Source organism: Thermostichus sp. MS-CIW-41 (assembly GCF_054058915.1).
Map to the genome: position 1 here is coordinate 1 of NZ_JBSSBO010000022.1, position 46,880 is coordinate 46,880.

The 46,880-nt window shown below is 57.9% G+C and carries 39 protein-coding genes, 1 rRNA gene and 1 CRISPR repeat array; of the genes, 21 read left to right on the forward strand and 19 right to left on the reverse strand.

The features are described 5' to 3' along the window. Positions 1 to 654, reverse strand: a 16S ribosomal RNA gene (locus ACVWXE_RS08105); the annotation flags it as partial. 284 nt (positions 655 to 938) lie between these two features. Here ACVWXE_RS08105 and ACVWXE_RS08110 point away from each other — a divergent pair. Then, a complete protein-coding gene (locus tag ACVWXE_RS08110; protein ID WP_011432999.1) occupies positions 939 to 1,406 on the forward strand; it encodes a peroxiredoxin family protein in 468 nt (155 codons plus the stop codon). A 223-nt stretch (positions 1,407 to 1,629) separates the two neighbouring features. On the opposite strand, the gene ACVWXE_RS08115 is transcribed toward ACVWXE_RS08110, so the two are convergent. Next, the gene (locus ACVWXE_RS08115; RefSeq protein WP_457490027.1) at positions 1,630 to 4,026 is read right to left on the reverse strand and encodes a glycoside hydrolase family 31 protein; all 2,397 of its coding nucleotides are present in this window, start codon (positions 4,024 to 4,026) and stop codon (positions 1,630 to 1,632) included. A gap of 274 nt (positions 4,027 to 4,300) precedes the next feature. Here ACVWXE_RS08115 and ACVWXE_RS08120 point away from each other — a divergent pair, with 274 nt between their 5' ends. Then, positions 4,301 to 5,395 carry a PQQ-dependent sugar dehydrogenase gene (locus ACVWXE_RS08120; RefSeq protein WP_457490051.1) on the forward strand — a complete coding sequence of 365 codons (1,095 nt, stop codon included), beginning with the start codon at positions 4,301 to 4,303 and terminating at the stop codon, positions 5,393 to 5,395. A 93-nt stretch (positions 5,396 to 5,488) separates the two neighbouring features. Here the strand turns inward: ACVWXE_RS08120 and psbH are convergent, their stop codons facing one another. Continuing rightward, positions 5,489 to 5,692, reverse strand: a complete 204-nt coding sequence (gene psbH / locus ACVWXE_RS08125) for a photosystem II reaction center phosphoprotein PsbH (RefSeq protein ID WP_414331336.1) — start codon at positions 5,690 to 5,692, stop codon at positions 5,489 to 5,491. Positions 5,693 to 5,894: 202 nt separating this feature from the next. Between psbH and psbN the strand changes: the two genes are divergently transcribed. Then, on the forward strand, positions 5,895 to 6,026 hold the full coding sequence (psbN, locus tag ACVWXE_RS08130; protein ID WP_011432995.1) for a photosystem II reaction center protein PsbN: 132 nt from the start codon (positions 5,895 to 5,897) through the stop codon (positions 6,024 to 6,026). A gap of 26 nt (positions 6,027 to 6,052) precedes the next feature. After that, positions 6,053 to 6,922 carry a diaminopimelate epimerase gene (dapF, locus tag ACVWXE_RS08135; protein WP_457387811.1) on the forward strand — a complete coding sequence of 290 codons (870 nt, stop codon included), beginning with the start codon at positions 6,053 to 6,055 and terminating at the stop codon, positions 6,920 to 6,922. Between the two features lie 3 nt (positions 6,923 to 6,925). On the opposite strand, the gene ACVWXE_RS08140 is transcribed toward dapF, so the two are convergent. After that, complete coding sequence (locus ACVWXE_RS08140; RefSeq protein WP_414375245.1) at positions 6,926 to 7,570, reverse strand: hypothetical protein; 645 nt, start codon at positions 7,568 to 7,570, stop codon at positions 6,926 to 6,928. A gap of 131 nt (positions 7,571 to 7,701) precedes the next feature. Beyond that, positions 7,702 to 8,334 (reverse strand): hypothetical protein, encoded by a 633-nt coding sequence (locus ACVWXE_RS08145; RefSeq protein ID WP_457490028.1) that lies wholly within the window; start codon positions 8,332 to 8,334, stop codon positions 7,702 to 7,704. 132 nt (positions 8,335 to 8,466) lie between these two features. Between ACVWXE_RS08145 and pcrA the strand changes: the two genes are divergently transcribed. After that, on the forward strand, positions 8,467 to 10,830 hold the full coding sequence (gene pcrA, locus ACVWXE_RS08150) for a DNA helicase PcrA (RefSeq protein ID WP_457490029.1): 2,364 nt from the start codon (positions 8,467 to 8,469) through the stop codon (positions 10,828 to 10,830). 251 nt (positions 10,831 to 11,081) lie between these two features. Here the strand turns inward: pcrA and ACVWXE_RS08155 are convergent, their stop codons facing one another. Beyond that, on the reverse strand, positions 11,082 to 11,396 hold the full coding sequence (locus ACVWXE_RS08155) for a hypothetical protein (RefSeq protein ID WP_414331733.1): 315 nt from the start codon (positions 11,394 to 11,396) through the stop codon (positions 11,082 to 11,084). 520 nt (positions 11,397 to 11,916) lie between these two features. Here ACVWXE_RS08155 and ACVWXE_RS08160 point away from each other — a divergent pair. Then, entirely contained in the window at positions 11,917 to 12,408 is a 492-nt protein-coding gene (locus ACVWXE_RS08160; protein WP_457490030.1) for a cytochrome c oxidase assembly factor Coa1 family protein, read from the forward strand. 83 nt (positions 12,409 to 12,491) lie between these two features. Then, positions 12,492 to 14,039 (forward strand): YcjF family protein, encoded by a 1,548-nt coding sequence (locus ACVWXE_RS08165; protein WP_457490031.1) that lies wholly within the window; start codon positions 12,492 to 12,494, stop codon positions 14,037 to 14,039. Here ACVWXE_RS08165 and ACVWXE_RS08170 read toward each other — a convergent pair. Then, entirely contained in the window at positions 14,036 to 14,350 is a 315-nt protein-coding gene (locus ACVWXE_RS08170; protein WP_414344672.1) for a hypothetical protein, read from the reverse strand. The two genes, ACVWXE_RS08165 and ACVWXE_RS08170, sit on opposite strands and share 4 nt — an antisense overlap. Before the next feature lie 195 nt (positions 14,351 to 14,545). On the opposite strand from ACVWXE_RS08170, the gene rpsN reads away from it, so the two are divergent. The 5 genes from rpsN (at position 14,546) to ACVWXE_RS08195 (ending at position 18,803) form a co-directional block, all read left to right on the forward strand. Next, positions 14,546 to 14,851 (forward strand): 30S ribosomal protein S14, encoded by a 306-nt coding sequence (gene rpsN / locus ACVWXE_RS08175; protein WP_011432985.1) that lies wholly within the window; start codon positions 14,546 to 14,548, stop codon positions 14,849 to 14,851. Positions 14,852 to 14,908: 57 nt separating this feature from the next. After that, positions 14,909 to 15,541, forward strand: coding sequence for a ribonuclease D (locus ACVWXE_RS08180; RefSeq protein WP_457490032.1), 633 nt, complete (start codon positions 14,909 to 14,911; stop codon positions 15,539 to 15,541). A 137-nt stretch (positions 15,542 to 15,678) separates the two neighbouring features. Next, positions 15,679 to 16,833 carry an RNA-guided endonuclease InsQ/TnpB family protein gene (locus ACVWXE_RS08185; protein WP_457490033.1) on the forward strand — a complete coding sequence of 385 codons (1,155 nt, stop codon included), beginning with the start codon at positions 15,679 to 15,681 and terminating at the stop codon, positions 16,831 to 16,833. Between the two features lie 268 nt (positions 16,834 to 17,101). Continuing rightward, positions 17,102 to 17,938 (forward strand): ABC transporter ATP-binding protein, encoded by an 837-nt coding sequence (locus tag ACVWXE_RS08190; RefSeq protein WP_049749636.1) that lies wholly within the window; start codon positions 17,102 to 17,104, stop codon positions 17,936 to 17,938. Positions 17,939 to 18,029: 91 nt separating this feature from the next. Next, positions 18,030 to 18,803 (forward strand): ABC transporter permease, encoded by a 774-nt coding sequence (locus ACVWXE_RS08195; protein WP_414407516.1) that lies wholly within the window; start codon positions 18,030 to 18,032, stop codon positions 18,801 to 18,803. Between the two features lie 37 nt (positions 18,804 to 18,840). Here the strand turns inward: ACVWXE_RS08195 and ald are convergent, their stop codons facing one another. The 3 genes from ald to ACVWXE_RS08210 all read right to left on the reverse strand — a co-directional run bounded on the left by ald (position 18,841) and on the right by ACVWXE_RS08210 (position 23,611). Then, positions 18,841 to 19,929, reverse strand: a complete 1,089-nt coding sequence (ald, locus tag ACVWXE_RS08200) for an alanine dehydrogenase (RefSeq protein ID WP_457490034.1) — start codon at positions 19,927 to 19,929, stop codon at positions 18,841 to 18,843. Positions 19,930 to 20,264: 335 nt separating this feature from the next. Next, positions 20,265 to 21,066: direct repeats of the CRISPR family, unit length 37 nt; unit sequence GTTGATCCCTACCTTTTCCCCGCAAGGGGACGGAAAC. 100 nt (positions 21,067 to 21,166) lie between these two features. Continuing rightward, complete coding sequence (locus ACVWXE_RS08205) at positions 21,167 to 22,279, reverse strand: LptF/LptG family permease (protein ID WP_457490035.1); 1,113 nt, start codon at positions 22,277 to 22,279, stop codon at positions 21,167 to 21,169. A 108-nt stretch (positions 22,280 to 22,387) separates the two neighbouring features. Next, entirely contained in the window at positions 22,388 to 23,611 is a 1,224-nt protein-coding gene (locus ACVWXE_RS08210) for a pentapeptide repeat-containing protein (protein WP_457490036.1), read from the reverse strand. Between the two features lie 165 nt (positions 23,612 to 23,776). On the opposite strand from ACVWXE_RS08210, the gene ACVWXE_RS08215 reads away from it, so the two are divergent. Continuing rightward, on the forward strand, positions 23,777 to 25,597 hold the full coding sequence (locus tag ACVWXE_RS08215; protein ID WP_457490037.1) for a DUF1565 domain-containing protein: 1,821 nt from the start codon (positions 23,777 to 23,779) through the stop codon (positions 25,595 to 25,597). Between the two features lie 167 nt (positions 25,598 to 25,764). Here ACVWXE_RS08215 and ACVWXE_RS08220 read toward each other — a convergent pair whose 3' ends face one another. From ACVWXE_RS08220 to rbsK, 3 genes are all read right to left on the reverse strand, one after another. After that, positions 25,765 to 25,944, reverse strand: a complete 180-nt coding sequence (locus ACVWXE_RS08220; protein ID WP_414328856.1) for a hypothetical protein — start codon at positions 25,942 to 25,944, stop codon at positions 25,765 to 25,767. 239 nt (positions 25,945 to 26,183) lie between these two features. Further along, positions 26,184 to 26,777, reverse strand: a complete 594-nt coding sequence (locus ACVWXE_RS08225) for a response regulator (protein ID WP_457490038.1) — start codon at positions 26,775 to 26,777, stop codon at positions 26,184 to 26,186. Between the two features lie 253 nt (positions 26,778 to 27,030). Beyond that, a complete protein-coding gene (gene rbsK, locus ACVWXE_RS08230; RefSeq protein WP_457490039.1) occupies positions 27,031 to 27,948 on the reverse strand; it encodes a ribokinase in 918 nt (305 codons plus the stop codon). Positions 27,949 to 28,336: 388 nt separating this feature from the next. On the opposite strand from rbsK, the gene ACVWXE_RS08235 reads away from it, so the two are divergent. Further along, the gene (locus ACVWXE_RS08235; RefSeq protein ID WP_011432974.1) at positions 28,337 to 28,648 is read left to right on the forward strand and encodes a YbjQ family protein; all 312 of its coding nucleotides are present in this window, start codon (positions 28,337 to 28,339) and stop codon (positions 28,646 to 28,648) included. Positions 28,649 to 28,701: 53 nt separating this feature from the next. On the opposite strand, the gene ACVWXE_RS08240 is transcribed toward ACVWXE_RS08235, so the two are convergent. Both ACVWXE_RS08240 and ACVWXE_RS08245 read right to left on the reverse strand, forming a co-directional pair. Beyond that, positions 28,702 to 29,451, reverse strand: coding sequence for a YebC/PmpR family DNA-binding transcriptional regulator (locus ACVWXE_RS08240; protein ID WP_457490040.1), 750 nt, complete (start codon positions 29,449 to 29,451; stop codon positions 28,702 to 28,704). Positions 29,452 to 29,623: 172 nt separating this feature from the next. Then, positions 29,624 to 30,376 carry a hypothetical protein gene (locus ACVWXE_RS08245; RefSeq protein WP_457490041.1) on the reverse strand — a complete coding sequence of 251 codons (753 nt, stop codon included), beginning with the start codon at positions 30,374 to 30,376 and terminating at the stop codon, positions 29,624 to 29,626. 319 nt (positions 30,377 to 30,695) lie between these two features. On the opposite strand from ACVWXE_RS08245, the gene ACVWXE_RS08250 reads away from it, so the two are divergent. The 6 genes from ACVWXE_RS08250 to ACVWXE_RS08275 all read left to right on the forward strand — a co-directional run bounded on the left by ACVWXE_RS08250 (position 30,696) and on the right by ACVWXE_RS08275 (position 38,326). After that, positions 30,696 to 31,613 (forward strand): CoB--CoM heterodisulfide reductase iron-sulfur subunit B family protein, encoded by a 918-nt coding sequence (locus ACVWXE_RS08250; RefSeq protein ID WP_457490042.1) that lies wholly within the window; start codon positions 30,696 to 30,698, stop codon positions 31,611 to 31,613. Positions 31,614 to 32,078: 465 nt separating this feature from the next. Continuing rightward, complete coding sequence (locus ACVWXE_RS08255; RefSeq protein WP_457490043.1) at positions 32,079 to 33,638, forward strand: hypothetical protein; 1,560 nt, start codon at positions 32,079 to 32,081, stop codon at positions 33,636 to 33,638. A gap of 398 nt (positions 33,639 to 34,036) precedes the next feature. Next, the gene (locus ACVWXE_RS08260; protein ID WP_457490044.1) at positions 34,037 to 35,023 is read left to right on the forward strand and encodes a pentapeptide repeat-containing protein; all 987 of its coding nucleotides are present in this window, start codon (positions 34,037 to 34,039) and stop codon (positions 35,021 to 35,023) included. Positions 35,024 to 35,167: 144 nt separating this feature from the next. Continuing rightward, positions 35,168 to 36,646 carry a sensor histidine kinase gene (locus ACVWXE_RS08265; protein ID WP_457490045.1) on the forward strand — a complete coding sequence of 493 codons (1,479 nt, stop codon included), beginning with the start codon at positions 35,168 to 35,170 and terminating at the stop codon, positions 36,644 to 36,646. Positions 36,647 to 36,755: 109 nt separating this feature from the next. After that, positions 36,756 to 37,514 carry a sensor histidine kinase gene (locus ACVWXE_RS08270; RefSeq protein WP_457490046.1) on the forward strand — a complete coding sequence of 253 codons (759 nt, stop codon included), beginning with the start codon at positions 36,756 to 36,758 and terminating at the stop codon, positions 37,512 to 37,514. 68 nt (positions 37,515 to 37,582) lie between these two features. Then, positions 37,583 to 38,326 carry a response regulator transcription factor gene (locus ACVWXE_RS08275; protein ID WP_011432966.1) on the forward strand — a complete coding sequence of 248 codons (744 nt, stop codon included), beginning with the start codon at positions 37,583 to 37,585 and terminating at the stop codon, positions 38,324 to 38,326. A 47-nt stretch (positions 38,327 to 38,373) separates the two neighbouring features. Here the strand turns inward: ACVWXE_RS08275 and ACVWXE_RS08280 are convergent, their stop codons facing one another. Beyond that, positions 38,374 to 40,017, reverse strand: coding sequence for a DUF3352 domain-containing protein (locus ACVWXE_RS08280; RefSeq protein WP_457490047.1), 1,644 nt, complete (start codon positions 40,015 to 40,017; stop codon positions 38,374 to 38,376). Between the two features lie 884 nt (positions 40,018 to 40,901). On the opposite strand from ACVWXE_RS08280, the gene ACVWXE_RS08285 reads away from it, so the two are divergent. Then, the gene (locus ACVWXE_RS08285; protein ID WP_457490048.1) at positions 40,902 to 43,613 is read left to right on the forward strand and encodes a glycosyltransferase; all 2,712 of its coding nucleotides are present in this window, start codon (positions 40,902 to 40,904) and stop codon (positions 43,611 to 43,613) included. A gap of 60 nt (positions 43,614 to 43,673) precedes the next feature. Here ACVWXE_RS08285 and ACVWXE_RS08290 read toward each other — a convergent pair whose 3' ends face one another. The 3 genes from ACVWXE_RS08290 to ACVWXE_RS08300 form a co-directional block, all read right to left on the reverse strand. After that, on the reverse strand, positions 43,674 to 44,201 hold the full coding sequence (locus tag ACVWXE_RS08290) for a ribonuclease H family protein (RefSeq protein WP_457387829.1): 528 nt from the start codon (positions 44,199 to 44,201) through the stop codon (positions 43,674 to 43,676). Positions 44,202 to 44,666: 465 nt separating this feature from the next. Beyond that, a complete protein-coding gene (locus ACVWXE_RS08295; protein WP_457490049.1) occupies positions 44,667 to 45,773 on the reverse strand; it encodes a phosphotransacetylase family protein in 1,107 nt (368 codons plus the stop codon). 63 nt (positions 45,774 to 45,836) lie between these two features. After that, positions 45,837 to 46,880 (reverse strand): RNA-guided endonuclease InsQ/TnpB family protein (locus ACVWXE_RS08300; protein WP_457490050.1); only part of this gene is annotated, 1,044 nt, incomplete at its 5' end.

A 46,880-nucleotide genomic window follows, 5' to 3' on the forward strand; every position in this document is an offset into this window, starting at 1 on the left:
TCTCTACGCATTTCACCGCTACACCGGGAATTCCCGCAACCCCTACCTCACTCTAGCCGGTCAGTTTCCAGGGCCTTCCCACAGTTGAGCTGTGGCCTTTGACCCCAGACTTGACCAGCCGCCTACGTACCCTTTACGCCCAATAATTCCGGATAACGCTTGCCTCCTCCGTCTTACCGCGGCTGCTGGCACGGAGTTAGCCGAGGCTTATTCCTGGGGTACCGTCAGCTTTCGTCCCCCAGAAAAGAGGTTTACAACCCAAGGGCTTTCCTCCCTCACGCGGTATTGCTCCGTCAGGCTTGCGCCCATTGCGGAAAATTCCCCACTGCTGCCTCCCGTAGGAGTCTGGGCCGTGTCTCAGTCCCAGTGTGGCGGGCCATCCTCTCAGACCCGCTACGGATCGTCGCCTTGGTAGGCCATTACCCCACCAACTAGCTAATCCGACGCAGGCTCATCCTCAGGTGGATTGCTCCTTTCAGCTTCCGCCTGTATGGGGTATTAGCAGCCGTTTCCAGCTGTTATCCCCCGCCTGAGGGTAGATTCCTACGCGTTACTCACCCGTCCGCCACTGACACCCGAAGGTGTCCGTGCGACTTGCATGTGTTAAGCATACCGCCAGCGTTCATCCTGAGCCAGGATCAAACTCTCCGTGTCGATGCAAGAGCTTGTCTCTGGAAAAATGGAAACTTGACAGGGTTGAATATGCAGCCACCAGCCGACTCAGGGAGCCTGCTGTGCTGCTTGGCGATGGTTGACTGAACGAGTTACTTGTCAAGGTTCTGGGGCGCCGGGGCTGGGTGGCCTTGTGGCGCTTTACTACCCTATCCCCACCCCCACCACCCCGTCAAGATATCCAACCCAAAATTTTTTGAAGCCAGAAGGGATCCGGATCCACCGTTAGACTGTTGAAGTGAGCTCAGATTGGGTTAGACGGGTCTATGGGGATTGTGATTGGGGCTGTTGCTCCTGACTTTAGCTTGCCTGCGGTGGGGAAAGGGATCCAAAAGGGAGCCCAGATTTCACTGGCGGCCTACCGGGGCAAGAGCAAGGTGTTGCTGGCCTTTTACCCGGCGGATTTTTCCCCGGTATGCACGAGCGAGATGCGTTGCTTTCGGGAGGATTGGGAAGCTTTCCGGGCCGCGGGCTGCGAGATCTTGGGGATCAGCAGCGATCCCCTCTCCAGGCACCAAGCCTTTGCCGAGCAGCTTAAGCTGGAGTTTCCTTTGCTGAGCGATGTGGACAGAACCGTGAGCCAGCAGTACGGGGTGGACAGCCTGCTGGGGACGCGGCGGGCCTATTTTTTGGTGGATAGCCAAGGGATCCTACGCTACCAGCACGTGGAGTGGCTGCCCCTGTTCAAGCGAGACAACCGGGAGCTGCTGGAGGCCGTGAGGGCGATTAGCTAGCTCGCCGGGAAGCCCCGCACTCTCTGCAACAGCAGGAGGGTCGGGATGAAAGGCGGATATATTCTGTACTATAATCAACATGGTTGTACAAAACGGCGTTGCCGGAATCTGGTGCAACTACGCGGTGGGGCATCCCGTGTCTGCTCGCAGAGGGTTCTTGCAGTAGCTCCCCGATGAAGCGAGAAGCCCACGCTGTACCTGTAGGGTCAGTGATGGGAGTATGTCACCTAAACGGGGGATCCTCTGGGGTGGGCCAGAGAACCCGTTGCGGCTGTCCGGTGTCCGGCAGGGAGAGGGGAGTGTGGCCAAGGGGCTCCAGAAGCCAGCTACGCTGGGGCGGGCTCCAGTTGCCCTGGCGGGCCTCGATCTCCAGAATGAGCTGGCCATTTTGCTGTCGCAAGCGGAAGAGGGTGGTGGCCCAGGCTCCTGCTCGATGGGCGAGGGTTTCCCCGTCGTCTTCGTAGAGGGTGAAGCTGCCGTTGCCGGGGTAGAGTTTGAGGTGCGGTTGGTCACGGCGCAGGTGGGCGGTGGACGGGCAGGGGGGAGCTAAAGGCAGAACGGAGCCACCCCGCACAAACAGCGGCAGTTGTTCGAGAGGGGCAGGGACGAGAATGTAGCGGGGGCCGGTGTGGGCCTGACCTGTCCACCAATCAAACCAAGTGCCCTGGGGTAGGTAAACAGCGCGGCACCGCACGCCAGGCCGAACCACAGGGGCAGCTAGGAGGGCGGATCCCAGCATGGCTTGATCTGAGATCTCGTAGGTTTGCGGATCGTCGGGAAACTCGTAGAGAAGGGGGCGCAAGATGGGGGATCCGGTTTGGCTGGACTCCCAAAAGAGGCTGTAGAGGTAGGGCAGCAGCTGGTAACGCAACTGAATGGCCTGCCGGCAGATGGTTTCCACTTCGAGGCCAAAGCTCCAGGGCTCGTGGGGGCGGGTGCCCAGGGCGCTGTGGCCGCGCATGAGGGGGTAAAGAATTCCCATTTGCATCCAACGGGCAAACAGCTCGGGAGTGGCATTGCCACCGAAGCCGCCGATGTCCGCGCCGACAAAGCTAACTCCCGACAGGCCCAGGTTTAGGAGCATGGGCAGGGACATCTCCAGATGTTCCCAGGAGGATTGGTTGTCGCCTGTCCAGACGGCAGCCCAGCGCTGGATCCCAGCAAAGCCGGAGCGAGTCAGCACGAAGGGGCGCCGGTTGGGGTTGAGCTGTTCCAAGCCTTCACGGGAAGCGCGTGTCATCAGCAGGCCGTACAGGTTGTGAACTTCGGCGTGGGTGGTGGGTTCGTCGGGTGGGCCTTGGGGGGCATCGAGGGGGATATCGACGATCTGGCCGCCATCTCCAAAGGGGCGGTCGTTGAGGGCCGGCTCGTTCATGTCGTTCCAGATGCCATCCACACCGGCTTGGGTGAGAACCCGTTGCCAGGATCCCCACCACTGCCGCACTCCGGGGCGCAAGAAGTCGGGAAAGAGGACTTTGCCTGGCCAAACGTAGCCATGGAAGAGGTGGCCGTCGGCGCGGCGGATAAAGAAATCCTGGGCCAAGCCCTCGTCGAAGACGGCGTAGTCGGCTTCGGGCTCGAACTTGACGCCGGGATCCACAATGGCTACCACCCGGAAGCCAGCCTCGTGGAGTTGGGCCATGAGCCGGGCCGGTTCGGGGAAGCGGCGGGGATCCCAGGTGAAGACGCGGTAGCCGCGCATGTAGTCGATATCCAAATAGATGACGTCGCAGGGGATCTGACGTTGGCGAAATTGCTCGGCTATTGCCTGCACCTGAGCGGCACTGGCGTAGCTCCAGCGGCACTGTTGGTAGCCCAAGGCCCAGAGGGGGGGAAGAGGGATCCGCCCGGTAAGTTGGGTATAGGTATCGAGCACCAAGTCTGGAGTGGGGCCGTAAATGAGGTAGTAGTCCAGCTCTGGGGCATGCACCTCGATGGCCCACTGCTCGGGATCCGTCTCCCCCAGATCGAACCGGCTCCAGTGGGTGCAGTGCAGGAAGAGCCCGTAGCAGAGGTTGGGGCGAAGAAACAGGGCGAAGGGAATGGCCTGGTAGAGATTGTCGCTGTGGGCGTCGTAGTTCCAGCAGTCGCGAGTCCAGTGGCTGTAGCGCCGACCCCGTTTGTTGAGTAGCCCCGCCCGTTCCCCTAGGCCATAGATGTGCTCGGCAGGGTGGAGGTGTTTGACCAGGCGGATGCTATCGGATCCCCAGGTAAGCCCAGAGGAGACATCGGCGCAAAACTCTTGCCCTTGAGAGTCTTGAAAACTGAACCGGAGGGGATCCCGATCGATCTGAACTTGCACCTGGGAGGTGGACAGGTGGATTTGGGTGGAGCTTTCCTGCAGTTCAAAGGGAGCCGGCGGCCACTCTTCATCGGCTGGAGCCACATCCCAGGAACGACGGGGCAAAAACGCTCCGCTGGGGCTAAAGCGCAGCCGAAACAGACGGGGGGTGAGCACCTGCATAGACCAGCGGCCCTGGGCACAGATGAGGTGGATCCCTCTGGAGTGGGGCTGGAGCTGCTGCAGGGATCCGCAGGTTGGCCTTTGGGGTGGGCGGGCGGGGGATTGGCCATTCGCGTCAGCGGGATCGAGTCCCAAGATCTCGCCAGGTTCCAGCATGCTTTGGAGACAGATTGCTGCTCTCAAGGCTAGCCTATGGCCGGGAGGGGACAGGGGGTTGCCCACTCTGGTCCGCAGTGGGTTTTACCCTCATCGGTACCCATCTCCAGAAGAGCAGCAGTAATAATCGACTAGCTCAGACCCCAGAATCCATCGCGAAAACGAGGCGGCAATGGCCATGAGGATCCCGGCGAGCAAACTTCTCTCCGCGCTACTGCTTTTGGGAGGGTTGTCCGCCCCCCCTGCCGTGGTGGCCTATCCGGTCAGCCCGGAGATGGTGATGACCCTGCAACAGGGGGATCATGCCCAAGCCTTGCCCAGGGCCAGAACGGAGCAAGCGTTTCGGGTGGTTACTTTGGCCCAGGGTTTGGAGCACCCTTGGGGGATGGCCTTTTTGCCAGATGGGACAATCGTGGTAACCGAACGACCAGGCCGGCTGCGCCGAGTTACCCCCCAGGGATTGGATCCCCAGCCCATAGCCGGTGTGCCAGAAGTATTTGCCCGCGGACAGGGGGGCCTGCTGGACATTGCCTTGCACCCTAATTACGCGGAGAACGGCTGGATTTACCTGTCCTATGCCGCTCCTGGGCCCAGTGGGGGAGGCACGCGGGTGGCGCGAGCCCGTCTGGCGGAAGGGGGCCTACAGGATCTGGAAGTGATTTTTGATATGGAGCGCAAAACCCCTGCCCGGCAGCACTTTGGCTCCCGTTTGGTCTTTGACGAAGAAGGATTCCTCTACATCAGCACCGGAGACCGGGGAGAACGGGATCGAGCCCAAGATTTGGGGGATTCTGCCGGTAAAGTGTTGCGCATTACGGATGCGGGCGGGATCCCGGCGGACAACCCATTTGTCGGCCGAGCGGGGGCTTTGCCGGCAATTTTTACCTACGGCAACCGCAACATTCAGGGAATAGCCCGCCACCCCGAGACGGGAGCGATTTGGTCCCACGAGCATGGGCCCCAGGGTGGAGACGAGATCAACATCTTGGCCCCCGGCGTCAACTACGGCTGGCCCTTGATCACCCACGGTCGAGAATATACGGGGGAACCTATCGGCCAAGGACTGGCGGCAGCTCCCGGCTTGGCTTCCCCTCTGCTGCACTGGACACCCTCAATTGCCCCTTCCGGCATGACTTTCTACACAGGGGAGGCTTTCCCCGAATGGCGGGGCAACCTGTTTGTGGGGGCGCTGGCCGGGCAACACTTGGCCCGTCTGGTACTGGATGGAGAGCGCGTGGTGGCAGAAGAGCGTCTCTTAGAGGGGGCGGTGGGCCGCATTCGCGATGTGCGGCAGGGGCCGGATGGACTCCTTTACCTGTTGACGGACGCCCCGAATGGATCCCTGCTGCGCCTGGAGCCAGCACCCTGAAGGCATCGGCTCGGAGGAGAAGAGGAGCTGCCTTGATCCCGCTTGCAACCGTCTGGCGGGACGGGGATTTTCTCCAGAGTAGGGCTGGGGAACTCAGAAGCTGAGGCTCTCCCAAGAAACGTTGATGTCTTCCAAAAGCAGCGACTTGTTGTAGATCTGCAGGATAATCAACAAAAAGACGGCGAATAGGGCCATGAAGACCGCCATCAGGGGCGTGGTGCCCCAGCCGGGAGCCACTTTGCCGTATTCCGAGTTGAGAGGACGCAGCAGATCGCCCAGTTTGGTACGAATGGCCATAGGTTCTCGCTTAGAAACCGAACACGTTGACGAAGTCGAAGATAGCAGGCTCGAAGGCGGATCCCTGGTGCTCAGCACCGCCAAAGCAGCCGCCTTTTAAAATCACGCTATCAGAATCTGGCCGAACCTTTTTGTCTTGGGCAATGAATTGTAAACTTGTGTAATACTGTAGTCGAATACTCTCAGGATCAAAGACAACGATATGGAGCCCACCTTTTCCCTGATTGTGGCGATTGCGGCAGTTACCATCTGCATCACTGCGTTTGCCATCTACACGGCCTTTGGCCCCCCTTCCAAGGACTTGCAGGATCCCTACGAGATGCACGAGGATTAAGGCCTGTCGTTGGGATATCTGGGTAAATGTCTGCTCGGTTGACCCCCCGTCTCTCCTTTCACAAGTACCAGGGGTTGGGGAACGATTTTATCTTGGTGGACAACCGTTGGCAGTCTCAACCCTGCTTGAGCCCGGAAGAGGCCGTCGCCCTTTGCGATCGCCGCTTTGGGGTAGGAGCCGATGGAGTTATTTTCCTGCTGCCAGGGCAGGAGGGGGCGGACTTTAGCATGCGCCTCTTCAACAGCGATGGTTCCGAGGCAGAGATGTGCGGCAATGGGATCCGCTGTTTGGCCCGCTTTCTGCAGGACTTGGGGATCCCAGGTCGGGATGGCGCCTACCAGATCCACACCTTGGCGGGGCGAATCGTGCCGCAGGTGCGGGCAGATGGGCTGGTCACAGTGGACATGGGGATCCCTCGCCTTTTGGCCAAGCAGATCCCCACCACCTTGGTCGAACCGGATGAGAAGGTCATTCGGCAGCCGCTTGCAGTGGCCGGGCGAGAGTGGCGGGTGACGGCGGTGAGCATGGGCAACCCCCATTGTGTGGTCTTCCTGGAAGAAGAGGGATCCCTGGAGGAGCTGGACTTGGCAGCTGTGGGCCCCCTGTTTGAGCATCATCCGGCCTTTCCTGAGCGCACCAACACCGAATTTGTGCAGGTGCTCAGCCCGACTCGTTTGCGCTTGCGGGTTTGGGAGCGGGGAGCAGGGGCAACGCTGGCCTGTGGGACGGGTGCCTGTGCTGTTTTGGTGGCTGCTGTTTTGGAGGAGCGCGCAGAATCGCAAGCTACAGTAGAACTGCCGGGAGGAAATCTGGAAATTCGCTGGGATCCGAGCACACAGCACGTGTGGATGACCGGCCCTGCCCTACACGTCTTCAGCGGCACCACTGCCGGTTGAGAACTAGGCTCCCAGACCCAACAGGAGGATGGCCAGGAGGCCGAGGATCCCATAGGCAACGCTCCAGCCCTGCCGCCAGATCAGCGCCACTGCCAGGCCCAATAAGACCAAGCCCAAGCCCAGGCCAAGGCGGAGAAATAGAGGGTGTACAAACTGGCTGAGGGAGCGTTTGAGCCAGGGGAAGATCACCCCCAAGGCGAAGGCCAGTCCTACGGGGATCCAATCGATCCAACCTGTCTGCTCCCAGCCCCCCAACAGGTAAAAGCCGCCCAGACAAAGGCCCAGGCAGAAAAACAGCACCCGCATGCCGGGATAGTCTTGTCGATAGTTGAAAGCAAGGCTTCGGAGCTCCTTGGGGTGGGCCAAGACCAATGGCTCTACAGCAAAGCTTTCGCTCCACTCCGGCGCTTCTTCAGTTTGTCCGCGGCACCAAAGGTAAACGTTGACCTTGCGCAACCCTTGCAGCAGAGAGGCTTCCACCGCACTGCGCACCACCTCCATCACCTGCAGGGTATCCACCACATCGCCCGGCAGCCGTTCCAGCAGCACGTTGAGAACAGGCCCCTTCAGCTCGGCTCGGCCAAACAGCCGCAAGTTGGCAAGCTTGTAATCGAGGATTTGGTTCAAGATTTTGAGCTGGCGGCGCATGGGATCCCGCGAACAGAGAGCCGTCGTTCGACCGGTTGACTCAAAGCTTCAACATGACCGGTATGACCAGTTTAATGGCTTGGGCCAGAGCAGCAGAGGAGAGGCGTTGCCGGTGTGAAAGGGAAGTGGGACTATCCCATGAGGGTGCGAATGCACCGGCGAATGCTTAGGTTGGATTGCTCCAAGTCGGCAAATCCGCTCAGAAGAGTTCCCTGGCCGTCCAACAGCAACAAAACAGCCTGGCGGCGAAAATTGATCCCAGGCAAAGCTGCAGCGGCTATTTCTTGCAGCTTCTGGATGGTTGCTCCCTCAAAATCGACCGAGACATACACAAACGGAGAAACCAGGCGGGGATCCGTCGGTACACTCTCCCGGATGGCCTGCAAAACCAAGTGGCGCACCAGCAGCAGCCCCCTGCCATCCACCAGCACGATCTGGCGCAGCCGAGGGTTTTGCCCAAACTCCAGGGCCAAACTTTTGGAGAGGGCTTCCGATTGCGAGCGGGTTTGGCTGTTGGTCAAGATCAACGCTTGAATGCCGTCGTACCGACTTAAGTCAAGCTGCCCTCCGAAAACGCTCTCCACTTTGAAAGCCAGAGATTCATCACGGTTACCATTGCTGGGGCAGTTGCCGGCTTGAACGGGATCGAACGCGCCCGCCAAAAGCAGGGCAAGGGTGGCAAACCCCAAAGCCACAAGTCTCTTTTGAACGCAAAGCCAGCAGCGGTTAGCCGGGGCACAGCAGCAGGACAGCACTCGGTTCATGGCGGGGAGCTCTGGAGCGGGCCGGCCAAATCTTAACCGATCTTCATCTTTGGTGCTCCAAAATGCCCTCTGGGCTTCTCATCCCCATTGGGTTGGTGCCCATAATGGAAGGCAGTTTCTGGTTTGCTGGCTATGACTCACGCCTCTTTGCTGGATGCCCTCAACCCTTCTCAACGGCAAGCGGTGCAACACTTTTGTGGCCCGCTGCTGGTGGTGGCGGGGGCAGGTTCCGGCAAGACGCGCGCCCTCACCCACCGCATTGCCTACCTGGTTCGCCACTATCGGGTGGATCCAGGAGAAATTTTGGCCGTGACCTTCACCAACAAGGCCGCCCGTGAGATGAAAGAGCGCATTGAGCAGCTCTTTGCCGAACAAGAAGCTCAAGAACAATTTGGGATCCCCTTAGAGGAATTGGAGCCGGCCCAGGCAACGCGACTAAAATCTGCTGTTTACCACCGCTGGATTAAGCCTCTTTGGATTGGCACGTTCCACAGCTTATTTGCCCAGATCCTGCGCATAGATATTGAAAAATATCAGGATCCCAAGGGGCGCAAGTGGACTCCCCACTTCTCGATCTTCGATGAATCAGATGCCCAATCTCTGGTGAAGGAGATTGTAACCAAGCAACTGAACTTGGATGAGCGCAAGTTTGACCCAAGGTCGGTACGCTACGCCATTAGCAATGCCAAAAACCAAGGTTGGACTCCTGCCGACCTGGAGCGCAATCAGCCCAACTTCCGTGGCCGTACCATTGCCCAAGTTTACGAAATCTATGAAGACCAACTGGCAGCCAACAATGCTCTGGACTTTGATAACTTGATTTGGATACCAGTGCAGCTTTTTCGACAAAACGAGCAGGTGTTGGCTTACTGGCACCAACGATTTCGACACATTTTGGTGGATGAATACCAAGACACCAACCGCACTCAGTATGAGTTGATTCGTCTGTTGGCCACCAACGGCGAGACCTGCAGATCTCGGTTGGATTGGAGAAACCGATCGATCTTTGTGGTGGGAGATGCCGATCAAAGCATCTATCGGTTTCGCGGGGCAGATTTTACCATTTTGCTGGAGTTTCAAGAGACCTTTGGAGATGGTCTCCCGGATGATGATACCCGCACCATGATCAAGCTGGAGGAGAACTATCGCTCTACAGCTACCATTCTGCAGGCAGCTAACGCTCTCATCGAGAAAAATACAGAGCGCATTGATAAAGTTCTCAGGCCAACCCGTCAGCAAGGAAGTCCGATTTTCCTTCATCAGGCGGATGATGAGATTGCAGAGGCCGAGTTTGTCGTCAATACCATCCGACGATTACACGGCCAAAATGCCAATGCTTTTTCCTGGGGAGATTTTGCCATTCTCTACCGCATCAACGCTCAATCCCGTCCTTTTGAAGAGGTCTTGCTGCGGTGGGGGATCCCTTACACCGTGGTAGGCGGACTGCGATTTTACGACCGCAAAGAAATTAAGGATGTCCTGGCCTATTTGCGGGTTGTGGCCAACCCTGCCGACTCCTTTAGCCTGCTGCGAATTATTAACGTGCCGCGCCGTGGCATCGGCAAATCTACTCTGGACAAGCTGACCGAAGCGGCGGCGGCTCTCAACGTGCCTTTGTGGGAAATTCTCAGCGACGAAACCTCTGTAAGTAGCTTGGCGGGCCGTTCGGCTAAGCCTGTCATTCAGTTTGCTCAGTTGATTCAGCATTGGCATCGACAGGCTTCTCAGACTTCAGCCGCCACCCTTATCGAAGGGTTGCTAAGGGATTCCGGCTATTTGGAGGATCTCAAGGCACAGGGTACAGACGAAGCCGAAGAAAGAGCGGCCAACGTGATGGAACTTTACAATGCCGCCCGCCAATTCGAGGAAGAACAGGAGGATCCCAGCCTTGAGGCTTTTTTGAGCAATGTGTCTTTGGCTTCCGACTTGGACAACCTTCAGGAAGGCGCTGAGAAAGTTTCGCTAATGACGTTGCACTCTTCCAAAGGTTTGGAGTTTCCTGTTGTGTTCTTGGTGGGGGTGGAACAGGGTCTATTTCCCAATTTCCGGGCTTTGGAGGATCCCGCTGCTTTGGAAGAAGAGCGACGCCTTTGCTACGTGGGCATTACCCGTGCCCGTGAGCAGTTGTATATCAGCCACGCCAGGGAAAGGATGCTCTACGGCAACCGCGAACCAGCTATTCCTTCGGTATTTTTAAGTGAACTGCCCCAAGAGTTAATAATCGAATTCGACGGACGCGGAGCCGTTTCTCGACAGCTCTCCCACGGCAGTGGACTGTCCCTTTCAGATGCACCCAAGGCCAGGCCCAATCGCCGCCAAAGCCGTTCAGAACAGTGGGCGATTGGAGATCGTTTGCAACATCCCCAATTTGGACAAGGCCAGATTACCCATGTGTTCGGCAGTGGTGAACGGGTCACGATTGCGGTGAGGTTTCCCGCTATCGGTCAACAGAAAATCTTGGATCCCCGTATCGATCCTATTCAAAAGCTTAGCTAGGCGGCTGAACTCGGAAGGGCTCCAGCGATGAAGAGAGGCAAAGGGAAGTGCTGTAGAAGTCCGTAGCTCATTCGAGATTGCCTTGCCGTTGACGTCGTTGGTGATCCCTTGCTTTATATGTGTTTGCTTTATATGTGTTGCTGCACGACGGGGAAAGCAAAACCTCAGCTCCCCCTTTCCCTGATTTGACCGTTGCCCAACCCTCGACCTTACCTCTGCCCCCTCGTCACTAATTGCTTGTAATTGCTTGACTACCCAGTCTTGGGATCCCTCGCCAGGCTTAACCCAGTCGGCTGGGACTGAGTTGTCTCGGCTCTGTCCGGTACCAGGCGCAGGGGCGGGCCAAAGCGGCCAACCGCTACAGTGTTGTTCAGGGCCGGGATCTGGCGGATGGATCCCTGGCGTAGGCAGCGGTGCAGACGGCGCAGCAGGAAGAGGTCGGCTTCGGAGCACTCCTCTCGAAATAGCCTTACGTTAAGTTCGTGTTCCTGAGCAGCGGTGAGCAAACCGGTCATCATGGCGGTTTGAATGATCTGCTGCACGGTTATGGTTGTCGCTTCATCCATAGGTTTAGGCGATTGGATGGAGACCTTTTGCTGCTCTTATTCTCGACAAATCCCTCTGATATTGACTCCGCCAAATAGCGGATTCGGTATGCGCGCACTTTGTCTTCTTTCTCGGTGCTCGGAAATAGGGCTTTCCAGATACCCATTGACCTTCTGAGCCATCCGGATTCCGTGTAGGCGAAAAGCTTGAAATCTTTGTGTCACAAGCCTTTCTAATCGAAGTGGGAGCAGAGCCAACAATTGGATACGTAGGGATCCCATCCTCACTGCAGTACAAAATTAGACTCAACAGTGAGTTGCTTGAACTTGCCAAAGAGGTGCTGATCCCATGATTTTTCGAGCTGTTGTTTGAGGCCGTAACAGATATCTGTGGCAATACGGAACTGAGAAGCGATGTTCGTCACCGACAAATGGCGTAGGGTTGCTTGGCTTTTTGTCTGTACCTTGTCGGCAATGAAGGCATAGAGGATGAGCAACAGCCTTGTGTTAGGGTGGGGGCATTCTAGGGTGGCAATGGGCTGTGTCAGAAACTCCACAAAAAGTCGGCTGTGCTGTCCCTCTGGGCTGCTGTGGCTGCGGCTGTTTGGGCCTGCTGGCGGTGTTGGGCCTGGGGCTGGCGGGGGCAGGGATCCTAGTCTGGAATGGGATCCGCACTTCGGGTGCCTATCGCACCTACCAGTTGGCGGTGGAGCAGCTCGAACAAAATGCCGTGGTGGTGGAACGTTTGGGAGAGCCCCTGAAGCCGGGATGGCCCTCGCGGCTGAGCTTTCAGGAAGATGAGGAAGCCGGTTGGGTGTGTCTGTTCTTTTTGATTACAGGGGCCCAGCGCACCGGCGATGTGGTGGTGGAATCGGAGCGGGGCATGGCCGGCTCGGCATGGCAGTTGCGCCATCTGCAAGTGAAAGTTGACGGGGATCCGCAGGCCATTCAGGTCATCGAGGGGGAATCTCGGTGTGAAAAGGAAGAGTCGGATAGAGAAGCCCTGCCCCTGCAGCCAGAAGGCGACATCTAGGTAGCCGGATAGGCTCAGCCGCGGGTAGAGTCAAAAGGACTCCGTCCCGCTGACGCGAACGGTTGTGGCCTTGTTGGATCCCTATGCGGTCGCTCCCTTACCTGCGCTTGCTGCTGCTGTTGGCGCTGTTGGCCTCGTTCACCGGGCTGATCGTCTGGCTGATCCAATCGTTTCTCGATCTGTACTACGCCACCCGCTACCACCCGATTTTGGGGGGGCTGTTGATCGGGGTGCTGCTGCTGCTGCTGCTGGTGTTTTTGGCCGCTGCCATCTACTACTTGTTTCTGTTTCGCCAACCCGCCCCCAGCAGGAGGGAAATTACCCAACCCCTTGCCTTGCCGGAGACGGCTTTGGAAAAGCGGAAAGCGGCGCAACAGAACTTGGCTCAACTGGAGGCGCAGCTAGCGCAAATCCAGGATGAAGTGGCGCGGGCAGCGCTGGCGGAGCGGTCGGCTCTGCTGGCCCAACAGTTGGCCCAGCCCCAGCTGAAGGTGGTGGTCTTCGGCACCGGGTCGGCGGGCAAGACTTCTTTGGTCAACGCGCTGCTGGGGCGGCGGGCGGGGGCGGTGGGGGCCACTCTGGGCACCACCCAGGCGGTAGCTTGTTACGATTGGAACTTGCCCGGGATCCCGCAGCCGGTGCAGATCCTGGATTGCCCCGGCATTTTGGAGATCGGCCCGGCAGGGGTGATGCGGGAACAGGAGGCGCAAGCCCAAGCCCAAGCTGCCGATCTGCTGCTGGTGGTGGTGGATGGGGATCTGCGCCAGTCAGAGGTGGATCCCTTGCGCCGGTTGATCGCCCTGGGCAAGCGGGCCTTGCTGATCCTGAACAAAGCGGATCGCTACACCTCAGAAGAACGGCAGATCCTCTTGCAACGCCTGCGGGAGCGGGTCTACCCCCTGATTCCACCTCAGGATGTGTTGATAGCTGCCGCTGCTCCAGCCCCTGTGCGGGTGGGATCCCAAACCTGGCGACCGGAGCCGGATGTGGCGGCGGTGCGGGATCGCGTGCAGGCGGTGCTCTATGCCGAGGGGGGATCCCTGGCCTTGGACAATGCCCTGCTGCAATCGCAACAGTTGGGGGAAGAGGCCAAGCGGATTCTCCAAGCCCAACTGCGCCGCCAAGCCGAGGAAGTGATCGATCGCTTTCAGTGGATTGTTACAGGGGTGGTATTTGCCAACCCCATCCCGGCGGTGGATCTGCTGGCCATTGCCGCCATCAACGCCCAGATGGTGGTGGAACTGGGATCCCTTTACGGCTGCAAGATGGATCTGCAGCAGGGGCGGGAGCTGGCCTTGTCTCTGGCCAAAACCCTAGCGGGCTTGGGCTTGGTGGAAGGGGCGATCCAACTGACCACGGGGATCTTGGCCACCGTTGCCGAAGTGAGCGTCGTCGGTTTTCTGGCGACAGCCCCCATTCAGGCAGCCAGTGCTGGCTATCTCACCCGCATTGCCGGCAAGAGCTTCATTGAGTATTTCCAGCACAACCAAAGCTGGGGAGAAGGGGGGATGCAGGCGGTGGTCAAAGCCCAGGTGCAAAATACCCAAAAATCCGGTTGGCTCAAAGAGTTTGTCCGCGAGGCTTCCCGGCGCATCTTCCGAAATGGGATGGCCAACCCAAGGGATCCCTAATGGCCGCTCAGGGCAATATCCGTCGGCATGAAGGCCAGCTTCAGTTGCGCCACATAATCGGCGTAGCTCAGTGCCGGCCCAGTGTCCCAATCCGCCAAGCCATGCATGCACTTCGACCATTGAATGAAGGCGGCAGGATAGATATAGGCCAAACTGGGATCCTGCAAAACCTCTTTGGGCAGTGGAGAGGCCGACTTCAGCACTGCCAACAGAGCCGGCGGCTTGTGGAGAATCACGCGCGTGGCCTCAATCTGCTCTGGGGAAACCCTAAACTTGGTGGCGATAAACGGGATCACTCTGGAAATGGCCATCACCCAACACCAACCTCGCCTATAGAGGTAGGTTGCCCCCAAGCCGAGGGGCTGGCCTCAGGGATCCTACGGAGAGCGGAAAAGAGGGATGAACATTGGCGAGGATGGCCGTGGGCGGGCCTGGGATCCCCTTGCTTGGGGCCGCTGCTCCCCGTTATTCTAGTAAAGCTGAAAAATCTGGGGAAACAGTGAGCCGTGGCTAAAAAGAGCATGATCGAGCGGGAGAAGAAGCGCCAACGCTTGGTCGAGAAGTATCGGGAGAAGCGCCAACAACTGAAAGCGGCCATGGCCGATCCCAACATCGACCAGGCCACCCGCATGGAGCTGCACGCCCAACTGCAAAAACTCCCTCGGGCCAGCTCGCCCACACGCCTGCGCAACCGCTGCTGGAAAACCGGGCGTCCCCGGGGTTACTTCCGCGATTTCGGCCTGTGCCGCAACAGCCTGCGGGAAATGGCCCACAGAGGCTTATTGCCAGGTGTGGTCAAGTCTAGCTGGTAGTTGCCTGGCCTTCGCCGCTTGGTTATGCAGCCAAAACACCCTTTTGAGAGATCCTGAGTGGGCCTGCAACCTTTCCAGCTCTGCGACGAAGATCTCACCCCTGCAATGGCAAAGGCCCTGGCCGGGGAACCCCACTTGGCCGTGGATACGGAGACGATGGGGCTGATCCCGCAGCGGGACAGGCTTTGCGTGGTGCAAATCGCCAACTCCGCCGGTGAGGTGGTGCTGTTGCGGCTGAGCCGCGGGGTAAAGCAGGCCCCCTTTTTGGCGGGGCTGCTGACGGATCCCAACATTGAAAAGATTTTCCACTACGCCCGCTTTGACCTGGCGATGCTGCGCTATCACCTGGGGATCCGGGCGTGGCCCGTCTTTTGCACCAAAATTGCCAGCAAACTGGCCCGCACCTACACCAGCAAACACAGCCTCAAAGATGTGGTGAGCGAGCTGTGCGGGGTCGAACTCAACAAAGCTGCCCAAAGCTCCGACTGGGGGGCCGTCCACGCGCTATCCGCCGAACAGCTGGAATATGCCGCCAACGATGTTCGCTATTTGATCCCGGTGCGCCACAAGTTGGCGGAGATGTTACGGCGGGAAGAACGCTGGGAGTTGGCGCAGCAGTGTTTCCAACATTTGCCTACTTTGGTAGAGCTGGATCTGTTGGGCTTCAGTAACGTCTTCGAACATCAGTAGGCGGGGCTTTACTTGATAGACAGTCACCGAATTTTCGGGCTGGAGGCCCGCACCATAGCCGCAGGCTTGGTGTCGGGAGGAAAGTCCTCCTCTATATAGGTTTGCTGGTCAAAGTCTGGATGAGCTACGATAGGCCCATGAGCCAGACTATATCGGTACGTTGCAAGCTGATAGTCCCTGTAGAGTTGCGTCAAGAGATTGACCGCACCTTGCAGAGATTTGCTGACGCTTGTAACCAGATCTTGGATACCGCCAAGCGCGAGAAGTGCTGGAATACCGCCAAACTGCACCACTTGGTCTATCGACCGGTAAGAGCGGCTACGGGGCTGAAGGCTAATCACGTCTGTCAAGCGCTCCGCCGTGTGATTAGCAACGCCAAAGCGGTGAAGCAAGTCCACAAGTTCCGCCCCACCAGTCTGACTTTGGACGCTCGTACTTTTAAGTACCGAGAGTCCGACCAGGCCGTGGGCGTGACCCTGATGAGCGGACGGGTTTGGCTCAAGCTCAAGATTGGCGGCTACCAGATAGCGCTTCTGCGAGGCCAGGAGCCAACAAGTGCAACCCTGTCCAAGACCAAGCAAGGGGACTACTACATCAACATCGCTATTGAGCTGGACACTCCCCCAACCGGCAAAACTCCAAAGGTAATCGGAGTTGACTTGGGCAGGCGAGATATCGCCACCGCTAGCAACGGACGCTCTTGGAGTGGAGAGCACATCCAGGCCGTCCGTGACCGGTTCAGCCGTGTACGCGCCAAGGTTCAATCCAAACGCACTCGCAGCTCTAGGAGGCTGCTGAGAAGGCTCTCTGGGAGAGAACGGCGCTACCAGACATGGCTGAACCATAACATCAGCAAAACCTTGGTCAGGGATGCCCAAGCTATTGGTGCGGCACTGGCTTTTGAAGACTTGACAGGCATTCGAGAGCGCCTGAATCAGAAGCCTCGCAGCAAGACTGAGCGGCGCAGGACTAACAACTGGGCGTTCTACCAGCTCAGGATGTTTGTGGCCTACAAGGCTGCCATCGCTGGAGTACCTGTGGTGCTGGTGCCGCCTGCCTACACCAGCCAGATCTGTCATAAATGCCTGCACATCCACCCTGAGCGGGGTAAGTCCTACCGCAATGGTAAGTCGTTCAAGTGTGGACACTGCGGGTGGGAAGGGGATGCTGACCATAACGCTGCTCAAGTAATCTCTCTCCTTGGGGCGACTGTAAACTCGCCTGAAATTCCGAAACTTAGCTGTCCTCTGGGGCCGCTAGGGATTGGGATAAAGCCCGCACCCTGCGCATAGCAGGGGTGTCGGGTAGTTTACTGTCTTCGATGACCGGGCCCTCGGGGATCCCACATCTCCTGAAGCTGAACATGGGGGGACCTCACCGGCCCACAAAGTATCTGGCAACACAGCTGGCTGCCCCTCTCTCTGATGTAGTGGGGATGGGGTTGGCCATACCAATCGAGATAAACCGGCCTGCAACCCTCATTGCTCCCGCCATCATCTGTCTAGATCAGGGGGATCAGCCCTCACTTGGGCCACTATGAAAATCATTGGAGTTGAGTCAATGTTGGAGTCGCAGAGGGTAGTTCAAAGTGGGTTATCTTCCCCCGCTGTTTCGGGCAAGCCCGTTCTGGAGTTGCGCCACGTCTCGCTGCAGTACCCCACCAAGGGATCCCCGGTCACGATCATCCGCGACGTCAGCTTTTCTGTTGCCCACTCGGAGTTTGTCTCCATTGTTGGGCCGAGCGGCTGTGGCAAGACTTCTCTTTTGAAGATGATGGCCGGCCTGAACACTGACCATGGCGGCACCCTCTACTTTCAGTTGCAGCCCATCGCCGGCCCCCTGAAGAGTGTGGGCATGGCCTTTCAAAACCCGGTGCTGCTGCCCTGGCGCACAACCCTGGAGAACGTGTTGCTGCCGTTGGAGGTGGTAGAGCCCTACAAGCGCACCTTCAAGCAAAACCTGGCCCAGCACGAGAAGTCGGCGCTGGAGCTGCTGGCCACCGTAGGCTTGGAGGGTTTTCAGAAAGCCTATCCTTGGCAGCTTTCTGGGGGAATGCGGCAGCGGGCTTCCCTGTGCCGCGCTTTGATCCATCAGCCGGAGCTGTTGTTGTTGGACGAACCTTTTGCCGCTTTGGATGCCTTTACCCGCGAGGATATGTGGGAAATGTTGCAGCGGCTGTGGCTGCGCACCGGCTGCACCGCCATTTTGATCACTCACGATTTGCGGGAGGCGGTTTTCCTCTCCGATACCATTTATGTGATGGGGCCACGACCGAGCGAGATCATCTTTTCCCTCAAAGTGGATCTGCCCCGTCCACGCCCGCTGGAGATCTGCCTGACGGACGAGTTTCACCGCTTGGTCTCGGAAGTGCGCCAGCACATTCGGCGCAGCTATTAGGCCAAAGAGCCCTTGATCCAAAAAATCTGGATCCAAAAAATCTGGAAAGGTTTGCTGGACAGGTTACCGCGCATCTCTGCCGAGGGATCCCATGAAAAAATCATTTGACCGATTTTTGCAGACCCAAACGGCTTCTGTGGTCTTGCCCGCTGTCACCATCGTTTTGACCCTTGTGCTCTGGCAGGTGGGGGTGGGGCTGTTCAACGTTCCTCGCTTCATTCTGCCGGCGCCCACCCAGATCCTCGCAGCCATGAACCAGTGGAGCCCGGTGATTCTGCGTCACTCCCTAACCACCCTCACTTCGACGCTGCTGGCCTTTGCGCTGGCTTTGGTGGGGGGGATATTGCTGGGATCGATCATCGGCAGCTCCCGCCTGGCCCATCTGTGTTTGTACCCGCTGCTGGTGGGGTTTAACACCATCCCGAAGGTGGCTTTGGTGCCGCTGCTGGCGATTTGGTTTGGCTTGGGCCTGATCCCGGCGGTGATCACGGCCTTTTTGCTGGCTTTTTTCCCCATTGCAGTCAATGTGGCGGTGGGGCTGGAGACGGTGGAAGCCGAAATGCGGGATGTGCTGCGCTCGTTGGGGGCCAGCTCTTGGGAGATTTTCACCAAGGTGGGGCTACCCCACAGCATGCCCTACCTGTTTGCCTCGTTGAAAGTGGCCATCTCCTTTGCTTTTGTCGGCTCGGTGATCTCGGAGACGGTGGCTTCCAACCAGGGGCTGGGCTACCTGATCGTGTCGGCCAGCTCTTCTTTTGATGTGCCTTTGGCCTTTGCGGGTTTGGCTGCCCTCGGCCTCATGGGTGTCTTGCTCTACACCTTTTTCGCGGCTTTGGAGCGCTATGTCCTGTCCTGGCGACAGTAGCATCTGCTCCAGGGGATCCCACCGATGCCTGAACAAGCTAGCCCAAATCTGGAAAAGTGGCCCGCACTGCCGGGTGGACGATCTTTCCTGCCCTGATGTTGAGCCCTTTGGCCAAGGCCGAGTCTTGTTCCAAAGCAGCGGGCAAGCCGAGATTGGCCAGCTTGAGGATGTAGGGGAGTGTGGCGTTGACCAGCGCTTGGGTCGAAGTCCAGGGGACAGCCCCCGGCATGTTGGGAACGCCGTAGTGCAACACCCCGTGGGCTTGGTAAACCGGCTGGGCATGGGTGGTAACCCGCGTGGTAGCAATGCACCCCCCCTGATCCACCGCCACATCCACAATGAGGGAGCGAGGACGCATTTGGGCCACCAACTCTTCTCCCACCAAGACCGGCGCCCGCCTTCCCGGCACCAACACTGCCCCCACCAGCAGGTCGGCCTCGCGAACACACTCTTCCACGCTTTGGGCCGTGCTGTAGAGCAGCTCTACCCGCGAGCCAAAAATCAGCTCCAGCTCGTTCAGCCGCTGCAGGTTAATGTCCAAAATCTGCACCCGTGCCCCCAAGCCTACGGCCATTTTGGCCGCCTCAGTGCCCACCGTGCCTCCGCCCAAGATCACCACCCGTCCCGGCGATACCCCTGGGATCCCACCCAGCAACACGCCTCGCCCCCCCTGTTGTCGGGTGAGGTAATGGGCGCCAAACTGCACCGAGAGCCGCCCGGCAATCATGCTCATGGGCGCCAACAAAGGCAGGGATCCATCCGCCCATTCCACCGTTTCATAGGCGAGGCAGGTGGCTCCCGACTGCAGCAGCGCCTGGGTCAGCTCGCGGCTGGCGGCCAAGTGCAAATAGGTAAACAGGATGAGGTCGGGATGGAGCAGAGAATACTCAGCCGGCAGAGGCTCCTTGACCTTCACCACCAACTGCTGCTGGTAGATCTCCTCAGGGGTGGCGGCCAGTTTGGCCCCCGCTTTTTGGTAGTCCTCATCCGTGAAGCCCGCCCCCTGGCCTGCTTGGGTTTCCACCCACACCTGATGCCCCTGTTCGGTTAAGGCCCGCACCGCCGCCGGTGTCAGCCCGACACGGAACTCTTGCTCTTTGATCTCTTTGGGCACGCCAATTCGCATAGGGATCCCCGTAGGGCTGCTTTCCAGTCTAGACAGACTCTCTCCCCGATGGGATCCCTGGCCTGAGCAGGAGAGCGAAAATTGTAAAGTTTTGTGCGCGATCTGTCGGGGCAAGCAATCGCCAGGCTAATTTTGTTAGCTCAAGATTTCAAGGGCAAACCTAGATCTCTTGCCATGATTGGCACGAAAACAAGACATAACAGCCTCAGAAAGCCCAATTTTCTTGCTTGCGCTTATCCCCAAGAGCAATGTTAACATCTATGTCACGAAGTCTCCGTACTCCCTCGCGAACGCACCTTGAAAACTGCATGGATTCAAGCTTTTCCGGGGGTAGGGTTGATCCCTACCTTTTCCCCGCAAGGGGACGGAAACTTGCGTATGGCTGACGCTACATCCCCCGCGCTACGCGCGTTGATCCCTACCTTTTCCCCGCAAGGGGACGGAAACTTTCCCGATGCTCCGGGAAACTTTCTCGGGCGAATCGTTGATCCCTACCTTTTCCCCGCAAGGGGACGGAAACCTCAAGGGATATTTATCTGAGTAATCGAGGCACCAATCCTCGTTGATCCCTACCTTTTCCCCGCAAGGGGACGGAAACTTTTCCTCATTGTTATCAATGTTTAGTAGCTTAGTTGTTGATCCCTACCTTTTCCCCGCAAGGGGACGGAAACTCCTGAGGGCTTCTCGTTGCGAATATATTCGCGACGTTGCCCGGTTGATCCCTACCTTTTCCCCGCAAGGGGACGGAAACTCGAGCAGCTCATCGGGGGTCCAAACAAAGCGACGCTTGGGTTGATCCCTACCTTTTCCCCGCAAGGGGACGGAAACTTACACCCTTAAACAGGGAGGAAAAGCAACTAAGTATGTTGATCCCTACCTTTTCCCCGCAAGGGGACGGAAACCTGGGGTCCAGATAGTCCGCAAGACGGACTATTGAACGGTGGTTGATCCCTACCTTTTCCCCGCAAGGGGACGGAAACACTCCTGGTAGAAGGAGCGGAACCCCCAGTCGTTATCCACTTCGTTGATCCCTACCTTTTCCCCGCAAGGGGACGGAAACGGGTTCCGCCAGATTTCGACGTAGGTTGGTTGCTTGTTCAGTTGATCCCTACCTTTTCCCCGCAAGGGGACGGAAACCTGAGCTACGCGAGGCGAGAGGAGAGAGAAAGGAAAGTTGATCCCTGCCTTCTTCGAGACATCCTTGAGAACTGAGACTGGCGGATTCTAGGGTGGATCCCTAGCGCAGGAAACGGGCCAGCAGCACCAGTCCGATGCCGCCGAACAAGATGTTGAAGCTCCAGGCTGCCGCCCAAGGGGGAAGGGCTCCCACTTCTCCCAAGCTGCGAGACACGCTCAGAACCACGTAGTAGCCAAACACCAACAGGATCCCGAAGACGACGCCCCCGTAGCGTCCCACCCGCCGCGCGGTGGTGGATCCCAGGGGTAGCGAAATCAGCACGGCAAAAAAGCTGGCCAAGGGCAGGGAGAAGCGCATGTGGAACTCGGTGCGCAGAGCCTGAGTATTGAGATTGGAGCGGGCCAGGCGGGAAATCCGCTCTGCCAGCTCCGGCAAGCTCAACTCGCTGGGGGGAACCGGCGGCTGCATTAGGGTAGCCAGATCCTGGGAAACTTGCAGCGGCTTGCGATGAAACGTTTGCTCGGCAATGCTGAGACCCGTGGGGCCGTAAAGGTGGGTTGCCCCTTCGCTCAGGCTCCACTCCAGTCCGTTCCACACTGCCTGAGCGGCCAAGGTCACTTCCGCCAACTGGTATTTGCCCCCCGGCAAGGGATCCACCCGCAAAATCGTAACATCTTGCATCGTATTTAACCGGGGATCCACTTGGCGGATGAAGAACCAGAGGTTGTCTTCGGTTTTGAAAAAGACATCGTATTGCACCGGGGTGGTGGCCTGGGCCAGCAAAGCTTGCTGATCGATCTGGCGGATTTGCTGTTTACTGGCCGGCAGCAGCACGTTGCTAATGAAAAAAGCGCTCAAGCTCATGGCCAACCCCGCCAGCAGCAGGGGCCGGAAAATCCGGCTAAACGGGATCCCGGCTGCCCGCATAGCGGTGATCTCACTGTTGCCGCTCAGCTTGCCCAAGGTGAGCATGGTGGCAAAGAAGGCGGCAATGGGCATGCCCAGCACCACCATCTCCGGCAGATCCAAAACCAAAAGACGCAACACCGTCAGGGGGGGGACGGATCCCTCGACCAGCCGCTCGGCCAGGGTAAACAGTCGGCCCACCAGCAGCAGCAGGGTTCCCCCCGCAACACCGGTCAGCACTGGGGTGAGCATCTGCCCAAATAGATAGCGCTCCAGCAGCCAGAACTTGGTGAGCAACCGTGCCATGTTTGAGAATCGAAGGGGATCGCCCTCATCCCCAAGGGAGAGGCGAGTTGCAATAGCCGAAGAATCGGCAGCAAAAGCCCTGAACCAGGCTTATCGATTTATTCTCGCTCAAGGGCTTGGGGCAGGTGGGGGAAACGACTCCGTTTTGTCGGCAGGATCCAAACGCGGCTGAGGAGAGTTGAGGGGAGGTTCGGACGCGGGATCCAGCTCGGCACCCCAGGTGACCAGGTAGGCCCGCTGTTCGGGGGAAAGGCGGCGAGCCTGGCGGAAATCTGCCCCTGCCACGATAGCTCCGGTGTAGGCCCCGGTCTTGAAATCGGGCTTTTGCCCTGGCTGAGCAGGGGAAGCTGTCTGAGGGGATCCCACAAACAGCAAAGCGCGGTAGAGATCGGCCCCGCGCAGGTCGGCATTCCGCAAGTTAGCTCCGCACAGATTGGTGTGGCTGAGATCGCAGCCGCTCAGGTTGGCCCGCTCCAGGCTGGCTTCGCTGAAATCCACCGCCCGCAACAGGGTGCCATGCAGGTCGGCTCCCTCCAGCATCGTGCCCAGGTTGACCACTCGGATGCCGTTCACGCGATCCCGCTGGTAGCCCCCCTTGCCATCCAGGATAGGTCGGCCCAGGTGTTCGTCTCGCCGCAGAGGGCTGAGCAGGTTAGCGGTGGAGAGAAAGCGCAGGATCTTGGCTTTGCCGAAGCGATCCACCCCGTTCAACAAAGCAGCCGTGCGCCCGGCAGCAATGGCCCGCTCCAGGGGCCAATCGTCCAACTGCCCATCGGGAGACAAGACCAGGTTGGAAATGCCTTCAAAGTAGGCGTCGATGGTCTGCTGCTGGGTGATGATATTCTGCTGAATGGTGAGATCGCGGGAGATAATGTACTGCCGCCAGGCAATGTAGGCAGCCAGGATGGCGATCAAGATCTGGCCTGTGGCCCCAAACACTTCTCCCAAAGCCCCAATTGCTTCCCAACTCAGGGATCCCAAGGCAGAAAACAGCCCGCTCCCGGCAATCCCTCCCATCAGGGCCAAGCTGAGGGCCACTCCCGCCCAGGCCAATTGAGGCCAAGTGGTCAGCCACTGCCAAAGACGGCGTCCGATCTGAGCCCAAAGCGATCGCCCCCACCAGCCCGCCAGGCCCAGCCAAGCCAGCACCGCCCCCCAGCCCAAGACCGGCTGAGCCATCAGCTTTCCCAAGAGCAGCAAGAAGGCCGGGATCCCCAACAGCAGCAGATGAATCAGGGGTTGCCACGGTGAGACCGGAGACAGCAGGATCCCGGATTCAAGCAGCGACGGCTCTTGGGGCAGATGTTCGGGGGCAAGGGTTTTGTAGGTCATGGCGCAAGCAGGGAGGTTACTCTAGGGCTAGTGTTAGACTTGCAAAAAAAGCCTGCGTTAGTCCGTATTTGGAGTTGGCGGATAGGGCAGGATCCCGCCTACTCAGTTTGGTAGGATAACCTCGGCCTTTCTTCTCTAGCCCAGCCTGGTGTGAGGATAACCACCATGATCTCTTCCTTATTGTCCTTACTGCCTATTGGTCTGCAGAAATCCGGCGAACACCAATCTACAGCAGTCCTGCCCGGCCTGCGGGCGCAGCGCCATCGTTCTGCAATGCTGACGCGGCTGGCAACCTCTCTGATGCTTGGCACCACCTTACTGCTGACAGCAAAGTTGGATCCCGGCTGGGCGCAAACTTCCCTGGACACCGGCATTACCGGCGAGCAGACCCTGCCTCAAGCTCCTCCTCTCCCGGACAATCGCCCGGCTATTTTTGTGGATGCGGCCAACGGCAGCGATACCCGTGGGGATGGATCCCGCAATAACCCCTTCAAGACGATTACTTATGCCATTCAGCGGGCTGAGGCTGGCAGCGTCATTCAGCTTTTTCCCGGGGTGTATAGCGAGGAGAGCGGCGAAACCTTCCCCATCCGTCTGAAAGCCGGCCTCACCTTGCGTGGGGACGAGTCCACCTTGGGAGAGGGCTATCTCATCACCGGCGGCGGTACCTACATGAGCCCGACCCTAGGCCGACAAAATGTTGCTCTGCTGGCAGAGACCGGCGCAGAAGTGCGAGGAATTACCCTGCGCAACCAGGGGCGGCGCGGCTATGCCCTCTGGGTCGAATCGGCCTCCCCGCGCATTCTCAACAACAGCTTTGTGGGCAGCATCCACGATGGAATCTTCATTGCCGGCGCTGCCAATCCCTGGGTAGAGGGCAACCGCTTCTATAAAAACGGGGCCAACGGCATTTCCGTCTTGGGCACCTCCCAGCCCACCATCATCAATAACCTGTTCCAAGAAACCGGCTTTGGCCTCACCATCGACCAGCGCTCGGCGCCTATTGTGCGCAACAACCGCATCCTGCAGAACCGTACCGGCGTGATCGTCGGGGGCAGCTCCAGGCCCATCCTGCGCAACAATCTCATCGCCCAGAACTTGGAGACCGGCCTCACCGCCATCACCACTGCCCAGCCGGATTTGGGCACGGCCACGGATCCCGGCAACAACATCTTTGAGGGCAACGGCCAATACGATATCAACAACGCCACCCGCGGCCTGCGCATCAATGCCAACGGCAACCAACTGCGGGGCCAGGTCAAAGGGGATCTGGATCTGTCCGGTCAAACCACCGTTGCCGCCCTTCCCGACAGCGCTCCCCGCCCCATTGCCCCTGGCACTTTGGCTCTGCCCAGTGCCCCGTCCCAGCCGGCTACTCCCAGGGATCCCCGGCCAGCCGCTGAGACCCCCTCCACCTTGCCGGTTTTAACGGTGCCCCAGTCTACTGCCCCGGTTCCCCCCTCTCCGCCCCAAGGATCCGGAGGGCGCATCTTGCCAGATCCCTCCAGCCCTCAGGCAACTCCCCAGCCCCAACCTCCGGGGGAGCAGTTTGTTGCCGTCCCCTTCACCCCCGATGGCTCTACCACACCTGCCCAGCCGGCTGACCCTGTTCCCAGGCCACCCTCGGCTCCCCTCACAGATATCACCACCCTCCTGCCTCCGCCGGCCCGTCGCCCGTCCACGGGGATCCCAACTACTCCCTCTGCTCCTACTACAACTCCAGTTACCCCCCCTGTGGCTGCTGTGGGTAACGACTCCGTTTCGCCAACGCGAACGGCAACTCAATTTCGCGTGTTGGTGACCCCCAAGAGCAGCGATGACTTGAACCGATTGCGGCAGCTCATCCCCGAGGCGGTGGAAACGGTTTTCAACGGCAGAACAGTGTTGCAGGCGGGCCTGTACGACAGTCGCAGCCAGGCCCAGTCGGTCTTGGATCGGCTGTTGGATGCCGGCTTTGAGGCGGTTGCCGAGATGATTTTCCGCTAGCGACCCCCCACACTGCCGGCTTGCTTCTCCATAGCGGTACGAGGGAGCTTTGATCCCAGTTCTTTGGCGGGGTGGCCAGCCCATTGAGCCCAAGTCTCCTTGGTCGCTGGCAAGGGAATTGACTACAAGTGCTTGCCAAGAGCGATGACGGCTCGAACACCCCCTCTCTAGTCCAGCGGATCCAGTCGGTAGCGGCTGAGCCAGTGATCCAAATGCACTTCCTCCTCATCCAGCAGTTGGGCGTTGATCAACCCCCGTTTGAAAGCAAGGCGGATGGCTCTGGCCCGCAAGCTGAAAGTGGTTCCCCACTCGTCGCTGATACATTCACGCTGAACTCTCCTGAACATGGTTCAGGAAAGAAGCGATCGCATCCTGCCTATCTCTGAGCAGGAAGGCGGTATCCCGCAAAGCCCTGAGGAATACCCCCCGAGCGCTTTCCCCCTTCACTTCCCGGCAACCGTTGCGGTGGACTCAAGGATCAGGGGGAAACTTGGTCTACTATATCCCTCTCAATGACTTTTGCCAAACCGCCTAAAGCTCAGTAAATTCAGCAAAGTTCAGGGTTTTGGGGGTTAGAGGCATGCTCTCAATTTGGTCGTTGCTGACTTCTAACTTTGTCGTAGAGGTTGCGCAGACGGTTGGTTACCCCTCGGCGGGACAAAAAGCGCCGTGCAGCAATGGCCTGGTCGGTGAGGCCAAGGGCAATGTCGATCAGCACTTCGTACTCGGCATCGCTGAGACCGGTAATTTTGTTTTGTGAACGGGAATCGACCCCGCGCACCTCTCGGTCGATCACGCATTGCTCATCCTGCACCACCGCTTGGATAGCGCTGACCAATTTTTCATCGGTGCAATTTTTCAAAAGGTAGCCATAGACGGTTTGCGAAGGCACGATCTTGTGCAGTTCCCGCACATAGACTTCATCGGCAAAATGCGACCAAAAAATGATGCGCGTGCTGGGGCACTCTGAACAAACCTGTCGTGCTACCTCGATCCCGGTCATCTCAGGCATGCGAATGTCCATCAACACAAAGTTGGGGTGGTGCTGACGGTAAAGTTCCAACGCCTCTCTACCATTCGAGGCTATATACACCGGGCCGAACTCAGGCAAATGTTGTGTTAGCAGGCTATGAACATGCTGACGGTAGAGAGCGTCATCTTCAGCAAGGAGGGTACTCACGGGCCTTTATCAGAATTACCGAATACTTTCTTTTCACTACCTAACTCTAAAGACACCCACAAGGGAAGATAAGGCACTATTGAGCAGTACTCAATGGAGCAAGGGATCCCCTCCGCCGGCTATGAGTAGCAGCTCGGAAAAAGGATTTGGCCCCGCTCTGTCCTGTGGAGGTTGCGGTTTCCCCATAGCGCTCACGCAAACGGCCAATGAACTTCTCCACCGCAGACGTCGAAAACTTTTGATAAGCAGCAGTCTATGCTGTTTCTACGGCAGAGGCCAAAAATGCCTCGATCTCAGAGCGCTGGGGCAAGCTGGGTTGGGCTCCCGCACGGGTTACGGCCAAAGCAGCGGCGGCATTGGCAAAACGCAGGGCTTCCCTCAGGGATCCCCCGGCAGCCAAACAAGCAGCTAAGGCCCCACAAAACCCATCTCCGGCAGCGGTGGTATCCACCACTTCCACAGGATGAGCTGGCCAATGGCCACTTTCTTCCCCATCTGCCCAGACCAGCCCTGCCCCTCCCAAGGTGAGGATAACGGTTGGGATCCCGTGTTTCTGCAGTTCTTGAGCCACCTTTTGGGCTTGTTCCGGCGTCTCCACAGGGGATTGGGCAAGGGCAGCCGCTTCGGTTTCGTTGAGCACCAAGTAGCGAACCTGGCGCAACAGGGATCCCGGCAATGGCGCGATGGGGGCGGGATTGAGCAAAATCGGGATCCCTTGGGCAAAGGCTTGCTCTGCCACCGCCTGCACCGTGGCCAGGGGGATTTCCAGTTGCAGCAGAACCATCGCTGCCGGCGTCCAAGGAGGCAGCTGGGCGGGGGTGTAGCGACCGTTAGCGCCGGGGCTGACCACAATCCGGTTTTGCCCTGCTGGATCCACAGTGATCAGAGCGATGCCGCTGGGCCCTTCCAGCTCCCGCAGGTGGTGGGTATCGACGCCGTTGTGCTCCAGGTTCTCTTGGAGCAGACGCCCAAACTCATCGGATCCCACCGCTCCCCACATTTCCACCTGGGCTCCCGCCCGCGCCGCTGCCACCGCTTGGTTGGCTCCCTTACCGCCAGGGTAGGTGGCGTAGTCGGATCCCAGCACCGTTTCCCCAGGGCCGGGATGATGGGGCACCTGCACCACCAAATCCATGTTCAAGCTACCCACCACTCGGATCGGGCCTGCCATCGGGCTTGTGGGGAAATCCTGTTGGAAAAGCAGAGATCTAGAGATCTTTGGTTTGGATCCCTGGGCAGCTATTGTATCAGCCGCCGGTCTTGGCCAGGGATCCCCTTGAGCGCCCTACCACGCGGCAAGGGCTGATAGCAGTCGTGGTTTTTATTACCATCTATTTCAACTGATCGCGCTAGCGGGCCGGAGGCCTTAGCAGGAAGCAACCGGTCGTTTGTTTCACCTCAACGGTGAGATAAATGACTATGCGTTGTGGAACGGTTATCTGTAGGGATTGGTCGCCCTTCGACATATCGCCACTCTGCTGAAAACACAGGGCAAGAACCCGATTCCAAAGGTTGAGGATCCCGACTATCTTGGTGGGTGTTGACCCAGGAAGCAAGCCATGCTGCTGACCACTACAGACGTGCTCCAAGGTAGAGAGGTTGAGCGTTACTTGGGCATTGTTACCGCCGAGGTAGTTTATGGCACCAATGTTCTACGGGACTTCCTTGCTACCCTCCGCAACATCATCGGGGGACGCACAAGAACCTATGAAGAAGTTTTCGAGAATGCCCAGAAAAAGGTTTTGGAAGAGTTGGAGCAGCGAGCCAAACGTTTGGGAGCAAATGGCATCCTAGGCGTTAGCATTCATACCAACATGAGCACGACAATGATCCTCGTTACCGCCGCCGGCACCGCCGTTAAGCTCCGCTGACGGATGCTTCTGTTGAAGGTTTCCCTTTCTCGGAAGATGATGGCAGCCTGTTCTCAGGCCAGGCTTTCCATCACCGCCTCGTCGATCTCGAAATTGGCGTAGACATTCTGCACATCGTCTAGGTTGTCGAGACGCTCCATCAGGGCAAGCACTGACTTGGCCGTATCGGGATCCTCCACATGCACCTCAGTGGATGGGATCCAGCGGATGGCCGCCTCTTGCACCTGGTAGCCTTCTTTTTTCAGGTAGGTGGCCACCTGCTCCAGCAAAGAGTAGTCGCAGTACACCTCTGCTCCTGTGCCTTCCACCTTGAAGTCGTCTCCTCCCGCTTCCGCCACCGCCAGCAACAGAGCTTCGGGATCCAACACCTCCTCCAGGCTGATCACCCCTTTTTGCCGGAACAGCCAGCTCACGCAGCCGGCTTCTCCCAAGCTGCCGCCGGTTTTGCTGAAGGCTTCTCGCACCTCGGCAGCCGTGCGGTTGCGGTTGTCGGTCATGGCCTCGATCAACACAGCCACCCCACCGGGGCCGTAGCCCTCGTAGCGAACTTCTTCCAGGGGGCTGTCGTCGCTCCAGTTGCCGGCTCCCTTGGCAATGGCTCGTTCAATGTTTTCGCTGGGCATCCCCGCTGCTTTGGCTTTCTCCACTGCCGCCCGCAACTGAAAATTCCCATCCGGATCTGGCAAGCCGTTGCGAGCTGCCACGATGATGGCCCGCGAGAGTTTGGTAAAGAGGCTGCCCTTTTTGGCATCTACACGGGCCTTTTGCCGTTTAATGTTGGCCCACTTGCTGTGTCCTGCCATGCCGCCACACACCAGTCAAGCAATGAATTGGAGGGATCCCTCCACTTTTGAAGCCTAGATCACCTCGGCTCAGGACTCAACCCCACGGCAACTGGGAGGGTACCGGCCTGGTCACAAAACAAGGGATCCTGAGGATCCCTCACAACCCAGACTCAGCTACCCAACAAACCCATCAAGGCTGAATCGGCTGCCGCTGGATCACATCCCCTTGGGGCGGAGGCGGAGGGGCTGGGGTTTCTTGAGGGGTAGGCGTTGCCTCTATGGGAGGAGTTTCCCCAGGAGGCGGGGGCAGAGGGGGCACAGCTTCTCCAGGCACAGGCCCAGGTGTAGGCGTGGGGGTTGGGGATGGAGTTAGAAAGGGCGTCACCTGTCTCAACAGCTCGGCATAGAAAATCCCATCTTGCTCTGGCCCAAAGCGCCCCACTTCCCAACGGTGACGAGGCACAAACATTGTTTGCAGCAGCACTTCCCGGCTGACAAAAGCGGGAGTACCCGAGAAGACGTAGCCATCGACAATGACCCGATTCAGATCGGGCCGAGTTTGAAACACCCGATCCACCTCCCGCAGCATCTCCGTATCCAGCCGCCCCAGCAGAGTTTCCAGAGTGTCTTCAGGGCTGATCGGTACCCGCACCGAAAAGCGGTAATCTTCGCAACGATAGTCCCCACAGATCTTGACCAGCTCGTTACGCACCCGGATTTGCGCCCCAGGATCGAGATTGCGCCCCGGCACTAAGACTTCCTCCTGGGGTTGCTGTTCGACCGGCTGGGCCCATAGCTGGAGTTGACTTGCCCATCCTGCCCAAACCAGGGATCCGAAAAACAAGCCAAATCCCCAACCTTTTAGAGGAAGGCTCCAACCCAGACTGCCCTGCTTAGAGCGAGGTGAAACGGGGGGCTCACAATCCTGGATCGGGCTGTTCATAAGGCGTTGACCGATTCCTCAGCGATGGCTACCGCCAAATCTACCCGACATCGGCTAGGGAGGCACTAGGCAGGGAGAAAAATAGGGTATCGGCTCCGAATGGTTTCAAAATAGGGGCAGATAAATAGGGAAGCTTTGACAAACTCCCTGTCCTGGGCAGCAACGGATGTGCTGCGGCAGCGCATGGGTGTAGGATCTTAGGCTCTGGGTTCCCGCTCTGCAGGCAGGCCAGTGCTCTGCTGTGTGGGCAATGGATCCATGGATTGTTATTACCGTTGAGATCGCAAACCCAATTCTCTTCTTCTTCTCACGTCTTCTCATGACCGCGGTTGTTCCTTCACCTTTGCGCTACGCCTACTACCCCGGCTGTGTGGCCCAGGGGGCCTGTCGTGAGCTGTATGACTCCACCGACCAGATTGCGCGGCATCTGGGCATTGAACTGGTGGAGCTGGAAGCCGCTTCCTGCTGTGGTTCGGGCACCTTCAAAGAAGAATCGGAGCTGCTGGAAGATACGGTGAATGCCCGCAACCTGGCTTTGGCGGAAGCGCTGGGGCTGCCGATGCTTACCCACTGCAGCACCTGTCAGGGAGTGCTGGGCCGCGTGAATGAAAAGTTAAAAGCTGCGAAAACCGCGAATCCAGAGTACTTTCACCAGGTGCAAGCCCTGTGCCAGAAAGGGGGCTGTGAGAGCCGTTACCAGGGCACAGGCGATGTGCGCCATTTGCTGTGGGTGCTGGTTCATGACTACGGCCTGGAGCGATTGGCCCAACAGGTCAAGCGGCCTCTCCTGGGACTGCGCTGCGCTGCCTTCTACGGGTGTTATCTGTTGCGGGCCTACGACATCTCCCGCTTCGATGTGGCGCGGGATCCCCATTTGATGGAGGATCTCTTCGAGCGTTTGGGGGCCACCCCCGTTTGGTATCGCGGGCGCACCCAGTGTTGCGGTTGGCCCATTTCCAGCTACGCCCCGCAGCAGTCTTTCTTGATGGCAGGCCGGCATCTTCTGGAGGCCATAGAGGCGGGAGCGGATTGTTTGGTTACCCCCTGTCCTCTATGTCACCTCAACTTGGACTCTCGGCAGCCGGAGGTGGAACAGGTGATCGGGCGCAAGCTGGGGATCCCGATCCTGCATTTGCCACAATTGGTGGGCCTGGCCCTGGGGATCCCAGCGGAAAACTTGGGACTGAACCGCCATGTAGTACAGGTGGAAAGAGCCCTGCAAAAAATAGGCCGCTAAATCCCACTTGATGGCTGGGGGATCCCTGGGCAAACATCAGGTGGGGTCTGCCTGGGAAGGATATGCTATTCTGCCCAGCAAGGTACCCGTCCTTGTTCAAAAACCGCAAAGATCCTCGTAAGCTTAGATCCACCTACTGATACATTTACGCTGAACACTGCTGAACATCACTGTTCAACTATGCAGCGATAGCATTCTGTTTGTTTCCATTCGCGTTAGCGGGACGGAGTCCAAACAGAATGGCGGTATCCCGCAAAGCTTTGAGTAGAATACCCAAAGCGCAGTTTCCGTGTCGTCTTACTACCAATTTTCTGCTTTGCTTTGGCTACCATGTTGGCAGACTCGAAAGTAAACAGAAAGATCAACTGGTAGTAATCCGACTGAACATATCATATATTATACATTATTTTCAGTATAGTTGAGCTTATTATTGACTAGAGTCATGCTCCTGCTTAGCAGCTCCCTATGGTAGTCTCGGATCCCTTTGGCCTTGTTGTGCAAGAAGTGCAGCAGGGCGGGTACGCAGACCGAGTGAAAAAGCTGGTTTACTTTGCCTGCACCAGCACATGGGAAGGCGATGTCAGCAAGTTGAGCCAGATAGATCTGAAAGCCCTGCTGGAGCAGCTTTGCCGTGAGCACGCTACCCTTGATGCTTTGGGCCAACGCTTTCGAGAGGCCATCAGCCGCATCAACAAAAAAGCCGAGTATGCCCGCGTCGCCAAGATGCTGCTGAACAAGCTACAGCCTCTGTATCAACAGCCTCAAGCGGATCCCTCTAGCCCACTCATGCCCTCGCCCAAGGAGCCATCAGCTTGGGCCGCACCCTCGCCTATCTTGTCCTTGGAGTATGGAAGCCCACGACTGCAAAAGCAAGACTACGATCCCTTCGAGCTGCGGGCAGGGGTGATGCGGCAAACCAGCCCTTTGCGGGCCAAGCTGGTTCTGTTCACGGCTTTGTACCACAAAGTAGAGCCTACTCTGCAGGGGTTGGCGGCCCTGCGGCGCTACAGCCTGGACGAGCTGCTCAGAGCCCTTTACGATGCCTGCGCCTCCCCCCAAGAACTGGAAGCCCGGCTGAAGGAGGCGGTGCAGCAGTTGCAGGAGCCGGATCAGGATGGCCAAGCCGCCAACGCCGTGCTGCAGATGCTGAAGCCTCTTTACGTTGAGGTGCCCCCGGAAACGGTCGCCGCTGGAGGGTTGGCTGCCGAGCTCCCCTCTGCCGATCTGGATTGGCTGAATACGGAAGATGCCGTTCGTGCCGGCAGGACAGAGTCCTTGTCCGGTTCCATGACTTGGATTGACGCTGGGATCCCAGAGGATGAGGAAGAGCCTGCAGAGCTTTCGGCTTTTGCGACCCCGGCAACACCACTCGCCCCCTCTTCTAACCTGCAACAGGAGATCCCAGAGTCCTGCCGCCAACTGCTCCATCACAGCGCCGGATCCTTGATGGTTGCCATCGAGAACACCCTAAGCGAGTTGGGCAACGCCCTGGACGAAGGGCTACAGGATGAGGATCCCGCCCAATATCTGACGCTCAAACACCAGGTGCTGCGCGGCTTCTTGAGGGATGTCGAGGGATCCGCCGCAATGTTCATGGGGATCTTGAAAAAGCTAGAACAATCGGAGTGGCGCCTGGTGCAGCCCCTGCGCGTCAGCAATGCAAAACAGGCTCTGCCGGAGGCGGTTACCGAAATGCCCGCTGAGCTGGCGGATCCCTATGCTTCCCTAAGACAGGTGTTGGCCAGCAGCGAGCTGGCCCGGCAAAAGCCGCAGTTGGAGCAGGAGGTGATGCGCTTGGTGCGGCGCAGCGTCGGCTCTGTCAAAACTGCTATCGAACAGGCCCTGAGCGAGTTGGGCAAGGCGTTGGATGAGCAGTTCCAAACCTGCACCCTAGAGGAAGCCTTGGTTCTCAAGTACCAAACACTACGCGCCTTTTTGCAGGAAGTGGGGGAGATCTCCACCAAATTTGCTGCTTTCTTGGATCGCATGGAGGAGGCAGAGCGCCGTCTGTTCGGGCTGGTTTGAAGCTCAAACCCGCTGTTCGGGGATCCCGTTCAACACTCACGATCAGCCGCGCCGAGTGTTGGGGAAACGCCCGGATCCTTATCTAGAATAACCACCAGTGCAGCTGATACATTTACGCTGAACACTGCTGAACATCACTGTTCAACTATGCAGCGATAGCATTCTGTTTGTTTCCAAACAGAATGGCGGTATCCCGCAAAGCTTTGAGTAGAATACCCAAAGCGCAGTTTCCGTGTCGTCTTACTACCAATTTTCTGCTTTGCTTTGGCTACCATGTTGGCAGACTCGAAAGTAAACAGAAAGATCAACTGGTAGTAATCCGTACTGAACATATTATACATTATTTTCAGTATAGTTGAGCTTATTATTGACTAGAGTCATGCTCTCCCCTCTCTTCTATGGATGCCAAGGATCTGCTTCGGCTTTACCGGGCAGGACGGATCAACTTTGCCGGCGAGAACCTGGCCGCCCTTGACCTGAGCCGGGCCGATTTGATCGGGGTGGATCTCTCCCAAGCAGACCTGCACAGCGCCAACTTGATCTTCGCCTTCTTGGGGCGGGCCAAGCTGCAGAAGGCCAACCTCGTCGGGGCTAACCTTGGTGGGGCCAACCTCAGCCAGGCGGACTTGAGCGAGGCGGATCTCAGGGATGCCCAGTTGCACGGCACCACCCTACAAGGGGCAGATTTGCATGGGGCCAACCTAACGCTGGCTCTGTTGATCGATGCCAACCTGCTGGATGCGGATTTGCGTTGGGCCAACCTCACCAGTGCCAACTTGGGGGGAGCTTGCCTGCGGGGGGCCAATCTCCGTTTCGATAGCCGCCGGGGAGCGGTATTGCGCAACGCCAATCTTAGCCGCGCCGATCTCAGCGGAGCCAACCTGTCGGGAGCGGATTTGACACGGGCCGACCTGAGCGGGGCCAACCTAAAAGAGGCCAGTTTGATCAAGGCCAACTTGCAAGGGGCCAGCCTGCAGCAAGCCCGTTTGCAGGGAGCCATCCTGAGAGAGACCGACCTGAGGGGGGTTTCTTTTTTGGGGGCAGACCTGCAAGGGGCGCAGATGGCGCGGGCCAACTTGAAGGAGGCGATACTTCGCCAGGTGAATTTGACAGAGGCCAACTTAAGCGAGGCGGATCTGGCCGCAGCCGATCTTTCCGCCAGTTGTCTGTGCTCGGCCAAACTGGCGCGGGCAGATCTGAGTCGGGCCAATCTGGCCGGGGCCGATTTGCGGTGTGCCAACCTGGTGGATGCCTATTTGGGCCGCACCAACCTGGAAAATGCCGATCTCGGCGAGGCAATCCTAACCCGAGCCGATCTGAGCACAGCCAACCTCAGCGGGGCCAATTTGCGCGGGGCAACTCTGCCGGATGGACGGGTAGGCTGATTGGACAGACTCGCTACCGTATGAGGACGAGGATTCTTGTCCCTGAGTGAGACGGGGATCCGCCCCGGAAAAGGTGAGGTTTTCCCCTGCCCCAGAGAGGCCACAACCGCTACCCTACAAGGGAAGGATGGGTCAAAGAGATCCGTGAACAGCCGCCGATTTCTGTCCTTGATGGAAGCTTTGTGGGCCGATCTGCCCTTGCCGGAATGGTTGCCGGGGGCAGGAGAGCGCTCCTGGCAGCAGACGGTGGCAGCCCTGCTCCAGCTATGGCAAGAAGTTGGACAGTTTGGGGTGGTGATCGGTGGGCCGGTGTCTTGGTGGCCCCCCTGGGTGGTTCGGGATCCGCTGCCTCAACTGCCGTCGCCCATTGACGCTCCAGAACCGAACCTGAAGCTGCGGGAGCTGGCCCGTGAAGATCCCTGGCTGTTTACCCCTGACTTGTCCCCTGAGTCGATTCTGACCCCTGGCCAGACGGTGATCCCTCTCCTGCCGCAGGATCCCCTGGTGGAGGAGCCTTTTTTGCTGGTGCTCACCCCTGTTTTTTCGGCGGTGGCCGCCCAAGGGCATCACCCCCACACGCGGCAGAGGGGGATGATGGTGTCTTTTGAGCCGGAAGTGGTGCATCGGGCTTGGCAGATCCTAGAGCAGCGGGTTCAACAGGGTAGGCCGGATCGCTTGCCCTTCTGGCAGGAGCTGATCAAGCACCATCCCCTCATGGAGCCTCATGTGCGGGTGCTGGCTCGCTTCAGCAGCCTTCTTCTGCTGGGAAACCTGGCCGAGTCGGGATCCCCGCCCGCTCGCTTACCCCCCGCCAGAGCCGAGAACTCCCCTGCGCCCACAACCCGGCCAGAAGATTGGCAGAAGCGGCGGTCTCCTCCTTCCCATGGCCAGCCTGCCGGTCAAGGCCAACAGAACAGCCTTTCGGAGGCAGAACTGTTGCGGGCTCTCATCCACGAGATCCAGACGCCCCTCAGCACCATCCGCACCTTGGTTAGTCTCATCCTGAAGCGGCACGATCTGCCGTCGCGGGTACGGGAATACGTGGAGAAAATTGACCGCGAATGTACCGAGCAAATCAACCGCTTCGGGCTGTTTTTCCAAGCTACAGAAACGGTGATGCCCGCTGCTACCCCACAGGAGGGGCGTCGGCTTCAGCTAGAGCCCATTGCGCTGGTGGACTTGGTGCGGCAAAACCTGCCTCGCTGGCAGGAGCAGGTGGAACGGCGGGGATCCCAACTGGAGTTGGAGATTCCCGATGAGCTGCCGGATGTGGTCAGCGATCCCAAGGCGCTGGAAGCGGTGCTGTTTGGCATGGTCGACCGCATTGCCCGCAGCACGCCGGCTGGCAGCCACATTCGCGCCCAGTTGGTCAGCGCAGGGGAGCTGGTCAAACTTCAGTTTCAGGTCAACACACCTGAGGGCAGCGACGCCACTGTTGCCTCAGAGCCCAAATCCCCTCAGGCGATTGGGCAGTTGTTGGTCGTGCAGCCGGATACCGGTGCAGTGAGCCTCAGCCTTCCCGTCACCCAAACTCTGTTCCGCGCCTTGGGGGGCTACCTCACCGTGCGCCACCGCGCCCATCGGGGGGAAGTTCTCAACATCTACCTGCCCCGCCAGCTATAAGCCACCCAGTTGGGATCCCGATACCGTCTCAGGATTGATATGGCGGATTGCAGGGGAGGTAGGGCTAGGATCGATCTGCCAGCGCCGGGAGAGTCTAGAGATTGGATCCATGCCGAGAGCCAGAAAAGTTGCTGAACACCATCCAGAGCCTGAACCCGTCTGCGGAGCCGGAGAACCCAAGGTTAAGGGGGTCACTCTTTCTGCCCAGCAGCTTTCCACTTTGCTTCACGAAATGCGCAATCCTCTCACCGCCCTGAGCACGCTGGCCAAGTTATTGCAAAAACGCTTGCCCCCCGAGGATCGCAACCACTGGATTGGCCTGAGCATTGAACAGGAGTGCAAGCATTTGCAGGAGCTGCTGGCGGAGTTCGAGCGTTTGGACGAGATCCCGGCCCCCCTCCAGCTTCAGCCCCTCTCCTTGGCCGACCTGCTGCGGGAGTGGATCCCCATCTATCAAGCCTTGGCCGAAACCCAGGGACACCACTTTCAAGCCGTCCTGCCCCCTTCCCTACCCCCTGTACAAGCCGATCCGCGTGCCCTGCGGCAGGTGCTTGATAACTTGATCGACAACGCTTGCAAGTACACCCCGCCCCCAGGTGAGATCCGGCTGAAGGTGGAGCTGGGTGAAGATCCCTCAACTGCTTCGCAATGGGAAGTGTTCGTTGCCGTCTGCGACAACGGCCCCGGCATCCACCCTGAGAACCTGGAGCGGATCTTCGATCCCTTTTTTCGGGCAGATCTTTCTAAGCCAGGGCAGGGGCTGGGGTTGGCCATTAGCCGCGACCTGGCCACCCGGATGGGCGGAGATCTCCAGGTGGAAAGCTCCCCCCAAGGCTCCTGTTTTCGCCTGAGATTGCCCACAGGTTAGTAGGAAGATTGTAGAGATATGGGATGGCAGGTGCCGCCAAACGCTTGAACGCTACCCAGGAGCTGCAGATGGCCTCTTCTCCCCCAGCCAAACCCGAACCCCCTGCTGCCAGTCCAGCAGCCCGCATTCTGCTAGTAGATGATGAACCCGGCTTACGGGAAGCGGTGCAAGCCTACCTCGAGGACAGCGGCTTTGAGGTGATCCCGGCGGCCAACGCCCAGCAGGCTCTGCAACTGCTCAGCACGGCCCAGCCTCAGTTGATCATCTCCGACATCATGATGCCGGGCATGGATGGCTATCAATTTTTGGCCCAACTGCGAAAACTCGAGCCCTACAGCCATCTGCCGGTGGTGTTCCTCACCGCCAAGGGGATGACCGCCGACCGCATCCAGGGTTACCGGGCCGGTGTCGATGCCTATTTGCCCAAGCCCTTCGATCCGGAGGAGCTGGTGGCCATCGTCTCCAATCTCATTGAGCGATCCCGCGCTGCCAGCCCTTCGGAGGTGGTGGCCCGCGAGCTGGCCTCGATTCGCGCCCTGCTGTCGGAGCGCACCCTTGCCACAGCCACGCCTGCCCAGACCTCTGCCCCCACCCCCCTGCCCCCACCCATCAAGGTAGAGCTGACGCCGCGGGAACAACAGGTGTTGGAGAAGGTGGCAGAAGGGCTGATGAACAAGGAGATTGCCAAGCAGCTGCAAACCAGCGTGCGCAACGTGGAAAAATACGTGACCCGCCTGCTGAACAAGACGGGCACCAGCAGCCGCACCGAGCTGGTTCGCTATGCCCTTACCTATGGCCTAATTCGGCTATAGCCCTCACCCCCAACCCCTAGGAAGACTGAAGAACGTGAGACACGGTTTTATCGCTGGGGCTTTGGTGGCACAGTAACCAGCAGCTCCAACCCAAAGGCGTGATCCCCGGCAGGGTAGCTGGTAATGCCCAGCCCATCGATGCGGGTCAGCAGCTCACGGGCCTCCGGCTCCAAGCCTGCCAAACCACCCGGTAGTGTGGCCTCCAGCACTGTTCGGATCCCTTGCCAATTCAGCAAAAAGTAGCCGTAGTTGGGCTTGGGCAACTGATCGTAGAGGGTTTTCAGCGGCTCGGTTTGGGGAAGCAAATTGCCCTGGCGTTGGGCGAGGGTTTGCAGCGCCGCCGTGCTGGTGGTAACGATCAGGTAGTTGCCTTCCCAAGCCCGCACCAGAAGCGGTCGGTTGAACAAGGGATCCGCCCAGATCACCTGCCCACCGGCTTCCGTTACCCGTGCTCCGGATTCTTGGGCCAGCCGATCCAACTGAGTCAGGGCCGCGTTGGCCTTGTCTTTTTGGCTGGTCTCGATCACCAAGGCTGCTCCCATGCCCTGCAACAGGGGATGGGCCTGGGCATCCGGTGCCACCAGCAGGGCCATCTCCCCATCCATCCAAGCCAGCAGATCTTTTTCCAAGTCCAAACGGGTATTGGCGCGAAACTCAGCCCGCAGCTCCTCTAACGACTCCTTGACCGGCGGATCTTTTTCCAGCTCAGGCATAACGGCTTGCCAGCGCTGGGCAATCTGCTGGGTGGTCAGCACCGCCAAGGCATTGCCGGGCAGCCGCTGAATGAGTTCGCCGCGAGCCGTTTGCCACCCCCCCTGCACCTGGGTTTTCGGATCGGTCTGGGTCAACATGCGCAGCCGCAGGCCCTGCTCCTGCCAGTGGGCAGCCATGGCCAAAGAGCGCAGGGGTTGCAGGGATCCCAGCGTCGCCGGATCCAGATCCTGCATCCAGTCTTTGAAAGATTCGGGATCCTCCTGCAAAGCCTGGAAGTTGAAGTAGGCAAAGGCCAGCGTGCCGCTCTTATACAGATCGCCAACAGCGGTGCGGAAACTTTCGGAGCGGCCAATCGGCTCTGCTTCGCCGCGATACACAGCAATCGCCTGCTGCATCACCCTCGGGTCGTTGGCCACCGCCACAAAGCGGTTGCCAAACTCAGCAGTTACCCATCGCTCGCCCGGCTCTCCGTTGGTTTGCACATAGAGGGTGACCCCCTGCTCCTGGCGCTGCTCGAAGTTGGCCCCTTCTGCTGCTGCCTGTTGCCGCACCTGGGCCAAGAATTGCCCAGACAAATCGGCGTTGCGGGTGCTGGCTCCAAACAGGATCCCAGGCACCGGCTCGGCAGCTCCGGGCACCAGATTGGGGATCACCACTGCCATCGTGAATTGCTCGCCAGCCCAAGCTTGCATCTCTTCCCGAGAGAACTCCTTGCCGGTTTCAGCCAAAGCTTCTGCCGTCCAGCTCTCCCACTGGGCCAAAAGGTCAGGGTGAGTGCGAAAAGATTCTTCCGGTTGGGTAGAAAAGGTCAGCACCAGGGGCGCCGACTGGGGAACCAGCGCGGTTTCCGGCAGAACATCGCCGGGCAACTGTACCTGTGGCCCTCTGAGTTGGCAGGATCCCAGGAGCCAAGAGCCCCCCACCGCCATCAACGTCAGAGAGAGAGGGCGCAGCCGAGAATGAAGCTGGACTTGCATGGCGGCTACCTAAGCGGCTAGTGGATATAGCCAATCGTAGCATCTAGGCATGAGCCTGCAAACCCAAATTTTCTGTAAGTGAAAAAACAGTCCACTCTAGCACAAGTCAAGATAGTCTAACAAGATAGTCTAAATTGTGAGTAAACCTATGGCCTGTTCACAGATCAAGGGATACAAAACGTCGTGTTTCTGAGGCTTGATTCCGATGAGTCCAGAACAGGCAGGCTTACAGCTGTATCCTGTAGCCTCTTAGTAGGCTGTAGCGTAATAAGATCCCAAACTCGGCCTGGAGGAGCTGTAGTGAACCAAAGTCCACGAAATGCTTGCCCCGCGGCGATAGCAGCCAAGACAGGAATAGTTATCAGTTGAACATTTCCTGCAACAAACTTGAAGCTTTCCTGTACATGTTGCTTTTCCCCAGGCAATGACACTTCTCCCTTTGCCAGAAGTTGCAATCCTTGCTATGCTTGAGCTTAAGCAGAGCTACTCCTTCTCTCTAGCAGGAAGAGCAATGGGGGTCATTAGCTGTGACGCAAGCCACCAACTTTGAACAGCTGGGAACTTTATTTTGGCAAGGATCCTACTCTGCCTTTTTTGCCCAGGCCGAACAAGAAAGTATTCCCTCAATTCTCCTAGAGACCATTGCTCTTTCCATCGCTCCTGAGTTTGCAGAAAGGTACAGGGGTGGATCTCTAGAAGGGTTATTGTGGCCACAGACAAAGCGACTTTTGCAAGTTCTGTCGATTGTCTATCAACCTGTTGCAGAACGCATGCGGGAGGAAGCCCTAAAGCTTCCTGTACACCACCACCATAGACTTCAGCTGCTGGCGCACAGCCTTGACTGCTTCGCTAGAGCTGGGGAAGAGGATTGGGTGTGGTTAGTATTGAAGCAAATTCTAGAAGATTGGCCTCCAAATGCCTTTATCAACTCTCTTTACGATCCCCAGACAGGCGAGGAAGTGGCGCGCCTGTGGCTATTTCAGGTTACTCAATACCTTCGTGACCTCTCTCAGGAGGAGGCTGATGCCTTTTTACCCACAGCCAGTTCCTTCTATCATCGAGAAGCTGCTGCTGCGTATGGCCGCTGGGTCAATCAGAAACGGAACGGCGACTCCGCCTGGCCAGAGTGGTATATCCCACCAGAAATCCGGCTAGATGAGCCTTTTGGAGCAGCTCTTGCAGAAATTTGCAGGGATCCCTCCCTGCGGGTGGTGGTCGAGGTAGGGGCCAGTAGTGGAGAAGGATCCACAGCTGTTTTGCGCTACGCCCTTCCCAACTCTGTTCGCATCTACAGCATAGAAGCTCATCCTGAGCGCTACAAAGAGCTGGCTAGAAGGGTAAGCAAGGATCCCCGCTGTATCCCCATTCACGCTGCTGCCCAACCTAGGATCGCTACAGTGGAGGAGGTGGAAGAATGGCTGAAATCTTGCTCCAGCTTCTGGGCCCCCTATAGCCGAGAGCAGGCTCTGGAATGGCACCAGGAGGGACAAGATTTACTCAAGTCTGTTCCCACGGATGGGGCAAGCCGAGTTCCCAACCCCGACCTTCTTCTCATTGACGGCGGCGAGTTTACGGGCTGGTATGACCTCCAAGCTTTTTTGGAACAGGGCGCTCGCCCCAAGTATATTGCCCTGGATGACATCTTCGCTTTTAAGAACAGCCGTTGCTTGACGGAGCTCTCCAGCTATGGCTACCGACTCATTTGCTGGGGAAATGTCCGCAAAGGCTTTGCCATCTTTAAAGACAGCAGAGCCACTCTTCCCATTCACTTCTTCACCATTGTTTTAGACGGGGAGCCGTACATTGAGCGCCACTACTCCACCCTCTGCGAGTTGGATAAGCTAGGGATCCCCTGGCAGTGGGTGGTGGTCGAGGGCGTTGCTGCCTTACGCCATGACACAGGGTGGAGCTTAGCCAACGGCGGCCGCATCCCTGAGGAATACTCCCAGGGGCACAGCTTGGATGGTACGGTCGAATACTTGAGGGACTTGGCAGCCAAAGACAGCCGTGTTCGGCTTGTTCAGAAGCCCGATGGCCAGTTTTGGGATGGCAAAATTGAAATGGTCAGGGCAGCCCAACCTGACTATCCCTGCTTGCTGTGGCAGTTGGATGCAGACGAAATTTGGACAGTCGAACAAATCCGGCGGGTTCATCGACGCTTTGAAGCAGATCCCACTCTAGAGGCGGCCCAGTTCTACTGTCGTTACTTCGTGGGCCCCAATCTTGTCCTGGACAACAAAGGTAAGTGGGGCAACAACCCCCAGATGGAGTGGTGGCGGGTCTGGAGATGGGATCCCTCTGAGTGCGAGTGGCAAACTCACGAGCCACCTGTATTGATCCGAAAGGGACGACTTCCCGAGAGGGTTCTGACCGCAGACCAAACGGAAGCAGAGGGCTTAGTGTTTGACCACTATGCCTATGCATTGCGAAAGCAGGTGGAGTTTAAGGAATCCTACTACGGCTACCAAGGAGCTGTCAGAGCTTGGGAAGAGTTGCAAAAAGCGGAAAAGCCCTGCTCCCTGCAGCCCTTTTTCCCCTGGGCATACGGGGATCCCTTGGTGGTAGAGGTGCGGCAACGTCTTCACCTATTTGTGGACGGGGTGTTCTTCCAGATGCACCAAACTGGTATTGCTACAGTTTGGCGCAACTTACTGCGGGAATTGCCTCAGCTGGGGATTCGCATCACTTTCTACGATCGGGGTGGCATGGGAGAGCTACCCCAGGGTGTCGAGAGAATGCAGGGTCACCCCTTTAGCTACGCCCGCTGGGATGATCCTGAGTTGAGACAAGCTTTTATTTGGTCAGGGGCTGATGTTTTTATGAGCACCTACCATACATACCTGCCCTCTGACATTCCGCAGGTGCTCCTGCTCCATGACATGATCCCAGAAGTGCTGGGTTGGGATCTCTCAGATCCCATGTGGCGCCAAAAGCACGCAGCCCTTGAAGCAGCCGCTCGCATTGTAGCTGTTAGCCAAAACACGGCCTGTGACTTGCTGCGTCTAACTGGCAAAGAGGCAGTAGTAGCTTACCCTGGGGTTGACACCAGTGTATTCAAGCCGGATCCCTCAGCTATTCCCAAGCACTGGCTGCTGATTGGATGCCACCAAGGCGCTTACAAACGACAGGAGTTATTTTTTGAAGCTTATCAGCAGTGGTCCTATAAGCCTTTCCCTGTCCTTTGCACTCATTCCTGGTCGACTCCAGAGGCTTATCGACAGGCGGCAGCTCCGCAACCTGTTATGAATGCTTATCTAGATCTGCAGCAGTTGGTTCAAGCCTACCAGAATGCCGTGGCGCTGGTTTACCCAAGTGCATATGAGGGATTCGGGCTACCCGTATTGGAGGCCATGGCCTGTGGGACCCCTGTCATTATCTATCCCAACTCTGCCTTAGTGGAAGTAGGAGGAGAAGCTGCATTTTATGTAGAGGACTCTTTGTCGGACACCCTGGTTCAGGTTCTGGATCCCAAGTTGCGCGCTGAGAAAGTCAGGAAAGGCTTAGAGTGGGTTAAGTCTTTTACCTGGGAGCGCATGGCTAAAACCATCCAGGAAGTTCTGCACCTTGCAGTCAAGCCAAGCCTAACAGCCTTGTAGTCTTGGCAAGCATCTTGCTGCTAACCAGTTTCACAGTGCCCCCACTGCCGGTGTGGAACCTCAACCCCTAACTTCTGGAGGAACGGTCACTCTGGCTCGAGCCTGGGCAACCAACCCATCCACGTACTCGTTCCAGCGCAGACCTTGGTGGGCTGGGATCCAAACCACCTGCACCTGAGGGCACTGCTGCTTTAGTTGATACAGTTCCTGAACCAGATCCAAGTTTTCCACCGGCCCGGTGCGCCGCCGCCACCCCTGCGCTGCCCAGCGATCCATCCAGTCGTTGTAGGTCTGTACGCAAAGGTGGGAGTCGCTGTAGATGGTATTTACGCCGTTGCCCTGGGTGTGGCGGCAATATTGCAAGGCCCGGATGAGGCCGGTCAACTCCATGCGGTTGTTGGTGCTATCGGGATCCCCTCCCCAAAACTCTTCCACAATTTGATCATCTTGAACCACCACCACAGCCCATCCCCCTGGCCCCGGATTGGGAGAACATCCCCCGTCGGTGAAGATGCCACTGTGGGGGCAGGCAACCAGACGGCTGGGGCCCGCTCCTTTGCGGCTGTGCATCCGTGAAACCTTGGCCATGGTGCTCATCCGGCGCTAACGGCAACATTTGGGATCCCGGCTCGACAACAGACACTGCATCTTATTGCAGAAGGGCGTGCCGGCACCACTGTTTAGTGTATTCAGCTTCAGAAAAGCTTTGTTTCACACTATTAGCAGCATAAACCCCGTCAACATCAGCTTACGTGACACTGACGCACAAGGTTAAAAACAGTACGAACAAAAACCCCCAGAAAATCTGGGGGAGGAGTGGTGTGTTGAGGTGATGAATACTCGCATGATATCTCTCGAATTCGGTGAGTAGGCCAAACCGGCGAGAGATCCCTGCGTTTTTTTGCAGAAATCATTGCAGATACTGGAAGGCATCAGACACTAGAGACCAGCGCGTCAAAACTGAGCTTATTTCGTCTTGATCAGATATAGTGCTCAATCTCGAAGAAATATCTATTTAGACACCAAATATAGAGAAGCCAGTAATAACTTTTCTTATGCACCTACCGCCGACACTAGGGGTTGTGTCAAGCCCAAATGAGCATAGAGACGGGAAAAGTCAAAATTCGCTGACATTAGCTCTTGGATGCAGCGGACTTTCACCTCCTCGTGCAGGCGAATCTGCCCAAAAACCCGTTCGATGCGGTTGATGGTGGTGAAGGTGTCCAGATCCACCGAGAGGATCGGCACTTCCAGCTCTTCTGCTCGAGACTGAATGCGGGGATCCAGAGGGAGCTTGCCGGTCAAGATCAGGCAGAGGGTGGAAGTTTCTAGGGCGGCCAGTTGAATATCGGTGCGGTCTCCGCCGGTGATCACCGCCTTGTGATCCAGCTTACGGAAGTACTTCAAGGCCGAGTTGACGTTCATCGCCCCTACCGCAATGTCTTCAACCATCAGGTCCATCCGATCCGGACAGCAGAGCACCTCGGCATCCAGTTGCCGCGCCAACTCCCCAACGCTGATGCTGCGCAAAATGCGATGGGAGGGCAAAATGCCCAAGACCGGGATCCCGTGTCCCTCCAAAAAAGGCCGAATGATCGTTTTTGCCGGTTGCATTTGGTCAGGTGGCACATCGTTCAGCAGCACGCCTGCCAAGCGGGATCCCAGTTGACGATGGACAAAGAGAAGAGAATCAACAGCCAAGGAGGAATGGTAGCGACTGATCAGCAGTACCGGAGCATCCAGGGCTTGGGCCATCTTGGCCAGCGACAGGCCAAACAATTCCCCCTCGTAAAGATCGGCTGGGCCTTCCAGCAGCACCAAATCCGCAGGGGAGCGCTGGACAAACTCCAACAGAGGGGCAACCGGGCACTCTGGAGCTGGATCCCCGGGAGCTCGCTTCATTTGAGCCAGCAAAGCCTCTTCGTTGAGCCGGAGCAGCATCGGCGGCATTTGATCCATCGTCAGCCGCAGAGACTCCGCCACAAAGCGCATATCCGGATCGCCCCCTTCCAGTGAGCAATCTTCCCGCTCGCAAGAACCGATGGGCTTCCCATAGGTGACTTTTATCCCTTGCTGCTGCAAATGCTTGGCCAAACCCAAGATGGCAGCCGACTTACCGCTGAAGGGCTCAGTAGAACCAATTAAAAGGAACTTGGACACGGATGGCTCCCGGTAACGAGAGGGACGAAGGGATCCCTTACTCAGTGTGACATACTCCCGCACTCATGCTGGCGCAAAGCGCTCCGCGCCGCTAAAGCGAAAGAGTACGGGCTTCTCAGTGACTCCTGTGAAGGACATTTCCTGAGCTTTGAGAACGGGATGCCCCACCGCTCTGTATTTGATGTTTATCGCCGCGTTGTGGTCTCGGCCTAGTTCCAGTCCACAATGCGGGCAAGAATGCCATCTGTCTCGAATGGTTTTCGGTACTTTTTGACCGCACTGAGAACAGTCTTGGCTCGTGCCGCTTGGATCCACTGCAATCGCCCTCAGCCCAGCTCTTTCAGCCTTGACTGCGAGAATTTGCAGGAATTGCCCCCACCCAGCGTCATAGATGGATTTCGCTAGTCGGGTTCTCGCAATACCTTTGGTGTTGAGCGCCTCATACGCAATATGCTTCCCTTTGCTTACTAGCTTCTTGGCTACTTTGTAGTGGAAATCTTTACGCTGATTGGCCACCTTGAGGTGTGCTTTAGCTACTCGCCCTAAGGCTTTCTTGCGGCGGTTTGACCCTTTCTGCTTGCGGGATAATGACCGCTGCAGCCTCTCCAGCCGCTTTTGGGCGCGGCGGTAGTACTGGGGCACTGGGACGGACTCCCCTGTATCGGTCACCAAAAAGGAGTCCAGCCCCATGTCGATCCCTATCGTGTTCTCCAGTGTTGCAGGCTCAAACTCGGGGACGGACGCATCTTGCAGGCTCAATGTCACATACCACCCATCAGCCTTACGGGTGATGGTGGCAGTCTTGATAACAAACCCGTCAGGCAACGGACGGTGCTGAATCAGCTTAATTGCTCCGATTTTGGGCAGATGAATAAACTTCCCTTGAATGCAGTCCTGTTTTACCTGGGGAAAGGTGAAGGAACGATACCGGCCCGCCCCTTTGAATCTCGGCCTTCCTGCCCTCTTGCCGTTACGGTCGCCTTTCAGCCAGCGGTCGAATGCTTTGTGCACCCGCTCTATGCAGTTTTGCAGGACTTGCGAATGGATTGCTTGGTATTCGGGGAACCTTGCTTTGGTATTCACCAAGTCTCGTTTTTGGGAGTAGAC

Coding starts and splice junctions, on each gene's coding strand:
- ACVWXE_RS08110 (WP_011432999.1), top strand. CDS start 939: ATGGGGATTGTGATTGGGGCTGTTGCTCCTGACTTTAGCTTGCCTGCG.
- ACVWXE_RS08115 (WP_457490027.1), bottom strand. CDS start 4,026: ATGCTGGAACCTGGCGAGATCTTGGGACTCGATCCCGCTGACGCGAAT.
- ACVWXE_RS08120 (WP_457490051.1), top strand. CDS start 4,301: ATGGTGATGACCCTGCAACAGGGGGATCATGCCCAAGCCTTGCCCAGG.
- psbH (WP_414331336.1), bottom strand. CDS start 5,692: ATGGCCATTCGTACCAAACTGGGCGATCTGCTGCGTCCTCTCAACTCG.
- psbN (WP_011432995.1), top strand. CDS start 5,895: ATGGAGCCCACCTTTTCCCTGATTGTGGCGATTGCGGCAGTTACCATC.
- dapF (WP_457387811.1), top strand. CDS start 6,053: ATGTCTGCTCGGTTGACCCCCCGTCTCTCCTTTCACAAGTACCAGGGG.
- ACVWXE_RS08140 (WP_414375245.1), bottom strand. CDS start 7,570: ATGCGCCGCCAGCTCAAAATCTTGAACCAAATCCTCGATTACAAGCTT.
- ACVWXE_RS08145 (WP_457490028.1), bottom strand. CDS start 8,334: ATGAACCGAGTGCTGTCCTGCTGCTGTGCCCCGGCTAACCGCTGCTGG.
- pcrA (WP_457490029.1), top strand. CDS start 8,467: ATGACTCACGCCTCTTTGCTGGATGCCCTCAACCCTTCTCAACGGCAA.
- ACVWXE_RS08155 (WP_414331733.1), bottom strand. CDS start 11,396: ATGGATGAAGCGACAACCATAACCGTGCAGCAGATCATTCAAACCGCC.
- ACVWXE_RS08165 (WP_457490031.1), top strand. CDS start 12,492: ATGCGGTCGCTCCCTTACCTGCGCTTGCTGCTGCTGTTGGCGCTGTTG.
- ACVWXE_RS08170 (WP_414344672.1), bottom strand. CDS start 14,350: ATGGCCATTTCCAGAGTGATCCCGTTTATCGCCACCAAGTTTAGGGTT.
- ACVWXE_RS08185 (WP_457490033.1), top strand. CDS start 15,679: ATGAGCCAGACTATATCGGTACGTTGCAAGCTGATAGTCCCTGTAGAG.
- ACVWXE_RS08190 (WP_049749636.1), top strand. CDS start 17,102: ATGTTGGAGTCGCAGAGGGTAGTTCAAAGTGGGTTATCTTCCCCCGCT.
- ACVWXE_RS08195 (WP_414407516.1), top strand. CDS start 18,030: ATGAAAAAATCATTTGACCGATTTTTGCAGACCCAAACGGCTTCTGTG.
- ald (WP_457490034.1), bottom strand. CDS start 19,929: ATGCGAATTGGCGTGCCCAAAGAGATCAAAGAGCAAGAGTTCCGTGTC.
- ACVWXE_RS08205 (WP_457490035.1), bottom strand. CDS start 22,279: ATGGCACGGTTGCTCACCAAGTTCTGGCTGCTGGAGCGCTATCTATTT.
- ACVWXE_RS08210 (WP_457490036.1), bottom strand. CDS start 23,611: ATGACCTACAAAACCCTTGCCCCCGAACATCTGCCCCAAGAGCCGTCG.
- ACVWXE_RS08215 (WP_457490037.1), top strand. CDS start 23,777: ATGATCTCTTCCTTATTGTCCTTACTGCCTATTGGTCTGCAGAAATCC.
- ACVWXE_RS08220 (WP_414328856.1), bottom strand. CDS start 25,944: ATGTTCAGGAGAGTTCAGCGTGAATGTATCAGCGACGAGTGGGGAACC.
- rbsK (WP_457490039.1), bottom strand. CDS start 27,948: ATGGCAGGCCCGATCCGAGTGGTGGGTAGCTTGAACATGGATTTGGTG.
- ACVWXE_RS08235 (WP_011432974.1), top strand. CDS start 28,337: ATGCTGCTGACCACTACAGACGTGCTCCAAGGTAGAGAGGTTGAGCGT.
- ACVWXE_RS08240 (WP_457490040.1), bottom strand. CDS start 29,451: ATGGCAGGACACAGCAAGTGGGCCAACATTAAACGGCAAAAGGCCCGT.
- ACVWXE_RS08245 (WP_457490041.1), bottom strand. CDS start 30,376: ATGAACAGCCCGATCCAGGATTGTGAGCCCCCCGTTTCACCTCGCTCT.
- ACVWXE_RS08250 (WP_457490042.1), top strand. CDS start 30,696: ATGACCGCGGTTGTTCCTTCACCTTTGCGCTACGCCTACTACCCCGGC.
- ACVWXE_RS08255 (WP_457490043.1), top strand. CDS start 32,079: ATGGTAGTCTCGGATCCCTTTGGCCTTGTTGTGCAAGAAGTGCAGCAG.
- ACVWXE_RS08260 (WP_457490044.1), top strand. CDS start 34,037: ATGGATGCCAAGGATCTGCTTCGGCTTTACCGGGCAGGACGGATCAAC.
- ACVWXE_RS08270 (WP_457490046.1), top strand. CDS start 36,756: ATGCCGAGAGCCAGAAAAGTTGCTGAACACCATCCAGAGCCTGAACCC.
- ACVWXE_RS08275 (WP_011432966.1), top strand. CDS start 37,583: ATGGCCTCTTCTCCCCCAGCCAAACCCGAACCCCCTGCTGCCAGTCCA.
- ACVWXE_RS08280 (WP_457490047.1), bottom strand. CDS start 40,017: ATGCAAGTCCAGCTTCATTCTCGGCTGCGCCCTCTCTCTCTGACGTTG.
- ACVWXE_RS08290 (WP_457387829.1), bottom strand. CDS start 44,201: ATGGCCAAGGTTTCACGGATGCACAGCCGCAAAGGAGCGGGCCCCAGC.